This is a genomic window from Luteimonas sp. BLCC-B24 (assembly GCF_028550595.1).
In the GTDB taxonomy this organism is placed as follows: Bacteria; Pseudomonadota; Gammaproteobacteria; order Xanthomonadales; family Xanthomonadaceae; genus Luteimonas.
Window position 1 is genome coordinate 685,098 of the sequence record NZ_JAQQGN010000002.1, and the last position, 53,393, is coordinate 738,490.

49 protein-coding genes, 5 tRNA genes and 1 pseudogene (1 of these 55 only partly in view) are annotated in these 53,393 nt (G+C 69.2%); 39 read left to right on the forward strand and 16 right to left on the reverse strand.

The window, feature by feature from the left end:
• The 4 genes from ppk1 to PQS31_RS07455 form a co-directional block, all read right to left on the reverse strand.
• Positions 1 to 1,047, reverse strand: the 5' portion of a protein-coding gene (ppk1, locus tag PQS31_RS07440) for a polyphosphate kinase 1 (protein WP_272762037.1). Its footprint begins 1,110 nt before the window's first position; only the first 1,047 of its 2,157 coding nucleotides appear in the window; its start codon is at positions 1,045 to 1,047; its stop codon lies beyond the left edge, outside the window.
• Positions 1,044 to 2,369 (reverse strand): phosphate regulon sensor histidine kinase PhoR, encoded by a 1,326-nt coding sequence (gene phoR / locus PQS31_RS07445; RefSeq protein WP_272762038.1) that lies wholly within the window; start codon positions 2,367 to 2,369, stop codon positions 1,044 to 1,046. Before phoR ends, ppk1 begins: the two co-directional genes overlap by 4 nt.
• A gap of 603 nt (positions 2,370 to 2,972) precedes the next feature.
• A complete protein-coding gene (gene phoB, locus PQS31_RS07450; RefSeq protein ID WP_272762039.1) occupies positions 2,973 to 3,662 on the reverse strand; it encodes a phosphate regulon transcriptional regulator PhoB in 690 nt (229 codons plus the stop codon).
• A 391-nt stretch (positions 3,663 to 4,053) separates the two neighbouring features.
• Entirely contained in the window at positions 4,054 to 5,727 is a 1,674-nt protein-coding gene (locus tag PQS31_RS07455; protein WP_272762040.1) for a M48 family metalloprotease, read from the reverse strand.
• Between the two features lie 172 nt (positions 5,728 to 5,899).
• Between PQS31_RS07455 and grxC the strand changes: the two genes are divergently transcribed.
• The 4 genes from grxC (at position 5,900) to PQS31_RS07475 (ending at position 9,183) form a co-directional block, all read left to right on the forward strand.
• Positions 5,900 to 6,190 carry a glutaredoxin 3 gene (grxC, locus tag PQS31_RS07460; RefSeq protein ID WP_272762041.1) on the forward strand — a complete coding sequence of 97 codons (291 nt, stop codon included), beginning with the start codon at positions 5,900 to 5,902 and terminating at the stop codon, positions 6,188 to 6,190.
• A 68-nt stretch (positions 6,191 to 6,258) separates the two neighbouring features.
• Positions 6,259 to 6,594 carry a carboxymuconolactone decarboxylase family protein gene (locus PQS31_RS07465; protein ID WP_272762140.1) on the forward strand — a complete coding sequence of 112 codons (336 nt, stop codon included), beginning with the start codon at positions 6,259 to 6,261 and terminating at the stop codon, positions 6,592 to 6,594.
• A gap of 118 nt (positions 6,595 to 6,712) precedes the next feature.
• Complete coding sequence (locus PQS31_RS07470; protein WP_272762042.1) at positions 6,713 to 7,720, forward strand: isocitrate dehydrogenase; 1,008 nt, start codon at positions 6,713 to 6,715, stop codon at positions 7,718 to 7,720.
• Between the two features lie 137 nt (positions 7,721 to 7,857).
• Positions 7,858 to 9,183, forward strand: a complete 1,326-nt coding sequence (locus tag PQS31_RS07475; RefSeq protein WP_272762043.1) for a Na+/H+ antiporter NhaC family protein — start codon at positions 7,858 to 7,860, stop codon at positions 9,181 to 9,183.
• A 248-nt stretch (positions 9,184 to 9,431) separates the two neighbouring features.
• Here PQS31_RS07475 and PQS31_RS07480 read toward each other — a convergent pair.
• Together PQS31_RS07480 and PQS31_RS07485 are read right to left on the reverse strand one after the other, a co-directional pair.
• Positions 9,432 to 9,508 (reverse strand) — tRNA-Arg (locus PQS31_RS07480).
• A gap of 23 nt (positions 9,509 to 9,531) precedes the next feature.
• A tRNA-Pro gene (locus PQS31_RS07485) sits at positions 9,532 to 9,608 on the reverse strand.
• Between the two features lie 151 nt (positions 9,609 to 9,759).
• Between PQS31_RS07485 and PQS31_RS07490 the strand changes: the two genes are divergently transcribed.
• The 10 genes from PQS31_RS07490 to lon all read left to right on the forward strand — a co-directional run bounded on the left by PQS31_RS07490 (position 9,760) and on the right by lon (position 19,552).
• Positions 9,760 to 10,524, forward strand: coding sequence for a Bax inhibitor-1/YccA family protein (locus PQS31_RS07490; RefSeq protein ID WP_272762044.1), 765 nt, complete (start codon positions 9,760 to 9,762; stop codon positions 10,522 to 10,524).
• Positions 10,525 to 10,723: 199 nt separating this feature from the next.
• Positions 10,724 to 11,527, forward strand: coding sequence for a transglutaminase family protein (locus tag PQS31_RS07495; protein WP_272762045.1), 804 nt, complete (start codon positions 10,724 to 10,726; stop codon positions 11,525 to 11,527).
• A 10-nt stretch (positions 11,528 to 11,537) separates the two neighbouring features.
• On the forward strand, positions 11,538 to 12,653 hold the full coding sequence (locus PQS31_RS07500) for a putative zinc-binding peptidase (RefSeq protein ID WP_272762046.1): 1,116 nt from the start codon (positions 11,538 to 11,540) through the stop codon (positions 12,651 to 12,653).
• Positions 12,654 to 12,792: 139 nt separating this feature from the next.
• Positions 12,793 to 12,869, forward strand: a tRNA-His gene (locus tag PQS31_RS07505).
• 72 nt (positions 12,870 to 12,941) lie between these two features.
• Positions 12,942 to 13,017 (forward strand) — tRNA-Lys (locus PQS31_RS07510).
• A 108-nt stretch (positions 13,018 to 13,125) separates the two neighbouring features.
• A tRNA-Leu gene (locus tag PQS31_RS07515) sits at positions 13,126 to 13,210 on the forward strand.
• A 251-nt stretch (positions 13,211 to 13,461) separates the two neighbouring features.
• Positions 13,462 to 14,769 (forward strand): trigger factor, encoded by a 1,308-nt coding sequence (tig, locus tag PQS31_RS07520; RefSeq protein ID WP_272762047.1) that lies wholly within the window; start codon positions 13,462 to 13,464, stop codon positions 14,767 to 14,769.
• A gap of 59 nt (positions 14,770 to 14,828) precedes the next feature.
• Entirely contained in the window at positions 14,829 to 15,455 is a 627-nt protein-coding gene (gene clpP / locus PQS31_RS07525) for an ATP-dependent Clp endopeptidase proteolytic subunit ClpP (protein ID WP_272762048.1), read from the forward strand.
• Positions 15,456 to 15,566: 111 nt separating this feature from the next.
• On the forward strand, positions 15,567 to 16,853 hold the full coding sequence (gene clpX / locus PQS31_RS07530) for an ATP-dependent Clp protease ATP-binding subunit ClpX (RefSeq protein ID WP_272762049.1): 1,287 nt from the start codon (positions 15,567 to 15,569) through the stop codon (positions 16,851 to 16,853).
• 230 nt (positions 16,854 to 17,083) lie between these two features.
• Positions 17,084 to 19,552 carry an endopeptidase La gene (lon, locus tag PQS31_RS07535; RefSeq protein WP_272762050.1) on the forward strand — a complete coding sequence of 823 codons (2,469 nt, stop codon included), beginning with the start codon at positions 17,084 to 17,086 and terminating at the stop codon, positions 19,550 to 19,552.
• A 349-nt stretch (positions 19,553 to 19,901) separates the two neighbouring features.
• Here the strand turns inward: lon and PQS31_RS07540 are convergent, their stop codons facing one another.
• Positions 19,902 to 20,459 (reverse strand): Smr/MutS family protein, encoded by a 558-nt coding sequence (locus tag PQS31_RS07540; RefSeq protein ID WP_272762051.1) that lies wholly within the window; start codon positions 20,457 to 20,459, stop codon positions 19,902 to 19,904.
• 94 nt (positions 20,460 to 20,553) lie between these two features.
• On the opposite strand from PQS31_RS07540, the gene surE reads away from it, so the two are divergent.
• The 5 genes from surE to PQS31_RS07565 all read left to right on the forward strand — a co-directional run bounded on the left by surE (position 20,554) and on the right by PQS31_RS07565 (position 24,659).
• Positions 20,554 to 21,336, forward strand: coding sequence for a 5'/3'-nucleotidase SurE (surE, locus tag PQS31_RS07545; RefSeq protein WP_272762052.1), 783 nt, complete (start codon positions 20,554 to 20,556; stop codon positions 21,334 to 21,336).
• Positions 21,333 to 22,031, forward strand: a complete 699-nt coding sequence (locus tag PQS31_RS07550) for a protein-L-isoaspartate(D-aspartate) O-methyltransferase (RefSeq protein WP_272762053.1) — start codon at positions 21,333 to 21,335, stop codon at positions 22,029 to 22,031. Before surE ends, PQS31_RS07550 begins: the two co-directional genes overlap by 4 nt.
• Complete coding sequence (locus PQS31_RS07555; RefSeq protein WP_272762054.1) at positions 22,031 to 22,615, forward strand: YqaA family protein; 585 nt, start codon at positions 22,031 to 22,033, stop codon at positions 22,613 to 22,615. The genes PQS31_RS07550 and PQS31_RS07555 overlap by 1 nt, the downstream gene beginning before the upstream one ends.
• On the forward strand, positions 22,612 to 23,373 hold the full coding sequence (locus tag PQS31_RS07560) for a peptidoglycan DD-metalloendopeptidase family protein (RefSeq protein WP_272762055.1): 762 nt from the start codon (positions 22,612 to 22,614) through the stop codon (positions 23,371 to 23,373). Before PQS31_RS07555 ends, PQS31_RS07560 begins: the two co-directional genes overlap by 4 nt.
• A gap of 389 nt (positions 23,374 to 23,762) precedes the next feature.
• Positions 23,763 to 24,659 (forward strand): hypothetical protein, encoded by an 897-nt coding sequence (locus PQS31_RS07565; RefSeq protein ID WP_272762056.1) that lies wholly within the window; start codon positions 23,763 to 23,765, stop codon positions 24,657 to 24,659.
• Here PQS31_RS07565 and PQS31_RS07570 read toward each other — a convergent pair whose 3' ends face one another.
• Positions 24,660 to 25,049 carry an Mth938-like domain-containing protein gene (locus tag PQS31_RS07570; protein ID WP_272762057.1) on the reverse strand — a complete coding sequence of 130 codons (390 nt, stop codon included), beginning with the start codon at positions 25,047 to 25,049 and terminating at the stop codon, positions 24,660 to 24,662. It lies immediately after the preceding gene.
• Positions 25,050 to 25,067: 18 nt separating this feature from the next.
• A complete protein-coding gene (yhbY, locus tag PQS31_RS07575; protein ID WP_272762058.1) occupies positions 25,068 to 25,373 on the reverse strand; it encodes a ribosome assembly RNA-binding protein YhbY in 306 nt (101 codons plus the stop codon).
• A gap of 84 nt (positions 25,374 to 25,457) precedes the next feature.
• Here yhbY and rlmE point away from each other — a divergent pair, with 84 nt between their 5' ends.
• The 13 genes and pseudogenes from rlmE to PQS31_RS07640 all read left to right on the forward strand — a co-directional run bounded on the left by rlmE (position 25,458) and on the right by PQS31_RS07640 (position 39,000).
• On the forward strand, positions 25,458 to 26,090 hold the full coding sequence (gene rlmE, locus PQS31_RS07580) for a 23S rRNA (uridine(2552)-2'-O)-methyltransferase RlmE (RefSeq protein ID WP_272762059.1): 633 nt from the start codon (positions 25,458 to 25,460) through the stop codon (positions 26,088 to 26,090).
• A 54-nt stretch (positions 26,091 to 26,144) separates the two neighbouring features.
• On the forward strand, positions 26,145 to 28,070 hold the full coding sequence (ftsH, locus tag PQS31_RS07585) for an ATP-dependent zinc metalloprotease FtsH (protein WP_272762060.1): 1,926 nt from the start codon (positions 26,145 to 26,147) through the stop codon (positions 28,068 to 28,070).
• 497 nt (positions 28,071 to 28,567) lie between these two features.
• Positions 28,568 to 29,461 (forward strand): dihydropteroate synthase, encoded by an 894-nt coding sequence (gene folP / locus PQS31_RS07590; protein ID WP_272762061.1) that lies wholly within the window; start codon positions 28,568 to 28,570, stop codon positions 29,459 to 29,461.
• 119 nt (positions 29,462 to 29,580) lie between these two features.
• The gene (putP, locus tag PQS31_RS07595; protein ID WP_272762062.1) at positions 29,581 to 31,092 is read left to right on the forward strand and encodes a sodium/proline symporter PutP; all 1,512 of its coding nucleotides are present in this window, start codon (positions 29,581 to 29,583) and stop codon (positions 31,090 to 31,092) included.
• Positions 31,093 to 31,157: 65 nt separating this feature from the next.
• Positions 31,158 to 32,078, forward strand: a complete 921-nt coding sequence (miaA, locus tag PQS31_RS07600) for a tRNA (adenosine(37)-N6)-dimethylallyltransferase MiaA (protein WP_272762141.1) — start codon at positions 31,158 to 31,160, stop codon at positions 32,076 to 32,078.
• Positions 32,079 to 32,225: 147 nt separating this feature from the next.
• Positions 32,226 to 32,504 (forward strand): RNA chaperone Hfq, encoded by a 279-nt coding sequence (gene hfq, locus PQS31_RS07605; protein WP_272762063.1) that lies wholly within the window; start codon positions 32,226 to 32,228, stop codon positions 32,502 to 32,504.
• Between the two features lie 32 nt (positions 32,505 to 32,536).
• On the forward strand, positions 32,537 to 33,853 hold the full coding sequence (gene hflX / locus PQS31_RS07610) for a ribosome rescue GTPase HflX (protein WP_272762064.1): 1,317 nt from the start codon (positions 32,537 to 32,539) through the stop codon (positions 33,851 to 33,853).
• 140 nt (positions 33,854 to 33,993) lie between these two features.
• Complete coding sequence (gene hflK, locus PQS31_RS07615; protein WP_272762065.1) at positions 33,994 to 35,175, forward strand: FtsH protease activity modulator HflK; 1,182 nt, start codon at positions 33,994 to 33,996, stop codon at positions 35,173 to 35,175.
• Positions 35,172 to 36,035 (forward strand): protease modulator HflC, encoded by an 864-nt coding sequence (hflC, locus tag PQS31_RS07620; protein WP_272762066.1) that lies wholly within the window; start codon positions 35,172 to 35,174, stop codon positions 36,033 to 36,035. Before hflK ends, hflC begins: the two co-directional genes overlap by 4 nt.
• Before the next feature lie 13 nt (positions 36,036 to 36,048).
• Positions 36,049 to 36,237 (forward strand): DUF2065 family protein, encoded by a 189-nt coding sequence (locus tag PQS31_RS07625; protein ID WP_272762067.1) that lies wholly within the window; start codon positions 36,049 to 36,051, stop codon positions 36,235 to 36,237.
• A 457-nt stretch (positions 36,238 to 36,694) separates the two neighbouring features.
• Positions 36,695 to 37,987 carry an adenylosuccinate synthase gene (locus PQS31_RS07630; protein ID WP_272762068.1) on the forward strand — a complete coding sequence of 431 codons (1,293 nt, stop codon included), beginning with the start codon at positions 36,695 to 36,697 and terminating at the stop codon, positions 37,985 to 37,987.
• 52 nt (positions 37,988 to 38,039) lie between these two features.
• Positions 38,040 to 38,590: pseudogene (locus PQS31_RS07635) on the forward strand (YgjP-like metallopeptidase domain-containing protein).
• Positions 38,587 to 39,000: an H-NS histone family protein gene (locus PQS31_RS07640; RefSeq protein WP_272762069.1), complete on the forward strand. Its 414-nt coding sequence runs from the start codon at positions 38,587 to 38,589 to the stop codon at positions 38,998 to 39,000. Before PQS31_RS07635 ends, PQS31_RS07640 begins: the two are co-directional and overlap by 4 nt.
• 111 nt (positions 39,001 to 39,111) lie before the next feature.
• On the opposite strand, the gene PQS31_RS07645 is transcribed toward PQS31_RS07640, so the two are convergent.
• Together PQS31_RS07645 and PQS31_RS07650 are read right to left on the reverse strand one after the other, a co-directional pair.
• Entirely contained in the window at positions 39,112 to 39,924 is an 813-nt protein-coding gene (locus PQS31_RS07645; RefSeq protein WP_272762070.1) for a formate/nitrite transporter family protein, read from the reverse strand.
• A 97-nt stretch (positions 39,925 to 40,021) separates the two neighbouring features.
• Complete coding sequence (locus PQS31_RS07650) at positions 40,022 to 40,894, reverse strand: AraC family transcriptional regulator (protein ID WP_272762071.1); 873 nt, start codon at positions 40,892 to 40,894, stop codon at positions 40,022 to 40,024.
• Positions 40,895 to 41,036: 142 nt separating this feature from the next.
• Here PQS31_RS07650 and PQS31_RS07655 point away from each other — a divergent pair, with 142 nt between their 5' ends.
• The 3 genes from PQS31_RS07655 to PQS31_RS07665 all read left to right on the forward strand — a co-directional run bounded on the left by PQS31_RS07655 (position 41,037) and on the right by PQS31_RS07665 (position 43,782).
• On the forward strand, positions 41,037 to 41,792 hold the full coding sequence (locus PQS31_RS07655; RefSeq protein WP_272762072.1) for an SDR family oxidoreductase: 756 nt from the start codon (positions 41,037 to 41,039) through the stop codon (positions 41,790 to 41,792).
• Positions 41,793 to 41,947: 155 nt separating this feature from the next.
• A complete protein-coding gene (locus PQS31_RS07660; protein ID WP_272762073.1) occupies positions 41,948 to 42,388 on the forward strand; it encodes a DUF2231 domain-containing protein in 441 nt (146 codons plus the stop codon).
• Positions 42,385 to 43,782 (forward strand): sorbosone dehydrogenase family protein, encoded by a 1,398-nt coding sequence (locus PQS31_RS07665; protein WP_272762074.1) that lies wholly within the window; start codon positions 42,385 to 42,387, stop codon positions 43,780 to 43,782. The genes PQS31_RS07660 and PQS31_RS07665 overlap by 4 nt, the downstream gene beginning before the upstream one ends.
• Before the next feature lie 174 nt (positions 43,783 to 43,956).
• Here PQS31_RS07665 and PQS31_RS07670 read toward each other — a convergent pair whose 3' ends face one another.
• Positions 43,957 to 44,361 carry a RidA family protein gene (locus tag PQS31_RS07670; protein ID WP_272762075.1) on the reverse strand — a complete coding sequence of 135 codons (405 nt, stop codon included), beginning with the start codon at positions 44,359 to 44,361 and terminating at the stop codon, positions 43,957 to 43,959.
• A gap of 130 nt (positions 44,362 to 44,491) precedes the next feature.
• Between PQS31_RS07670 and PQS31_RS07675 the strand changes: the two genes are divergently transcribed.
• Positions 44,492 to 45,418: a LysR family transcriptional regulator gene (locus PQS31_RS07675; RefSeq protein WP_272762076.1), complete on the forward strand. Its 927-nt coding sequence runs from the start codon at positions 44,492 to 44,494 to the stop codon at positions 45,416 to 45,418.
• Between the two features lie 125 nt (positions 45,419 to 45,543).
• Here PQS31_RS07675 and paoC read toward each other — a convergent pair whose 3' ends face one another.
• The 4 genes from paoC to fabR form a co-directional block, all read right to left on the reverse strand.
• Positions 45,544 to 47,745, reverse strand: a complete 2,202-nt coding sequence (gene paoC / locus PQS31_RS07680; RefSeq protein ID WP_272762077.1) for an aldehyde oxidoreductase molybdenum-binding subunit PaoC — start codon at positions 47,743 to 47,745, stop codon at positions 45,544 to 45,546.
• Positions 47,742 to 48,701: a xanthine dehydrogenase family protein subunit M gene (locus PQS31_RS07685; RefSeq protein ID WP_272762078.1), complete on the reverse strand. Its 960-nt coding sequence runs from the start codon at positions 48,699 to 48,701 to the stop codon at positions 47,742 to 47,744. The genes paoC and PQS31_RS07685 overlap by 4 nt, the downstream gene beginning before the upstream one ends.
• Positions 48,698 to 49,354 carry an aldehyde dehydrogenase iron-sulfur subunit PaoA gene (gene paoA / locus PQS31_RS07690; RefSeq protein ID WP_272762079.1) on the reverse strand — a complete coding sequence of 219 codons (657 nt, stop codon included), beginning with the start codon at positions 49,352 to 49,354 and terminating at the stop codon, positions 48,698 to 48,700. The genes PQS31_RS07685 and paoA overlap by 4 nt, the downstream gene beginning before the upstream one ends.
• A gap of 313 nt (positions 49,355 to 49,667) precedes the next feature.
• Positions 49,668 to 50,282: an HTH-type transcriptional repressor FabR gene (gene fabR / locus PQS31_RS07695; RefSeq protein WP_272762142.1), complete on the reverse strand. Its 615-nt coding sequence runs from the start codon at positions 50,280 to 50,282 to the stop codon at positions 49,668 to 49,670.
• Positions 50,283 to 50,542: 260 nt separating this feature from the next.
• Between fabR and PQS31_RS07700 the strand changes: the two genes are divergently transcribed.
• From PQS31_RS07700 to PQS31_RS07710, 3 genes are all read left to right on the forward strand, one after another.
• Positions 50,543 to 51,652 carry an FAD-binding oxidoreductase gene (locus PQS31_RS07700; protein WP_272762143.1) on the forward strand — a complete coding sequence of 370 codons (1,110 nt, stop codon included), beginning with the start codon at positions 50,543 to 50,545 and terminating at the stop codon, positions 51,650 to 51,652.
• Between the two features lie 14 nt (positions 51,653 to 51,666).
• Positions 51,667 to 52,809 (forward strand): acyl-CoA desaturase, encoded by a 1,143-nt coding sequence (locus tag PQS31_RS07705; protein WP_272762080.1) that lies wholly within the window; start codon positions 51,667 to 51,669, stop codon positions 52,807 to 52,809.
• Positions 52,810 to 52,932: 123 nt separating this feature from the next.
• Complete coding sequence (locus PQS31_RS07710) at positions 52,933 to 53,103, forward strand: hypothetical protein (RefSeq protein ID WP_272762081.1); 171 nt, start codon at positions 52,933 to 52,935, stop codon at positions 53,101 to 53,103.
• The last annotated feature ends 290 nt before the right edge of the window (positions 53,104 to 53,393 follow it).

Genomic DNA, 53,393 nt, shown 5'->3' on the forward strand with positions numbered 1-53,393 from the left:
GAACTTCAGATCCGGGCGCTGCACCAGGTCGAAGATCTGGCTGATGCGGTTGAGGTTGACCGGCCCGTCGATGCGGTAGACCGCATTCTCGGGCAGGTCGAAGTTCTGCAGCAGCGTGCGCACGATGTGCTTGGGGCAGGTCGCGGCGATCTCCAGCCGCATCGCGCGCAGGTAGCCGCGCCCCACCAGCTCGTCGCGCAGCGCGAGCGCGAGGTTTTCCACCTCTTCCTCGTCGAGGATCAGCTCGGAGTTCCGGGTCACGCGGAACTGGTAGGCCCCCTTGACGTCCATGCCGGGGAAGAGCTCGTGGACGAACTCCGACAACACCGCCGACAGGAACACGAAATCGTATTCGCCGCCGGAGATGTTCTCCGGCAGCTGGATGATCCGCGGCAGCGAGCGCGGCGCGCGCACGATGGCGAGATTGCCCACGCGCCCGAACGCGTCCTTGCCCTTGAGCACGACGACGATGTTGAGCGACTTGTTGAGGATCTTGGGAAACGGATGCGCCGGATCCAGGCCCAGCGGCGAGAGCACGGGCATGATCTCTTCGCGGAAATACGCGCGCAGCCAGCGGCTCTGCCGCGCGGTCCAGGTGTCGCGCCCGAGGATGCGGACACCGGCCGCACCCAGCGACGGACGCATGACCTTGTTCCAGCACGCGTACTGCGCCTCCACCAGCTCGGCCGCGCGGTCGTGGATGCGTTTGAGCACTGTCGTCGGCGTCATGCCGTCGGGCGCGAGCGGCGTGCCGAAGTCCTGCGCGTGACGCACGGTGGCGGCACGGATCTCGAAGAACTCGTCGAGGTTCGTACACGAGATGCACAGGTACTTCAGGCGCTCGAGCAGCGGCACCGACTCGTCCAGCGCTTGGGCCAGCACGCGGAAATTGAAGTCGAGCTGGGACAGTTCGCGGTTGAGATACAGCGCCGGGTCCAGCAGAGGGTCGTTGACGCCGTCCTGCAACGCGGTGGCATGCGTGTCGACAAGCGGCGCGGCCGTGGCCGATGCGCGCGTGCGACCGGGACGGGCGGATTTCCGGGTCATCCGGTGGCTCCGAGATAGGCGGCCTCGCGTGGACGCACGCGATCGGCGGTGAAGTGGCAGGCGAAGCGGCTGCCGCGACCGACTTCGCTGTCGATCTCCAGCCGCGCCTGATGCAGATGCAGCACGTGCTTGACGATCGCCAGACCCAGTCCGGTGCCGCCCGATTCGCGCGAACGACTCGTGGAGACGCGATAGAAGCGTTCGGTGATGCGGGGCAGGTGCGTGGCCGGTATGCCGTAGCCGGTGTCCTCGACCGCGAGCGCGACGCCGTTGGCGGTGGCCTCGTAGCGGATGGTGATGCGGCCGCCGGCGGGCGTGTAGCGCACCGCGTTGCTGACGAGATTGGAGAAGGCGCTGTGCAGCTCGCGCGGCGAGCCGACGAGGTCGGTGGCCGAGGCGTCGTCGACGCCGATCGTGTGCCGGCCCTGGCTCAGCATGGTCAGCTCGCGCCGCAGCGAGGCGAGCATCGAGGCCATCGATACCGTCTCCTCGCCGATGCTGTCCTGGGCCTCGAGGCGCGACAGCGTGAGCAGGTCCTCGACCAGCTGGGTCATGCGCTGCGACTGGTGCTGCATCTCCTGCAGCATCGGCGCCCACTCGGGTTGTTCGGCCGGATCGAGCATGTCGAGGTAGCCGTGCACGACGGTCAGCGGCGTGCGCAGTTCGTGCGAGACGTTGGCGACGAAGTCGCGGCGCATCTGCTCCAGCCGCACCAGTTTGGTGACGTCGCGCGCGACCAGCAGCCAGAGATCTTCGGAGTAGGGAATCAGCCGCAGTTCCAGCCGCGTGCCCGACGACACCGGCGAGGCCACGTCGAGCATCGGTTCGGCGCGGCGTCCATGCGCGAACCAGTGCGCGACCGGCAGCGGCTGCAGCGTCGGTCCCACCGGCTTGCCGATGTCGCGCGGCATGCGCAGACCGAGCAGGGTGGTCGCGGCGGTGTTGAACCACTGGATGCGCTGGCTGTTGCGTTCCACCACGACGACCGCGTCGGGCAGCGCAGCGGCGACCGCGCGGTAGGCGCGCAGCATCGCGATCAGGCGCCGTTTGCGCGCGCGCATGTCCTGCTGGCCGCGGTGCAGCAGACGATCGGTTTCCTGCCACACGCCGTCGCCCTGCGGCGGCGGCACGCGGCTGCGCGAGGTCAGGCGGCGCAGCAGGTCGTAGAGCTTCCAGTAGTGCCAGGCGACGACGCCGAGCGCGGCGATCGCCAGCGCCATCCACACGTCGCCCGCCAGCGCGCCCACCACGGCGGCACCGGCGAGGACGGCGGCGAGCTGCAGCAGGGTGCGGGTCCAGGCGGCGTGGATACGGGGGGGCATGTGGGCAAGTCTAGGCAATGTGGGGGGCGCAGGTTGCTGTTGTCGGAGTGCAGGTTGCCGATAGCGGTGGTGGTGCTCTTGCCGCCGTTGTAGCTTCCGCTTTTCAGCTTCTCCATGAAGCTGGATGCAACATCGGTGCCGCCAGACCCGTAGGGCGCCGCCCATGGATGGGCGGCGTTTTTCGACCGAGCCAGGATGGCGAGTCGAAAAATCCCGGAACGAGCGACATGCCGGATGTGTTTCGTCGGGGAAGGCCCTTTCTTTTGGTTACTTTTCTTTGGGCCAACAAAGAAAAGTGACCCGCTCGCTCGTGGCGAGCGGAAGCTCTTGATCTCTCGACTGTGAGAGAAGAAAGATGAGTCAAAGGCTTTCGTCCGCTGTCGCGGCCGAGTTCATTTCTTTTGACAATCGTCAAAAGAAACGGAACCAAAGAAAAACGATTCCTCGACACAGCAGCCCCAGTGCTCACTCGTTCCGGCATTTTCCGACTCGCCATCCTGGCTCGGTCGGAAAACGGCGGGCATCCATGCCCGCCGCCCTCCGGGTGTCCGCTGTGCAATGCCGCCGATCGAAGGTCAAATGCGGAGACGGACCTGGCGGGGCTCACACCGACGCCGAGAACCGGTACCCCGATCCCCGTACGGTCTGCACCATGCCGTCCAGCCCGCTGGGCTCGAGCGTCTTGCGCAGGCGCCGGATGTGCACGTCGACCGTGCGTTCCTCGACGTAGACGCTGCCGCCCCAGACGTGGTCGAGCAGCTGCGAGCGGCTGTAGACGCGCTCGGGGTGGGTCATGAAGAAATGCAGCAGGCGGTATTCGGTGGGGCCGATCTGCACCGGATCGGAACCCGCGAACACCCGGTGCGCGGCGCCGTCGATGCGCAGGTCGCCGACGGTGACGCTGCCGTCCTCGTCGTCGTCGCGGGCGCGGCGCATCACCGCGCGGATGCGCGCCAGCAGTTCCCGCGCCGAGAACGGCTTGACCACGTAATCGTCGACGCCGGCCTCGAGACCGCCGACGCGGTCGTTTTCCTCGCCGCGTGCGGTGAGCATGATGATCGGGATGTCACGGGTCAGGGCGTCCTTGCGCCAGCGGCGGGCCAGGTCGAGGCCGCTCGTGCCCGGCAGCATCCAGTCGAGCAGGATCAGATCGGGAACGCGGTCGACGATCGCGGACTGGGCTTCGCGCGCATCGCCGGCATGCATGGGTTCGAACTCGCCCTTGCGCAGCGCGAACGCGACCATGTCGCGGATCGCCGGTTCGTCGTCGACGATGAGGATGCGCTTCTGCATGGAGCCTTCCATTGATCCTTGGGGACGCCGCCATTACACGACAGTTTTATGACGGGCTGGTGACATGGTCACAGGGCCGCGGGGGGCGGTGTCAGCCGCGTGCATGCGCATCCCGGTCGTGCGTCCCGCGGTGTGTCTCGCGGCGCGAAGTCCGACTCCACGGAACGTCAGGCGTGCCACGCGGCGTCCGCCGATCGGTCCGGACGGACCGGTCGCCACGCTCGGCCGCGCGCGCATGAACACGGCGCGCAGACGATGCGCCGGCCGTGATCTCACGAATTGCAGCGAGTGGGCCTCTCTCGCTCATCACTGGCGGCGGGATGCCCGCACCTCCCGTTGCAGGCGCTCGAGAAGCGCCGCTCACGGTCGGGGAGCGGCGACGCCTGCGCCCCTAACGCCGGCGCAGATCCTCGTCGCGGACGCCCTGGCGGTGCAGTTCCAGCACGGTCGGCGTGATCGACGCGATGCGCGCGTCGATGCGGGCGCGGGCGTAGTAGTCCAGGTCCTCGCGTTTCTTGAGCGTATTGAGCTGGATCAGGGCCTGCTCGGCACGCCCGCCGAGAAACGCCGCTTCGGCCCAGGCCTCGCCGGCGCGGACCGGATCACCGGCCATTTCGCTGGCGCGCGCGAAGGCGCGCTGGAAGGCGGGATCGGCATTCGACGAGTTCAGCAGCGGACGCAGGATGGCCTGGGCGCGGCGGCCGGCCTCCGGCGTGTTGCGCTCGGCCAGTCTGTCGGCATAGGTGAGCACCACCGCCGGATTGCGCGGCATGCGCTCGATCAGGGCCTCGAAGCGTCTGTCCGCGGCGGCCGTGCGGCCGGCGCGCGCATCGGCCTCGGCCACGCCCAGCGACAGCCACACGTCACCGGGGTAGTCGGCGAGCAGCGCGCCCAGTTCGCGCGACGCGCCGTCGAGATCGTTCCCCTGCATCCGCGCGATGGCCAGGCCGTAGCGCTGGGCGTCGGTCAGCGGCCCGGCGCGGCGCATCGCCTCGTATTCGCGGATCGCAAGCGTCGGCGTGTTGGCGCTGAGCACGCGCAGCCGTTCGCGGGCCCATCCGAACTGGGTGCTGTCGGCGCCCGAGCTCGCACCGGGCGGCAGGCGCAGCGTCGCCGGCAGCAACGGGTTGTCGAGCGCCCGCGGCGGCGCGGCCTGCGGCGCGTCGATGGTCACACGCTGGCTGACCGAGCCCTGCGGCGTCGTGGTCACCGCGGTCACCGTCTCCCGGCCCATGCGTTCGGCCCGATCGCGCGCCTCGCTGATACGCGTGGTGGTGACCGGATGCGTCCTGAGGTAGTCGGGCAGGCGCTCGCGTTCGCCGCCCTGGTTGGTGCGGGAGACCGCCTGCATGCGCTCGAACATCGTGGCCATGGCATTGGGGTCGTACCCGCTGCGGGCCAGGGTGCGGATGCCCAGGCGATCGGCCTCGGATTCGTTGGAGCGGGTGTAGTCGATCTGGCGTTGCAGGGCCAGGCCCTGGGCACCGGCCAGCACCGCCATGGCGGCGTCGTCGGAGGAATTGCTGCCGCTCTGCGAGGCGACGGCGATCGCACCGAGCATGGCCAGCAACATCGGGACCTGGTCGCGCTGGGCGCGCTCCACGCCGCGCAGCACGTGCGACTGGGTGACGTGGGCCACCTCGTGCGCCAGCACGGCGGCCACCTCGTCCTCGGTTTCGGCCGCCAGCACCAGACCGGCGTTCATGCCGATGTAGCCGCCCAGGGTGGCGAAGGCGTTGATGCTGCGGTCGCGCATCATGAAGAAGGTGAAGGGTTGCTGCGGCTGATCGCTTGCCGCGGCCAGGCGGGTGCCGGCGGTGCGCAGCCAGCCGTCCACCAGCGGATCCTCCAGCACGTAGTTGTAGTGCCGCAGCTGGGCCAGCAGCATCTGGCCGTACTCCGCCTGTTTGGCCGGGCTCAGGACCGTGCCGGCCGAGGACCCGATGTCCGGCAGGCGCGTGTCCTGCGCCGGTGCACACAGTGCGGTCGCGGCCAGCGCCAGCGCCGTGACCGGCGGCAGCAGCCGCGATCGGAGGGAACGGGCAGTGGAGTCGGTGTGTCGCATCGGATCTCGCTGGCGGTTCGGAGGCGGACTGCGGGATTCCCGAGCATGGCGCCAGTCGGGCGCCGAGGCGTGAATCCCATGTTAAGCGTGGAACGCAGCGTCGACAGCGTACTCATCGCCGCATGACCGGCTGTGACCGACAATGCGCCCACGAAGTTTCCCGGAGATCGCCTTGAACAGTCCTGCCGCCGGCGCCCCGTCGCCCGAAATCACCGTCTACACCAGTGCGATCTGCGGCTATTGCGTCGCCGCCAAGCAGTTCCTGAAGAGCCAGGGGCTACAGTGGAACGAGGTGCGCATCGATCTCGACAGTGCCGCGCGAGAGGACATGGTGGCCCGTGCGCGCCGCACCAGCGTGCCGCAGATCTTCGTCGGCGAGACCCACGTGGGCGGCTACGACGACATGATGGCGCTGCACCGCAAGGGCGGGTTCCTGACGCTGCTCGAGGGCGGTGCGCCGTGACCGCGTCCTCCACCGAGGCCGGCGGCGAGGCCGACCGGATCGCGGAGTTCACCGAATTCCGCAAGCGCATGAACACGCGCATCCTCGACGAGCCGAACCAGGTGGTGCGCCGGTTCTTCGCGCTCGACACCCAGACCTACCAGGCCGGGGCGCTGGATGTGAAGACCAAGGAGCTGCTGGGCCTGGTCGCGTCGATGGTGCTGCGCTGCGACGACTGCATCAGCTATCACGTCGCCCAGTGCAGGGAGGCGGGCGTGAGCCGCGCGGAGTTCTTCGAGACCTTCTCCGTCGGGCTCGTCGTCGGCGGCAGCATCGTGATTCCGCACCTGCGCCGGGCCGTCGATTTCCTCGACCGGCTGGAGCAGGGCGAGGCCGCGAACCCGGACGCGCACGCGCACGGTTGAGCGGCTGCGACCTTGGTCGATTTGGGGCGGCATCGCCGCCTCGGGCATAATGGGCGGGTTTTCTCACCCGACGCCGCCGACATCCGCGGCGTCCCAAGCGTACGGAACGCCACCCCACATGACCCAGACGATTACGATCATCCGCGGCGACGGCATCGGCCCGGAGATCATGGACGCCACGCTGCACGTGCTCGACGCGATGCAGCTCGGCCTGCAGTACGAAGACGCCGATGCGGGCCTGATGGCCCTCGAAAAGCACGGCGAGCTGCTGCCCGCGGCCACCATGGATTCGATCCGCCGCACCAGGATCGCGCTCAAGAGCCCGCTGACCACGCCGGTCGGCGGCGGTTTCAGCTCGATCAACGTGGAACTGCGCCGCCAGTTCGACCTTTACGCCAACGTGCGCCCGGCGACCTCGTTCCCGAACACGCGCTCGCGCTTCGACAGCGGCGTCAACCTGATCACGATCCGCGAGAACACCGAAGGCTCGTACATCAGCGAAGGCCAGGAAGTGTCGGCCGATGGCGAGACGGCGGTGTCGATCACCCGCATCACCCGCAAGGGCTCGGACCGCATCGTGCGCTACGCCTTCGAGCTGGCGCGCAAGACCGGCCGCAAGAAGGTCACGATCGTCCACAAGGCCAACATCCTCAAGAGCACCTCGGGCCTGTTCCTGAAGGTCGCGCGCGAGGTGGCGGCCGAGTATCCGGACATCGAAGCCAACGAGATGATCGTCGACAACACCTGCATGCAGCTGGTGATGCGCCCGGAGCAGTTCGACATCATCGTGACCACGAACCTCTTCGGCGACATCATTTCCGACCTGTGCGCCGGTCTGGTCGGCGGTCTCGGCCTCGCGCCGGGTGCGAACATCGGCCAGGACGTGGCGATCTTCGAGGCCGTGCACGGCTCCGCGCCCGATATCGCCGGCAAGGGTCTGGCCAATCCCTGCGCGTTGCTGCTCGCGGCGGCGCAGATGCTCGACCATATGGCGATGCCCGATCAGGCCGAACGCCTGCGCAAGGCCATCGTCGCCACGCTCGAGGCCAAGGACGGTGTGACGCCGGACCTCGGCGGCACCGGTAACACGATGGGATTCGCCAAGGCGATCGTGTCCCACCTGTAACCGCGTCCACCTCTCGGCGCAGGTCTGGAACGGGACGCTTTGGCGTCCCGTTTTTCATGCGCGGGCGTCCCGCCCGCCGCGCATGACGCCGGGCGGTGCGGACCGCACAATGCATCTCCGCAATCCGGACCTGTCCGATGACCGTTCGTCCCAGTGCGCTGGCACTGACGCCGCTGCTGCTGTTCCTGGCGCTGTTCTTCGGCGCGGGCCTGTATTTCACGACCCAGGGCGAACCGATGGGCTTCTACCAGCTGCGCGCACCGGTGGCCATCCTTCCGGCGCTCGCGCTCGCGGTGTGGCTGGCCCATCGGCGAGGCCTGGCCGCCGGTGAACTGCTGCTGCGCGGCATGGGCGATCCGAACATCGTGCTGATGTGCCTGATCTTCCTGCTCGCGGGCGCGTTCGCCTATGTGTCGAGCGCGATCGGCGCGGTCGACGCCGTGGTGTCGATCGGGCTGTCGGCGGTGCCGTCGGCGCTGGTGCTGCCGGGTCTGTTCGTGTTGTCGGGATTGATCGCGCTGGCCATCGGCACGTCGATGGGCACGATCGCGGCCGTGGTGCCCATCGCGCTCGGCGTGGCCGATGCCTCGGGGCTCGCGCCGGCGCTGGTCGTGGGCACGGTGATCGGCGGTGCGATGTTCGGCGACAACCTGTCGATCATTTCCGACACGACCATCGCGGCCACCCGCACCCAGGGCGCGCAGATGCGCGACAAGTTTCGCGAGAACGTGCGCATCGCGGTGCCGGTGGCGGTCGCCACCGCCGTCGTGCTCGGCGTGCTCGGCGCGGCGTCGCCGATCGACGCCGAGCCGATCGGGTCGCCCTGGCTCATGGCACCGTATCTCCTGGTGCTGGCGCTCGCAGTCGCCGGGGTCAACGTACTCGTCGTACTGGCGCTGGGCATCGTCCTGGCGGGCGCGTTCGGGCTGGTGTTCACCGACGACTACGGGCCGGTGGCCTTCGTCGGCGACATCTGGTCCGGCTTCGAGGGCATGACCGAAATCCTCCTGCTGTCGCTGCTGATCGGTGGCCTCGGCGCGCTGACCAAGGCCGGCGGCGGCCTGGCGTGGCTGGCGCTGGCGATCGAGCGCGTCGCGCGTGGCCGGCGTGGACGTCGCGCCGGTGAGTTCAGCATCGCGGCCCTGTCGACGACCGCGGACGTGTTCACCGCCAACAACACGGTCGCGATTCTGGTCAGTGGCAGCGTGGCCCGCGACATCGCCGAACAACACGGCATCAGTCCGCGACGCGCAGCCAGCGTGCTCGACATCTTCGCCTGCGTGGCCCAGGGCGTGCTGCCGTACGGCGCGCAGATCCTGCTGGCGGCATCGCTGTCGGCCGTGTCGCCGCTGGCGCTGGCCGGCAGCGTCTACTACTGCTGGATGCTGGCGATCGCCACGATCGTCTTCATCGCCTGGCCGCGGAGGTCGGCGGATGCCGGGCCACAGGTGCCGGCGCCTTGAGGCCGGTTCTGGTCCGGGGAGGGGCGTGCAGTCGCGTCGTGAGCGGATCGGCGACGCGCGGTATGCGCTGAGGATCGCGGCAGGCAGGGCGAGGTCACGACAGGCGTCATTCCCCGGATTCGCGGCGACACCGGCGCAGATCGCGGGTAGGGCCTCTCACGCCGCACGATGAGACCTGCTCCGCTCCAGTCGGCAGGAGAATTGGCAGAGGAGCCGGCATCCGCGGCGCGCCAAGTAATGGATTCGACTGGCGCGCCCGACAGGAATCGAACCTGTAACCCCCGGCTTAGAAGGCCGGTGCTCTATCCGGTTGAGCTACGGGCGCGAAGGGGTGAGGCACGCGGGAGATGGTCGGGGTAGAGGGATTCGAACCCCCGACATCCTGCTCCCAAAGCAGGCGCGCTACCAGACTGCGCTATACCCCGCCGGAACGAGCGGCGACGCGCCGTGCCCAAGGGCCTGCGCGGGCCGCATTGTCGGAATCCCCCGTGACGCTGTCAATGAATGCGCGGGCGACGGCGGTGACGTGTATTCTCGGGCTTGCGGTTTTCCACGGACATCACAGGGGCATTCTCCATGCGCAGCGGCAATCCCACCCTCAAGGAATCGACCTTCCTCGACCTCGCCAGTGGCAGCGTGGTCTCGCGCGACGGCGAGGCGATGACCCTCAACGGCACCGTCAGCAAGACCGGTTTCCTGTTGCTGCTGACCGTGCTGACGGCCGCGTTCGCCTGGTCCCAGGTCGACTTCGGTGTCGATGGGCGGCCGCAGGCGGGCTTCGGCATCTATCTCTGGGGCGGTGCAATCGGCGGCTTCATCATCGCCATGGTGACCGTCTTCAAGAAGACGTGGGCGCCGGTGACGGCGCCGCTGTACGCGCTGGTCGAGGGCTTCTTTCTCGGCGCGATCTCGGCGATGTACAACTTCATGTACGAAGGCATCGTGCTGCAGGCGGTGATGCTGACCTTCGGCACCCTGTTCGCGCTGCTGTTCGCCTATCGCAGCGGCCTGATCAAGGCCACCGAGAACTTCAAGCTGGGCGTGGTGGCCGCCACCGGCGGCATCGCGCTGGTGTATCTGGCGACGATCGTGCTGGGCTTCTTCGGGGTCCGGATTCCGCTCATTCACGAGTCCGGCCTGGTCGGCATCGGCTTCAGCCTGTTCGTGGTCGTGATCGCTGCGCTGAATCTGGTGCTGGATTTCGATTTCATCGAAACCGGCGTCGAGCAGGGTGCACCCAAGTACATGGAGTGGTACGGGGCGTTCGGCCTGATGGTCACGCTGGTGTGGCTGTACATCGAGTTCCTGCGCCTGCTCTCGAAGCTGCAGTCACGCAACTGACGAACCCGCGTCATCGCCGTATCCGGAACGGGCGCCTCGGCGCCCGTTTTCCCTTTGCGGTCTCGCCTTGCGCGGCAGCGTCGCGATTCGACGCCGCCCCGTGCAGGCGGCGACGCGGTGCAGGGGTGCGCCCGCGCCATCGTGCACGCCCGCTCCACGGGTGGGCGCCTACGCTCGTGCACCGTCCTGGAATATCCGCATGCGCCTGCTCGCCGGCTGCGAACTGTCGATCGAAACCGAGGCCCGCGGCGCCGTGCAGGCGATGCTGCGTCCGCGCTCGGGTGGGGTGCGCTGGCGTGTGAACGGTCGGGACGGCTTCGAGCCGGCGCACGCTTTCGCTGAATACACCGACGGGTTCGGCAATCGTTGCCAGCGTTTCACGCTGCCCGCGGGCCTCACGCGGCTGCAGGTGCAGTCGGTGGTCGACGCCGCGCCCGATCTTCCGGTCGCGCCGATGGCGCCCGCGAACGATCCGGCGGCCCTTCCGGACGAGACGCTGCAGTTCCTGTTGCCGAGCCGCTACTGTCCCTCGGACCGCGTCGCGATGTGGGAACAGGCCCAGGCCGTGGTCGGCGGGGCGACGCCCGGCTATGCACAGGCCGAGGCGATCCGCGCCTGGATCCATGCGCATCTGGCCTATCGCTACGGGACCAGTGATTCCAGCACCGATGCGCAACAGACCCTGGAGCAGGGCGCCGGCGTCTGCCGGGACTTCGCCCACGTGGGCATCACCCTCTGCCGCGCGCTCGATATTCCGGCCCGGATGGTGGTGGGCTGGTTGCACGACCTGAAGCCGATGGACATGCACGCCTGGTTCGAAGCCTATCTGGGTGACACCTGGTATGCATTCGACGCGACACAGGCGACGCCCCGTGGCGGGCGCGTGGTCATCGCGCACGGGCGCGACGCGGCCGATGTGGCCTTCCTCACGAGCTACCGTCCCCTGCGGACCCTGTCGATGCGCGTATGGGCGGACATCGACGGCGACGCGCGCGCAGACTGAAGGCACCCGCATGCGATTGTTCAAATGCTCGCGATGCGAGCAGGTGTTGTATTTCGAGAACAGCGCGTGTCTGCGCTGCGGGAGCAGGCTCGGCTTCTTTCCCGACAGCCTCACGCTCGAGGCGCTCGAGCCGGACGGCGACCACTGGCGTGCACTCGACGGCCCACCGGGGGCGCACCGGTTCTGCCGCAACGCCGCGCACTCGGCGTGCAACTGGATGCTGCGTGCCGACGATCCGTCGCCCTATTGCCGGGCCTGCCGCCACAACCGCACGGTGCCGGACCTGAGCATCCCCGAGCGCCTCGAGGCCTGGCGCCGTATCGAGACGGCGAAGCGGCGGTTGTTCTACACGCTGCTGCGGCTGCGACTGCCGACTCCCGATCCCAACAGCGGCGATCCGCAACCCCTGTCGTTCGACTTTCTCGCCGATCCGCGGCGCGGCCCGAAGGTGATGACCGGCCACGACAACGGCCATATCACCATCGCCCTGTCGGAAGCCGACGACCTGGCGCGCGAGCGCCTGCGCATCGAACTCGGCGAGCCCTACCGCACGCTGCTCGGCCATTTCAGGCACGAGATCGGCCACTATTACTGGGATCGACTGGTGCGCGACGCAGGCGATGCGGAACTGGAACGCTGCCGCGCCTTGTTCGGCGACGAGCGACGCGACTACGGCGAGGCCCTGGCCGCGCACTACGCCAACGGCGCGCCGGACGACTGGCAGGCGAGCTACGTCAGCAGTTACGCCACGATGCACGCCTGGGAGGACTGGGCCGAGACCTGGGCGCACTATCTGCATATGGTCGATACGCTCGAAATGGCGTCCGCCTTCGGAATCCGGATCGCGCCGGACGTGGCCGACGACGCGTCGATGGACGCGCAGTTGGCGCTCGACCCGGTGCTGGTCGCCGAAGTCCAGCGGCTCGTCGATGCCTGGCTGCCCCTGACCTACGCGGTCAACAGCCTCAACCGGGCCATGGGGCAACCCGATCTCTATCCCTTCGTGATCGCGCCGGCCGTGATCGGCAAGATGGCCTACATCCACGATCTGATCCGGCGACAGGGGCGCAACCGGCCGCCGCCGGCCGCCGCCGGGGCAGGGGCCTTCGGACGGGCTCCGGTGTGATTCCGGCACGGGCGCGTTACACTGCGCGCCCGGTGCGGCGAAATTCGGTCCCGGGCATTCCGTTTCCGCTCGAATCGGATAGAATGCGCGGCTCGTCGCGGCACTCGTGGCCCGGCGACGGTGCAGACGTTTTCTTGTGGTGGCTGTAGCTCAGTTGGTTAGAGTACTGGATTGTGATTCCAGTGGTCGGGGGTTCGAGTCCCCTCAGCCACCCCATCGTGTCATGGCATGCATCTTCGGGTGTTGCCCCAGCGCGCAGAGTTGCGTACACTGCGTGCCCGCTTCATCGGGCCGTTAGCTCAGTTGGTAGAGCAGTTGACTCTTAATCAATAGGTCCAAGGTTCGAATCCTTGACGGCCCACCAGTTCGCGAAGACGCCCGGCACTGCCGGGCGTTTTTCGTTGCGGTGACACGAGGCGGGCGTCCGGTCCGCAGATGGTCTACGATGCGCCGGCCCGCGTGCGGGCGCAGCGCGAAAGTGGCGGAATTGGTAGACGCCCTGGTTTTAGGTACCAGTGCCGCAAGGCGTGCGGGTTCGAGTCCCGCCTTTCGCACCACCCGGTCGGGCGGCCCGTCGAGGACGACTGCGCGGTCGGCGGGCCCGGCGGTGGATCGCACCGCCCGCAGGCGCTGCTTCGGCAACGTTCGCCGCGCCACCCCTCGATGCGCATCGCTGGCGGCCGCGGCGCGAATCCGCCACACTATCGCGTTCCGTCGTCGGGGCCTGCGCGAGCGCTCCGGCGACAGTTCCATCAACCTCAATCAGTCAGATGTCGCGCGGCGGGCTGCCGCGAGCGCAGGAGTGGATATGCAAGTTTCGGTCGAATCGCTGGGCAGTCTGGAACGCAAGATGACGTTCCGCGTGCCATCCGAGCGCCTGGAAAGCCAGGTCGGTGGCCGTCTGCGCGAGATCGCGCGGACCACCCGCCTCAAGGGCTTCCGCCCGGGCAAGGTGCCGGCCAAGGTGGTCGAGCAGCGCTTCGGCGAACAGGTCCGGGCCGAAGTGCTCGACGGCCTGCTGCGCGAAGGCTTCGACCAGGCCATCCGCGAGAACGCACTGCGCCTGGCCGGCGCCCCGCAGATCACGCCCGAGGGCGAAGCGGGCGAGGGCGAGCTCGCCTTCACCGCCACGTTCGAGGTGGTGCCGGACTTCGGTGACATCGAACTGGAGAAGCTCCAGGTCGTGCGCCACACCGCCGAGGTCGCCGAGGACGACATCGATCGCATGATCGAGAATCTGCGCCTGCAGCGCCGCAGCTGGAGCGCGGTCACGCGCGGCGCGCAGAAGGGCGACGCCGTGGACGTCGAGACCTGGTCGCAGATCGGCGACGAGCGTCTGCCGGCCGAAGGCGCCGAGCGCGGCGTCACGGTGCTCGGCTCGGGCGCGATGTATCCCGAGCTCGAGGACGCACTGGTCGGTCTCGCCAAGGGCGAGGAAAAGACCGTCGAAGTGACCTTCCCGGAGGACTGGCGTGTGCCGCAGCTCGCGGGCAAGCAGGCCAGCGTGCACGTCAAGGTCGAGCAGGTCTCCGAGCAGCACCTGCCCGAAGTCGACGGTGCGTTCATCCGCAGCTTCGGCGTCAAGAGCGGCGAAATGGCGCAGTTCCGCACCGAGATCCGCAGCAACCTCGAGCGCGAGCTCAAGGGCGCGCTGATGAACCGTCTGCGTCGCGAGGTGGGTGAGCAGCTGGTCGCCGCGTTCGCCCACATCGAGCTGCCGCCGAAGCTGGTCGAGGCCGAGGCGAAGTCGCTGCTGCGCCAGACCGTCGAGCAGGCGCGGCGCAGCGGCCAGAATCCGAACGTTCCCGAGGATGCCCATGCCGGATTCGTCGAGCCGGCGCGCAAGCGCGTGCTCGTCGGTCTGCTGGTCGGCGAAGTGGCCCGGCGCCACGATCTCAAGCTCGATCCCAAGCGCGTGAACGAGACCATGCGCCTGATCGCCTCGACCTACGAGGAGCCGCAGCAGGTCATTGAGATGTACCGCAACGACCCCCAGCTGATGTCGGGTCTGCAGAACCGCGTGATGGAAGAGCAGGTGATCGACTGGATCGCCGAGCGCGCCCAGCACACCGAGCAGGCGCTGAGCTTCCAGGACGCGATCGGCCCGCAGGCCTGATCCGCGACGCCATTCCCGTCCGGCCCTCAGCGGCCGGACGCTCCGACGGAAACCGAGCGATGAGCATCGAAACGAAAGCCCTCAACCTGGTGCCGATGGTGGTCGAGCAGACCAGTCGCGGCGAGCGCGCGTACGACATCTATTCGCGCCTGTTGAAGGAGCGCGTGATCTTCCTCGTCGGCGGTATCGACGACCACATGGCGAACGTGATCGTCGCCCAGTTGCTGTTCCTCGAGGCCGAAAACCCCGAGAAGGACATCAACCTGTACATCAACTCGCCGGGCGGTATCGTCACCGCGGGCATGGCGATCTACGACACCATGCAGTTCATCAAGCCCGACGTGAGCACGATCTGTATCGGCCAGGCGGCCAGCATGGGCGCGCTGCTGCTGTCGTCGGGCGCGGCCGGCAAGCGCTATGCGCTGCCGAACTCGCGCGTGATGATTCATCAGCCGCTGGGCGGCTTCCAAGGCCAGGCGACCGACATCGACATCCATGCGCGCGAGATCCTGTCGATGAAGCGCCGCCTGAACGAGATCATGGCCCACCACACCGGCCAGCCGTTCGAGACGATCGCGCACGACACCGAGCGCGACAACTTCAAGAGCGCCGAAGCGGCCCGCGAGTACGGTCTCGTCGACCAGGTGCTCGAGCGTCGCCCCGACGAGTCGATCACCCCGACCTGATCGGCCAAGCGTTTGATCTGTAAAGCATTGCTGTGACGGCGCGCTCCGTTCGGAGGCGCCGGGCGCTGTGCTATTCTCGAAACGTAACCGCAACACAGATTTGGCGAAGGCATGAGCGAAGACCGTCAGGGTCGTTCCGGCGACAGCAACAAGATCCTCTACTGCTCCTTCTGCGGAAAGAGCCAGCATGAGGTGCGCAAGCTGATTGCGGGTCCCAGCGTGTTCATCTGCGATGAGTGCGTCGAGCTCTGCAACGACATCATCCGCGAGGAACTCGAGGAAAAGGCCCAGTCGGCGCGCAGTTCGCTGCCCAAGCCGCGCGAGATCCTCGAGGTGCTCGACCAGTACGTTATCGGTCAGAAGCGGGCCAAGAAGACGCTGGCAGTGGCGGTCTACAACCACTACAAGCGCATCGAAAGCCGCAGCAAGAACGACGAGGTCGAGCTTGCGAAGTCCAACATCCTGCTGATCGGACCGACCGGTTCGGGCAAGACGCTGCTGGCCGAAACGCTGGCGCGCCTGCTCAACGTGCCGTTCACGATGGCCGATGCGACGACGCTGACCGAAGCCGGTTATGTCGGCGAGGACGTCGAGAACATCATCCAGAAGCTGCTGCAGAAGTGCGACTACGACGCCGAGAAGGCGCAGCAGGGCATCGTCTACATCGACGAGATCGACAAGATCTCGCGCAAGAGCGAGAACCCGTCGATCACCCGCGATGTCTCGGGCGAGGGCGTGCAGCAGGCGCTGCTCAAGCTCATCGAGGGCACGGTGGCCAGCGTGCCGCCGCAGGGCGGCCGCAAGCACCCGCAGCAGGAATTCCTGCAGGTCGACACCAAGAACATCCTGTTCATCGTCGGCGGTGCGTTCGCGGGTCTCGACAAGGTGATCCAGGCGCGCAGCACGGATGCCAGCGGCATCGGCTTCGGCGCCAAGCTCAAGAGTTCGGAGCGCAAGGCCGACACCGGCAAGGTGCTGGCCGACGTCGAGCCGGAAGACCTGATCAAGTTCGGTCTGATTCCCGAATTCGTCGGGCGTCTGCCGGTGGTCGCGACGCTCGAGGAACTCGACGAGGCGGCGCTGATCCAGATCCTCACCGAGCCCAAGAACGCGATCAGCAAGCAGTTCAAGAAGCTGTTCGAGATGGAAGGCGTGGAACTGGAGTTCCGCCCCGACGCGCTCGCTGCGATCGCCAAGAAGGCGATCAAGCGCAAGACCGGCGCGCGCGGTCTGCGCACGATCGTCGAATCGGTGCTGCTGGACACGATGTACGAACTGCCCTCGCTGGAGAACGTCAGCAAGGTTGTCGTCGACGAATCCGTGATCGAACACAAGTCCGAGCCTTACCTGATCTACGAGACCCCGGCGACCGAGCAGAAGGTCGCCTCCGGAGATTGACGCGGACCGGCGTGGCCGGAACGAATCGTTCCGTCACCGCACCGGCCGGCTGTGATTCAGGGCCAGCGCCGTCATCACGCGCCGCGTACCGCAGGGTCCGCGGCGCGTCCGTTTCCGGGCTGCCGCCGCGGCGCTTGCAACCCGGCCCGCAGCGCCCCATAAACGAAGCCAGGCGGCGTTGCCGTCCCGGGCGGCGCCGCCGCTCGGATGCGATTTTTCGAGGAACGACGATGAGCCCACGCACCGCCCCCGAAACATACGACCTGCCGGTCCTGCCGCTGCGCGACGTGGTGGTGTTCCCGCACATGGTCATTCCGCTGTTCGTCGGGCGCGACAAATCCATCAAGGCGCTCGACGTTGCGATGGAGGCGGACAAGCGCATCCTGCTGGTGGCGCAGAAATCGGCCGAAACCGATGATCCGGGCGCGGACGATCTGTACGCCGTCGGCACGCTGGCGACCGTGCTCCAGCTGCTCAAGCTGCCCGACGGCACCATCAAGGTCCTCGTCGAAGGCAACGAGCGTGTCTCGCTGCGCGACATCGGCGAGCGCGACGGCGCACTCGCCGGCGTGGGCACGGTGATCGAGCCGGTCGAAGGCCGGGAGCCGCGCGAGGTCGAGGCGATCGCGCGATCGCTGATGAGCCTGTTCGAGCAGTACGTCAAGACCAACCGCAAGCTGCCGCCCGAGCTGCTGCAGACCCTCGCCGGGATCGACGAGCCGGGCCGTCTGGCCGACACCATCGCCGCCCACCTGGCCGTGCGCCTGGCCGACAAGCAGCGCCTGCTCGAGTCGGTGGACACGGCCGACCGGCTCGAACTGCTGGTGGGCTTCGTCGACGGTGAGATCGACGTGCAGCAGATGGAGAAGCGCATCCGCGGCCGCGTGAAATCGCAGATGGAGAAGTCGCAGCGCGAGTACTACCTCAACGAGCAGATGAAGGCGATCCAGAAGGAGCTGGGCGACATCGACGACGCGCCCAACGACATCGACGAGATCGCGCGCAAGATCGCCGAGGCCGGCATGCCGAAGGCGGTGGAGACCAAGGCCAAGGCCGAGTTCAACAAGCTCAAGCAGATGCCGCCGATGTCGGCCGAGGCGTCGGTGGTGCGCAACTATCTCGACTGGCTGCTCGGCGTGCCGTGGAAGAAGCGCAGCAAGGTGCGCAAGGACCTCAAGGCCGCGCAGGACGTACTCGATGCCGATCATTACGGCCTGGAAAAGGTCAAGGAACGCATCCTCGAGTACCTCGCGGTGCAGACGCGCGTGAAGCAGATGAAGGGCGCGATCCTGTGTCTGGTCGGTCCGCCGGGTGTGGGCAAGACGTCGCTGGGCCAGTCGATCGCCAAGGCGACCAACCGCAAGTTCACCCGCATGGCGCTGGGCGGTGTGCGGGACGAGGCCGAAATCCGCGGTCATCGCCGCACCTATGTCGGCTCGATGCCGGGTCGCATCGTGCAGAGCATGAACAAGGTCGGGACCAAGAACCCGCTTTTCCTGCTCGACGAGATCGACAAGATGTCGATGGATTTCCGCGGCGACCCGGCGTCGGCGCTGCTGGAGGTGCTCGACCCCGAGCAGAACCACACCTTCAACGACCATTACCTCGAGGTCGATCTCGATCTGTCGGAGGTGATGTTCGTCGCGACATCGAATTCGCTCAACATCCCCGGTCCGCTGCTCGACCGCATGGAGGTGATCCGCATTCCGGGGTACACCGAGGACGAGAAGCTCAATATCGCCACGCGTTACCTGCTGCCCAAGCAGCTCAAGGCCAACGGCTTGAAGACCGACGAACTGAGCGTGTCCGAAGGTGCGGTTCGCGACATCGTCCGTTACTACACACGCGAGTCCGGCGTGCGCAATCTCGAGCGCGAGATCGCCAAGGTCTGCCGCAAGGTGGTCAAGGAGATCGCGCTCGCCGGTCCGGTCGCGGCCGGCAAGGGCAAGGTCAAGGCCAAGGGCGTCAAGGCGGTCAAGGTCACCGAGAAGAATCTCGACAAGTACCTGGGCGTGCAGCGCTTCGATTTCGGACGTGCCGAGCAGGACAACGAGATCGGCCTGGTCACCGGGCTCGCGTGGACCGAGGTCGGCGGCGACCTGCTGCAGATCGAGGCCACCCAGGTGCCGGGCAAGGGGCAGTTGATCCTGACCGGCCAGCTCGGCGACGTGATGAAGGAGTCGGCATCGGCGGCCCTGTCGGTGGTGCGTGCACGCGCCGAGCGTCTGGGTGTCGAGCTCGAGGTCATGCAGAAGCACGACATCCACGTGCATGTTCCCGACGGCGCCACGCCCAAGGACGGCCCGAGCGCGGGCATCGCGATGGCGACGACCCTGGTGTCGTTGCTGACCAAGATTCCGGTACGCGCGGATGTGGCGATGACCGGCGAGATCACGCTGCGCGGCCGGGTGACCGCGATCGGCGGGCTGAAGGAAAAGCTGCTGGCCGCGCTGCGCGGTGGCATCCGCACCGTGATCATTCCCGAGGAGAACCGGAAGGATCTGGCCGACATCCCGAAGAACGTCACCGACGGAATGAAGATCGTGCCGGTGAAGTACATCGACGAGGTGCTCGACCTCGCGCTCGAGCGGCCGTTGCCGGCGCCGTCCGCGCAGAAGGCCGCGGTCAAGAAGGCCCGCTCCAAGGTCGTGCCCAAGCGCAAGGCGGCCGAGGGCCGGCGGAGCCGCGTCAAGCACTGAGCCGGGCGGCCATCGCGAACGTCTCGCGGCCGTCATTGCCTCGGCAATGGCGGCCGTGCTGGTTTCCGGGGACGCGATACGCGGTCGCGTCGGCTCGGATGTCGAGAGCGACGGCGCGCTGTCCGTAATGCGCGCGAGGCTTCAGCTGCGTCGGCTTGATGACTGGCGGCCGATCGCACAGCCGCGCGCGCAGAGCGGGAACGGGCTGCCGTTGGAGGGATCGGCGCACGCGCATCGGTCGTGCGCGGCCGCGTCGGCACGTGGCCGCGCGGTGTGCGGCGATCTGCGCGTGAGGCCCCGCGGGCAGGGCGCCGCCGCTGCTGCGCCGACGATGACGACGTGCAGCAGGTCAGCGCTTGCGCGGCTGCAGCAGCACCAGCACCGCGCCCGTACTGCCCTGGGCCGGCGGCGCGCTGTGGAACGCGACGACATCGGCGCGCTGGCGCAGCAGGCGGTCGACGAGATTCTTCAGGATGGGCGCATCGGGCGAGGAGTTGAGGCCCTTGCCGTGCACGATGCGCACGCAGCCGACGCCCGCGTCGATCGCGTCGCGCAGAAACATGCGCAGCAGGACGGTCGCCTGCGCGGCATCGCTGTGATGCAGATCGAGTTCTTCCTGCGCCGCGTAGTCCCCGCGTCCGAGGCGCCGCAGGACGCGCGGCGAGACGTCGTCGCGGCGGTACTGCATCGCATCGCCCGCCTGCAGCAGCGGGCCGTCGAGCAGCTGTCTGAATTCGCTGCGTGCGTCGGCCTCGTCGCGCTCGGCCATGCGCGTGGACGGGCGCGGGCGGGGGGGCTGCGGCGGCGGGGGCGCTTGCGGCAATTCACGCACCGGGCCGATCGCGGCGCGGAACAGGGCGCCGTCATCGTCGTCGACCGGCGGTTCGGGATCGCGTCTGCGTTTCATGCCGCCAGCGTACGTGATGCGCGGGTCGGGAGCATGCGGCCATCCGGTATCATGTCGATTCCGACGAAACGGCACGGGGCCTGCAGAACGATCCATGCGTGTACTGGTCAGCAACGACGACGGCGTCGACGCCCCCGGCATCCGGATTCTCGCCCAGGGTCTGCGCGATGCGGGTCACGAGGTGCTGATCGTCGCGCCCGATCGCGACCGCTCGGGCGCGAGCAATTCGCTCACGCTCGACCTGCCGTTGCGCGTGGTGCAGGTGGACGACACGACCTGGCGGGTCCACGGCACACCGACCGATTGCGTGCACGTCGCGATCACCGGCCTGCTCGACGTCGAACCCGACATCGTGGTGTCCGGCATCAACAACACTGCGAACCTCGGCGACGACGTGATCTATTCGGGCACCGTCGCCGCCGCGATGGAGGGGCGGTTCCTGGGATTGCCGGCGGTCGCGATGTCGCTGGTGACCGAGAACCACGACGGCCGCCACTATGAAACCGCCGCGCGCGCCGCGGTCGAGATCGTCGCCCGACTGAAGGCCGACCCGCTGCCGGCCGACACCATCCTCAACGTCAACGTGCCCGACGTCGCGTGGGAGTCGCTGGCGGGCTTCGAGGTCACCCGTCTGGGCAACCGGCATCGCGCCGAGGCCTGCACGCCGCTGGAGGATCCGCGCGGCCGCATGTTCTGGTGGATCGGGGCGGCCGGCGCCGAACAGGACGCCGGCCCGGGTACGGATTTCCATGCGGTGCGCACGCGCCACATCGCCATCACGCCGATCCACGTCGATCTCACCCGTTACCAGGCGCTCGAGCACGTCGCCAACTGGGTGGGCGGGCTCGAGGCCGACCTCAAGGCGACCCAGGCATGATGGCGCGCCTGCGTCTCCAGCCCGAGGCCATCGGCGTCGGCATGACCTCGCAGCGCGTGCGCGACCGGCTGATCGACCGGCTGCGCGACGGCGCACATCCAGGCGGCGGCATTTCGGACGAGCGCGTGCTCAACGCGATCCGCACCGTGCCGCGGCACCTGTTCGTCGACGAGGCCTTCGCGACGCGCGCCTACGAGGACACCGCGCTGCCGATCGGCCACGGCCAGACGATCTCGCAACCCTGGGTGGTCGCGCGCATGACCGAGGCGCTGCTGGCCGATGGCATGCCCGGCAAGGTGCTGGAGATCGGCACCGGCTCCGGCTACCAGGCCACGATCCTCGCGGCGCTGGGCATCGAGGTGCACACCGTCGAGCGGATCGGCGAACTGCTGCGGGTCGCGCGCAAGCGCTTCCGCTCGCTCGGTCTCAACGTCCGCAGCAAGCACGACGACGGCCGCATCGGCTGGCCCGAGAACGGACCCTTCGACGGCATCATCGTCACCGCGGCCGGGCCTGCGCTGGTCGAAGCGCTCACCGATCAGCTCGCGCCCGGCGGCATTCTCGTCGCGCCGGTCGGCGCGCAGGGCGCGCAGCAGCGTCTGCTCGTGCTCCGGCGTCAGGACGACGGCCGGGTGGTCCAGCAGGACATCGCCGCCGTCAGTTTCGTCCCCCTTCTTTCCGGATACATCGACTGATGCCGTTGTTCGCGCGCATGTACGACACCACGCTCGCGTGGGCCCGCCACCGGCATGCGCCGCGTTACCTCACCGCGATGAGTGCGGCGGAGTCGGTGATCTTCCCGATTCCGCCGGACGTGATGCTCGCACCGATGGCGCTCGCGCAGCCGGCGCGCTGGTGGCGCTTCGCACTGCTCTGCACGCTGGGCTCGGTCGCGGGCGGCCTGCTCGGCTATGCGATCGGCCACTTCGCGCTCGACCTGGCCTGGCCGTGGATCGTGAGTATGGGCTGGCAGCCGGCGTTCGAACGCATCCAGGCCCTGTTTCTCGCGCACGGCCTGCTGTTCGTCTTCCTGGCGGGCTTCACGCCGATTCCCTACAAGGTGTTCACCATCGCGTCGGGTTCGCTGGGAGTGGGCCTGCTACCGTTCGTCATCGGTTCGCTGCTGGGGCGCGGCGCGCGCTTCTTTCTCGTCGCCGGGTTGATGGCCTGGGGTGGGCCCCGGTTCGAGCCGCTGCTCAAGCGCTATATCGAGTGGCTCGGCTGGCTGATGGTGGGCCTCGTGGTCATCGCACTGGTCTGGATGGAGTTGCGCGGATGAGGATCGTGGTGCTTCTGGTTTCGGTGCTGTTGCTGGCGGCGTGCGGCAGCAGCCGGGTGATCCGCGAGGGCGGCAGCGCGAGCGCGCCCGTCGCGAGGTCCACACCCAAGCCGGGCCAGAGTGTCACCGTGCAGCGCGGCGACACGCTCTATCGCATCGCCACCGGCAACGGCATCAGCGCGCTGGATCTGGCGATGTGGAACGGCATCGGCGCGCCTTACACCATCTATCCGGGGCAGCGGCTGCGGCTGTATCCCGGCGGGGCGACGGCGTCGACACCACCGCGTCGGCCCTCGACCGGTGCGAGCGCAGGCACTGCGCAGCGACCTCCGGTCCAGCCCACCCAGGCGCCGCCGCAACCCGCCGCGCCCCCACCGGCGCGCAGTCCCTTCCGCTGGCAGTGGCCGACGGACGGCCAGGTGATCGGACGTTACGTGGCTAACGATCCGACCAAGCAGGGGCTCGACATCGCCGGCACCGGCGGGCAGGCCGTGCGCGCTGCGGCCGATGGCGTCGTCGTGTACTCCGGCTCGGGCCTGGTCGGTTACGGTGAACTCATCATCGTCAAGCACGACGAGCAGTGGTTGTCGGCGTACGGCCACAACCGGACGCGCCGGGTCAACGAGGGCGAGCGCGTCTCGGCCGGCCAGCAGATCGGTGAGATGGGCCGCACCGGCGCCGCGCGCGACATGCTCCATTTCGAGATCCGGTACAACGGCAAGCCGGTCGATCCGCTGTCGTATCTTCCTGCCCGCTGAGTCGGTTCGCCGGTCCGACAGAGGGGATCCCCGGCCAAGCGCAGCGCGCCCGGCGTGCGTCGAGGCCGCGGCCGTATGGACTGCGGGCGGCATCGCGCCATCCCGGCGGGTCGCTCGGATCGCGGGTGTCCCTGCCGGACGGACCGCAGTCCGGAACGCGCAATGGTGGCCGCCTCGTCCCGTCTTCGTGGGCGGGGCGTCCTGGGCGCCGGCTCGCCGTGGCCTCGGCTCGCGCAGTCGCCGACACACGCGCGTAATCGCAGGTGCAGGCCACGGCGGCGCGGATTCCTACACGGTCCGCATCCGTTCCGCGATGGCCCGGGCGTGCTGGGGCGGGCACGCTGGCCCGCACATGTACCGGGATGGACGCACCGATGCCAAGTAACGTCATGGGACTGGCGGTCGTGCTTCTGGCCGCGATGGCAGGGACGGCGGCAGCTGACCTGCCCGCCGAGGTCTCGACCGAGTTCAGCAGTCTGCTGGGCACCTGGGCGCTGTGCGGCAACGCCCGTATCGACGTGCGCGGCACCAACCCGCGCGGCGTGGAAAACGCCAAGCTGGTGTTCCGTCCCGACAGGACCTTCGAATGGCGTCCGGCCGACGCCACCGGACCGGAACGGTCGGAGTTCGGCCGGGTCGAGGCTGCCTCCACGGGCATTCGCCTGTTCGACTCGGGCGGGCGGCATGCGGGCGTGCTGGCGGTGCGAAGCCGGGATGAGCGCGTCCTGAGCGGGGGCGGGGGCGGCGGCGTGCTGCTGTGCAGGCTCGGCGATGTCGCCGCGGCCGATCGGCCCCTGCAACCTCGGTCGATCGCGTTCTACCGCAGTGCGGACTTCGACGATCCCGGCATCGCACGCAATGCCGAGGCGCGCCGCCCGGCTGCCGGCAGCCTGCTCGGGACCTGGGAGCTGGCGCGGCTCGTGGTCCACGACTCCGCGCAGGCTTGGTTCGACGCCAACCCGTACGGACAGGGCCACATCCGGATCGCCTTCGACGGGCGCCAGTTCTGTTTCGCCGTCCTGCAGCCGACAGCGTACGACGTGGACCGCGGGTGCATACCGGCGCCCGTGCGCGGTCTGAGGGTGCGGACCGATGACGATGCGGGCGGCATGCTGGCGCCCTGGATCACGGGCGAGGTCCGCATCACGGCCGACGGCGTCATGCGCGTGCCGCGGCCCCTGCACGATGAAGAATTCGTGTGGCTGGGCCCGGACGACCTGACCGCGGCGCCGCTCGAGGGCCGCATTACCCTCGTCACGTTCCCGGGCGAGAACGACCCGCCTTGATCAGGCCGCGGTCGCGTCGTCCTGCAGCACGAAGGCGGCCACCACGCGGCGGCCTTCGCCCGCGAGCACATTGAACGTGCGCGCCGCGGCGGCATTGGTCATCGCCTCGATGCCGATGCCCTTGGACAGGCAGGCCGCCATCGTCGCGGCGGGCGGAAAGCCCTGGCGGTCGCCGGTGCCGATCAGCACCACTTCGGGTTCCAGCGCCAGCACCGGCGCCAGCGCGTCGACGTCGAGCGTGCGTACATCCGCGGCCGGCCAGTCCTCGACCAGCGCCCGCGGGGCGACGATGAAGCTGCGGGTGAGGCGCCGGTCGTTGACCAGGGCCTGGCGTCCATCCGCGCCCCGGAGCACGTAGTCGAACTCGGGGTGTTCGAGACTCAGCTGCATGGCCGGGGCACCGCGCGGTCAGGCACGCGGCAGCACGATCTGCCGGCGGTCCTTGCTCTGGCGATAGAGGATGGCCGTGTGGCCGATCCGCTGCACGAGCGCGGCGCCCGTGCGTTCGGCCAGCTGGTCGATCATCGCGTCGCGTTCCTCGCGATCGGCAGCGCCCACTTTCACCTTGATCAGCTCGTGATGCTCCAGGGCGCCGTCGAGTTCGGCGATCAGCGCATCGGTCACGCCTTTGCCGCCGACCTGCAGCTGGGCCTTGATGCCGTGGGCCTGGCCGCGCAGAAAACGGGTCTGGGCAGCGGTCAGGACGTTACTCATGGATGAACCGATCGGGAAAATGGATGCGGTAGGCAGGATATCATGGCCTCCGCACCCGCTTTCCCGCGACGGCACGAACCGGCGATGGCCACACGCAGCAAGAGCAGCCAGCGCTGGCTGAAGGAACATTTCTCCGATCCCTACGTCAAGAAGGCGCAGGCCGAGGGGCTGCGCTCGCGTGCGGCCTACAAGCTGGAAGAGCTGGTGGAGCGCGACCGGCTGTTGAAGCCGGGGATGGTGGTCGTGGATCTCGGTGCGGCGCCGGGCGGCTGGTCGCAGTGGGTCCGGCAGGCACTGGGCGACACCGGCCGGGTCATCGCGCTCGATATTCTCGAAATGCCGTCGCTGGCCGGCGTGGAGTTCCTTCACGGCGATTTCCGCGAGGATGCGGTCCTCTCGGCGCTGGAGCGCGCGCTCGGCGGCCAGCAGGTGGACCTTGTGTTGTCGGACATGGCCCCCAACAAGAGCGGTATCGACGCGGTGGACCAGCCCCGGGCGATGCATCTGGCGGAACTGGCGATGGAGTTCGCCGACCACCACCTGCGCCCCGGCGGCACGTTTCTGATCAAGCTGTTCCAGGGCACCGAGTTCGACGAGTACGTGCGGCAGCTGCGTCGTCGCTACACCAAGCTCGCGATCCGCAAACCGGCCGCATCGCGGCAGCGCTCGCCCGAGGTCTACGCCCTGGCCCAGGGCAAGCTCGCGACGATGAAGTAGCATGGCCCCGAGGCATCCAGTGTTCCACCGAACCCCTCTCGAGAATTCCGAAACATGAACGATCTGGTCAAGAATCTGCTGCTCTGGGTCGTGGTCGCCGTCGTGCTGATGGTGATCTTCCAGAGCTTCAGCCCGCGCACCGGCGCGGCGGGGCAGGACGTCCAGTACTCGCAGTTCATGGAACAGGTCCGACGTGACCAGATCGCGTCGGTGAAGATCGCCGAGGACGAGCGCACGATCACGTTCCAGTCCAAGGGCGGCCAGTCGGGCACCGTCATCGCGCCGCGTCGCGACGACCGCATGATCGACGACCTGATGAACCACAACGTGGCCATCGACCAGGCGCCGCCGTCGAGCGGCATTTCCCTCGGCTACATCCTCATCCAGTTGCTGCCGGTCGCGCTGATTATCGGCTTCTGGTTCTTCATGATGCGGCAGATGCAGCAGGGCGGCGGCAAGGGCGCGATGTCCTTCGGCAAGTCACGCGCCAAGCTGCTCAACGAGGAGCAGACCAAGGTCACCTTTGCCGACGTCGCCGGCTGCGACGAGGCCAAGGAGGAAGTCTCGGAGCTGGTCGAGTTCCTGCGTGATCCGTCGCGCTTCCAGAAGCTGGGCGGCAAGATCCCGCGCGGCGTGCTGATGGTCGGCCCGCCGGGCACCGGCAAGACGCTGCTCGCCAAGGCCATTGCCGGCGAGGCCAAGGTGCCGTTCTTCTCCATCTCGGGCTCGGACTTCGTCGAGATGTTCGTCGGCGTCGGCGCCAGCCGCGTGCGCGACATGTTCGAGCAGGCCAAGAAGCAGGCGCCGTGCATCATCTTCATCGACGAGATCGATGCGGTCGGCCGTCATCGCGGCGCCGGTCTCGGCGGCGGGCACGACGAGCGCGAGCAGACCCTCAACCAGCTGCTGGTCGAGATGGACGGCTTCGAGGGCGGCGAGGGCGTGATCGTGGTCGCCGCGACCAACCGTCCCGACGTGCTGGATCCGGCGCTGCTGCGCCCGGGCCGTTTCGACCGCCAGGTCGTCGTGGGCCTGCCCGACGTCAAGGGCCGCGAGCAGATCCTGAAAGTGCACATGCGCAAAGTTCCGCTGGACGAGGACGTGCAGCCGCTCGTCGTCGCCCGTGGCACGCCCGGCTTCTCCGGCGCGGATCTGGCGAACCTCGTCAACGAAGCGGCGCTGTTCGCGGCGCGCGAGAATGCGAAGGAAGTCCGCATGGACCACTTCGACCGCGCACGCGACAAGATCCTGATGGGCGCCGAGCGCCGCTCGATGGCGATGAGCGAGGACGAGAAGAGGCTCACCGCCTATCACGAGGCCGGCCACGCCATCGTCGGCCGCCTCGTGCCCGAGCACGACCCGGTCTACAAGGTCACGATCATCCCGCGCGGGCGTGCGCTCGGCGTCACCATGTACCTGCCCGAGGGCGACCGCTACTCGATGAACCGCGTGGCGATCGAATCGCAGCTGTGCTCGCTCTACGGCGGCCGCGTGGCCGAGGCGCTGATCTTCGGCGAGGACAAGGTCACCACCGGCGCCTCGAACGACATCGAGCGCGCGACCAAGATGGCCCGCAACATGGTCACCAAGTGGGGGCTGTCGGACGAACTCGGCCCGATCGCCTATGGCGAAGAGGACGACGAGGTGTTCCTCGGTCGCTCGGTCACCCAGCACAAGTCGGTGTCCGACGACACCGCGCGCAAGATCGACGAAGTGGTGCGCACGATTCTCGACCGCGCCTATGAGCGCACGACCGAGATCCTCACCGCGAACCTCGACAAGCTGCATGCCATGTCGCAGCTGCTGCTCGAGTACGAGACCATCGACGTGCCGCAGATCGACGCGATCATGGAAGGCCGCGAGCCGCCGCCGCCGATGGGTTGGGGCAAGTCCAACCCCGGCAAGGGAGGCGACGGCGATGCCGGCGGTGGGCCACGTCCGGTCCCGCCTCCGATCGGCGGTCCGGCGGAGCAGGCCTGAGCCTCACCGCTGTCTGCGCAGAACAAGAGCGGCCTTCGGGCCGCTTTTTTGTTGTCCGGATGCGAGGACGTCTCGACGCCAGCGGCGCAGCGCGCTCGATGCCGGGGCGTCGGCCCGATGGCCACAGCGCGAGACGTCTTCGCTGCGCACACTCCGGGGCACGCGTCCGCCTTCCAGCGATCGGCGGAACCGGGCACCGGGCCCGGCTACTCGCGAGCGCCATCCCGCAATCCCGCAGGCCAGGGCCGTGGACATGCGAATCGGGCCCGGGCGGCAGCCTGGGCTGCGGGCGCGCGAACCCCGCGCTCGCCAGGCGCGTCGCGATCACAACGCCACACGTGTCCCAGGCGCGGCGCACGGCGCTTGTAATGTCGATTCGCGAGGAGGCAGGCTCGCGCGCGGCCCCGGACGGCGATCGCGCACGCGCGGCGCGAGGCTGTCCACGCGGGCGCCCAGTCGCGACAATCCCCGGTCTCCCATGCCCCCAGGTGCCGCCGATGTTCGATACCGCTCCCCAGCTCGACTGCAACGGCCGCGCGCTGCGCCTCGACGTGCCGCGGGTCATGGGCATCGTCAACGTGACGCCGGACTCGTTTTCCGACGGCGGTGCGCACGCGACACCCGAGGCGGCGATCGCCCACGGCCTGCGCCTGGTGGCAGACGGCGCGGATCTGCTCGACATCGGCGGTGAATCGACGCGACCCGGCGCTGCCGATGTCTCGGTCGAAGAGGAGTTGCGCCGGGTGATCCCGGTCATCGAGGCGCTCGCACGCGACACGCGGGTGCCGATCAGCGTCGATACGTCGAAGCCCGAGGTCATGCGCGCCGCGGTCGAAGCGGGCGCCGGGATGATCAACGACGTGTACGGGCTGCGCCGCGCCGGCGCACTCGAGACCGCCGCCGCGCTCGGCGTGCCGGTGGTGCTGATGCACATGCAGGGCGAACCGCGCGGCATGCAGGACGCACCGGAGTACGACGATGTCGTCGGCGAGGTGCACCGGTTTCTTGCCGAGCGGATCTTCTCGGCGGAGATGGCCGGCATCGACAGGAAACGCATCGTCGTCGATCCGGGGTTCGGTTTCGGCAAGACCACCGATCACAATCTGGCCCTGCTGGCGCAGCTGGCGCGCTTCGTCGAGCTCGGCGTGCCGGTGCTGGCTGGACTGTCGCGCAAACGCAGCATCGGTGCGCTCACCGGGCGCGAGACGCCGGCTGCGCGCATGGCCGGCTCGGTGGCCGCGCATCTGATCGCCGCCCAGCGCGGTGCACGCATTCTGCGCGTTCACGACGTCGCCGAAACCGTCGACGCCTTGAAGATCTGGACCGCCGTCGACGCGGTGCCCGCGCCGCGCGTCGCCGCCGCGCCTGCGATCCGCTGGCCGGACGAATAGGCGCCACGCGGGGCCGGCATCGCGCCGGGCGGTTTCGAGGGCCGCGTGCGTTACGCTGTCGCGTCCAATTCGCGCCGCCCGAGGGCGGCCCGTCTGATCGAGGGAAGGGGAACCCAGACATGATGACCGCCAGTACGCCGCTGATCGTGACCTTCGTGGTGTATCTGGTGGCCATGGTGCTGATCGGAATCGTGGCCTGGCGCTCGACCAAGAGCTTCGACGACTACATTCTCGGCGGTCGCAAGCTCGGGCCGGGCGTCACCGCACTGTCGGCCGGGGCCTCGGACATGAGCGGCTGGCTGCTGATGGGCCTGCCGGGGGCGCTGTACCTGCGCGGCGCGTCCGAGGCCTGGATCGCGCTCGGCCTGATCGGCGGTGCCTATCTCAACTGGCGCTTCGTCGCCGGTCCGCTGCGGGTGTACACCGAGCGCACCGGCAATGCGCTGACGCTGCCCGATTTCTTCACCCACCGTTTCGAAGATCGCAGTCGCATGCTGCGGGTGATTTCGGCGCTGGTGATCCTGGTCTTCTTCGCGGTGTACTGCGCGTCCGGCGTTGTGGCCGGTGCACGTCTGTTCGAAAGCGTATTCGGCCTGCCGTACGCGCAGGCGCTGTGGTGGGGCGCGGCGGTGACGATCCTCTACACGCTGATCGGCGGCTTCCTTGCCGTGAGCTGGACCGACGTCGCCCAGGGAACGCTGATGCTGTTCGCGCTGCTGCTCACGCCGGTGATCGTCTACATGACCACCGGCGGCTTCGAATCGAGCATCGAGCTGATCCGGGGTGTCGATGCCTCGCGGCTGTCGTGGACCCGCGAGGGCGCGCTCGGCGTGGTGGGCATCGTCTCGCTGCTGGCGTGGGGCCTGGGCTACTTCGGCCAGCCGCACATCCTGTCGCGTTTCATGGCGGCGGGCAGTGTCGAAACCATCCCGGCCGCACGGCGCATCGGCATGGCCTGGATGATCCTGTGTCTGGCGGGCTCGCTGACGGTCGGTTTTCTCGGCATCGCGTATTTCCAGCAGCATCCGGAGCAGGCCGGGCCGGTGACCGCGAATTCGGAGCGGGTGTTCATCACCCTGGTCGAGCTGCTGTTCAATCCCTGGGTGGCCGGTGTGATCCTGTCGGCGATTCTCGCGGCGGTCATGAGCACGCTGTCGAGCCAGCTGATCGTGTGCTCGAGTGTGCTGTCGGAGGACTTCTACCGCGGCTTCGTCCGGCGGCAGGCCGGCCAGACCGAGCTGGTCTGGGTGGGCCGTGCCAGCGTGCTGCTGGTCGCCCTGGTCGCGTTGTGGCTGGCGCGGGACCCCGACAGCCGCGTGCTCGGACTGGTGGCCTACGCCTGGGCCGGCTTCGGCGCGGCCTTCGGCCCGGTGGTGCTGCTGGCGCTGTTCTGGCAGCGGATGAACCGCAACGGTGCGCTCGCGGGCATGCTGCTGGGGGCGCTGACCGTGGTCGCGTGGAAGCAGATCGCCGTCGAACGCATGGGCTCGGCGCTGTACGAAATCGTGCCGGGCTTCGCCGTCGCCACGCTGGCGATCATCGTCGTCAGCCTGCTCGGGCCGGCGCCGTCGCGTCCGGTGCAGGTGACGCACGAGCAGGTGCGCCTGTCGCTGCGCGAGACCGGCTACTGAACCGCACCGCCGTCGTGACGTCTGCACCGGCTGCCACGCGCGCGCGTCCGCGCGCCATCGCGCTGATGGGTCCGACCGCGTCGGGCAAGACCGCACTCGCACTCGAGTGGGCCGAGCGCTTCGGCGGCGAGATCGTCAGCGTCGATTCGGCGCTGGTCTATCGCGGGCTCGACATCGGCGCGGCCAAGCCTGACGCGACCGAGCGTGCCCGCGTGCCGCACCACATGCTCGATCTGCGTGATCCGTGGCAGACGTATTCGGCTGCGGAATTCGCGGCCGACGCGCGCGCTGCGGTCGAGGCCATCCTCGCGCGCGGCCGGCTGCCCATCCTCGCCGGCGGCACGGGCCTGTACTTCGCCGCGTTGCTGGAGGGCCTGTCGCCGATGCCGCCGGCCGACCCGGCCATGCGCGCGCGCATCACGGCCGAGGCGACGGCGCGCGGTTGGCCGGCGCTGCACGCCGAGCTGGCCGGAATCGACCCCGACGCGGCAGCGCGGATCAAGCCCGGTGATCCACAGCGCATCCAGCGCGCACTCGAGGTGCATCGCCTGAGCGGCATTCCGATCAGCGACTGGCAGCGACGTGTGCCGGAAACACCGCCGTTCCCCGCCGACGTGCTGTCGCTGGCGATCGCCCCGGCCGACCGCGGTGAGCTGCACCAGCGCATCGCCGCGCGCTTCGACGCGATGCTCGCCGCCGGGTTTCTCGACGAAGTGCGCGCGTTGCGGGCGATGCCGGCCCTGCGTGCGCATCCTGCGCCGCTCGACCTGCCGGCGATCCGCGCGGTCGGCTACCGTCAGGCCTGGGACCATCTCGACGGCCGGTGCGATGCGGAGGGCTTCCGCGAACGCGCCGTCGCGGCCACCCGCCAGCTCGCCAAACGGCAGATCACCTGGCTGCGCGGCCGCGGCGATGCCGTGCGCTGGTTCGACCCGGCGGCGCAACGCGGGGCGCTGGATGACGCGGTCGGTCAGTTCCTGGCCTGAACGCGGCGACCCCACGCACGTTTCCGGCGCGCGGCCGGCCGTTCCCATCCGAATCCGGCAGCGGTTGTGTACCATCGTGCGGACGTCGCGCGGGGAGCGCGGCGTCGGGTCAGCACCCGATAACAACAACCACGCTGGGGAATACGAATGTCCAAGGGGCAATCCTTGCAGGATCCTTTCCTGAACGCACTGCGGCGCGAACGTGTGCCGGTCTCGATTTACCTCGTCAACGGCATCAAACTGCAGGGCACGATCGAATCGTTCGACCAGTTCGTGGTGCTGCTTCGCAACACCGTGAGCCAGATGGTCTACAAGCACGCGATTTCGACCGTGGTGCCGGCGCGCAATGTGCGCGTGGCGCCGGGTGGCGGTGTCGTGGAGTCCTCCGATGGCGAGGGCGGCGAGGCGCCCGACCCGTCCGAATGATCCCGCGCGACACCCAAGAGGCCTGACCCGAATTGTTCGAACGCTCCCGCAAGGGTGAAAACGCGCTGCTGATCCAGCCGCACGCGCACGGCCCCACCGACGACGGCGTGCTCGAGGAGTTCTCCGAGCTGGCCCGCTCCGCGGGCGCGAATGTGGCCGCCGTCATTCCGGCACGCATCGACAAGCCGAACGCCGCCACGTTGATCGGCAGCGGCAAGCTCGAGGAAGTGAAGGCGGCCGCGAACGCGACCGGCGCCGACCTGATCCTCGTCAATCATCGGCTCTCGCCGGGCCAGGAACGCAACCTCGAGAAGTATCTCGAGCGCCGCGTCGTGGACCGCACCGGCCTGATTCTCGACATCTTCGCCCAGCGCGCGCGCAGCCACGAAGGCAAGCTGCAGGTCGAACTGGCCCAGCTGCGCCACATGGCCACGCGCCTGGTGCGCGGCTGGACCCATCTGGAGCGGCAGCGCGGCGGCTCGATCGGTCTGCGCGGTCCGGGCGAAACCCAGCTCGAGACCGACCGCCGCCTGCTGCAGAAACGCGTCGAACAGCTGCAGGCGCGCCTGGACAAGGTCGAGGTGCAGCGCACCCAGATGCGCCGCGCCCGCGTGCGCAGCGAACTGCCGCGCGTGGCGCTGGTGGGCTATACCAATGCCGGCAAGTCGACCCTCTTCAACACGCTGACCGGCGCCGACGCCTACGCCGCCGACCAGCTGTTCGCGACGCTCGATCCCACCGTACGCCGGGTGGATCTGTCGGGAGGCTCGGTCGTGCTCGCCGACACCGTCGGTTTCGTCCGCGACCTGCCGCACGAACTCGTCGCCGCGTTCCGCTCCACGTTGAGCGAAGCGCGCGAGGCCGATCTCCTGTTGCACGTCATCGATGCGGCCGATCCGCTGCGCGACGAACGCATCCGCCAGGTCGACGCCGTACTCGGCGAGATCGGCGCGGGCGAGCTGCCGCAGCTGCTGGTGTTCAACAAGATCGACCGGATCGAGAACGCGCAGCCGCGCTACGACCAGGACCCGGCCGCGCTGGCCGACGACGCCGTGCGCGAGTCGGTGTGGATTTCCGCGCGTGATGGTCTCGGGCTGGATCTCCTGTCCCGCGCGCTGGCGCGCCGGCTGGGTATGCGGCGCGTCGCCGGTGCCTTGCACCTGCCGCCCGAAGCCGGACGTCTGCACGCGCGCCTGCACGCCCTGGACGCGGTGCGCGAGGAGCGCAGCGACGAGGACGGCTGGCACCTGCACGTCGATCTGGCCCACGCCGACGCCGCGCGTCTGGCCGCGCAGCCCGACGGCGCCGCGCTCCGGCCGCTGCTGCCGCCCGACGACGACGCGTTCTGATTCCCCGCCGCGCGTCGCGCGGCATGATCCACCCTCCGGCCGTGGCCGTAAGGGTTCGGCGGACCCGGCGGGCACGAGCCGGTTAGACTATGCGACCCCCGCGCTGCCCCGGGCAGGCGGCGCACCAGACTGGAGCAGGCATGGCCTGGAACATTCCCGGCAAGAACAAGGACAACGACTCCCCCGACCGCAACACCGGTCGCGACGGGAACGAACCGCGCAATCCCTGGCCGCCCCGGCGCACGGGGGGCGGTGGGCGTGGTGGCCGCGGCGGTGGCGGTGGTGGCAACGGCGTCGACCGTGCGCTGAACCAGCTGCGCGACCTGTTCGGCGGTGGCGGCGGCAACCCGCTGCGCTGGGTGGTGATCGGCCTGGTGGTCATCCTGCTGCTCAACTGCTTCGTGCTGGTCGGCGAACAGCAGCGCGGCGTGGTGCTGCGCTTCGGCCAGGCCGCGCGGGTGATGCAGCCCGGCCCGAACTTCAAGCTGCCGTGGCCGGTGGAGCGGGTGATCAAGGTCGACGCGACCACCGTGCAGTCCTTCAGCAATACCGTGCCCGTGCTCACCCGCGACGAGAACATCGTGGTGGTGTCGTTCAACGTGCAGTACCGCGTCGGGGATCCCACGCAGTATCTGTTTGGCACCCGCAACGCCCGCGAGGTGCTTGAGCAGACCGCGGTCAGCGCGGTGCGCGAGCAGATCGGCCGCGCCAACCTCGACACCGCGCTCAACGCGCGTGGTCCGCTGTCGACCGCGGCGCAGACCTCGCTGCAGGCCTCGCTCGACAGCTACCGCACCGGCCTGTTCGTCACCGATCTGAATCTGCAGGACGCGCGTCCGCCGGAAGAAGTGAAGCCTGCGTTCGACGAGGTCAACAGCGCGCAGCAGATGAACGAGCGCCTGATCAACGAAGCCCGGGCCTACGCCGCGAAGATCGTGCCCGAGGCACGAGGCGAGGCGGCGCGTATCCGCGCCCAGGCCGAGGGTTACAAGGAGGCCGAGATCGCGCGCGCCACCGGTGATGCCACCCGGTTCTCCCTGCTGGTCGACGCCTATCGCGGCGCGCCGGATGTCACCCGCAAGCGTCTGTGGCTGGAAACGGTGCAACAGGTGCTGGCCGAGAACCGCACGGTCGTGGGCGGCGACGGTCGCCAGCTGATCTATGTGCCGATGGCCGGGCAGGGCAGTGCGCAGGCCGCGCCGTCGCTGTTGCCGCCGGAGGTGTTGTCGCCGGCGATCGAAGCGACGCGTGCGCCCAGCCAGGAGCCCGCCGCCCGCACCTCGCAGCTGCCGCGCCCGCCGCGTGATGGAGCGTCCCGATGAGACTCAATTTCGTCATCCCCCTGATCATCGTCGTCCTGCTGGGCCTGATGGGGTCGGTCTACGTGGTCCGCGAGGGCCAGGTGGGCATGGTGTTCAACCTCGGTCGCATCGCGCGCACCGATGTCGGCCCGGGCCTGCATTTCAAGATCCCGCTGATCGAGACCGCACGTGTCTTCGATACGCGTTTCAACGCCAGCGCGTTCTCGCCCGAGCGCTCGCTGACCTCGGAACGCAAGGACGTCAGCGTGGACTTCGTGGCGATCGTGATGATCAACGACGTCACCGCCTTCTACCGCGCCACCCAGGGCAACGAGGACAGCGCCCAGCTGCGTCTCGAGCCGATCATCAAGAACTCGCTGCGCAACGAGATCAACGCCAGCACGCTGACCGAACTGGTGTCGGGCAACCGCTCCGAGTTCGTCGAGCGCCAGCTGCCGGCGATCAACGAGGCATCGAAGTCGCTCGGCATGCAGATCATCGACATCCGCCTCAAGCAGATCGACCTGCCCACCGACAGCGAAGTGATCGGCCAGGTCTACGACCGCATGCGCGCCGAGCGTCGCCAGGTCGCCGCGGCGTTGCGTGCCGAGGGCGAGGAGCAGGCGCGCGCGATCCGCGGTCAGGCCGATCGCGAGCAGGTCGTGCTGACCGCCGAGGCCGAGCGCGACGCGCAGACCCTGCGCGGTGAGGGCGATGCCGAGGCCACCCGGATCTACGGTGAGGCCGCCGGGCGCGACCCGGGCTTCTACGCGTTCCAGCGCAGCCTCGAGGCATACCGCGCGGCGTTCCAGAGCGGGGACAGCGTGATCGTGCTGGAGCGCAACGACCCGTTCCTGCAGTACATGCGCAGCGACCGCTGAGGCCGGCGGCCCGATGTCGGATCTGTGGGCCGCACTGTGCCTGGTGTTCGTGATCGAGGGCCTGATCCTCTTCGCCGCCCCGGACGCCTGGAAGCGTAACGCCGCGCGGATGCTCGGGATGCCGTCGACGCTGCTGCGTCGCATCGGTGCCGGCGTACTCGCTGTGGGGCTGGTCGCGCTGTATCTGGTGCGCGGGGGCTGACCGCCGGGCAGCCCGGCGGGGGCGGTCACCAACGCGCGAACGCGCGACGCTGCACGCGGGTGCTGCCCGCATCGGCGATATCGTCTGGTTCGCTCGTTCGCGCGGCGGGGCTCGAACCCCAGCGCATGACAGCAGCGGACCCGCCGGCGTCACGCACCGCCGGCGTTCCGGCGCCCGGGCACAGCATCGAGGTCGCGCCGCGTCCGCGCCCGGTGCGGGCGACGCCTCCGGGCATGAACCGCCGGTCCGAACAGGTGGCCCCGGTCCCCCGATATCCGGATAATGCCGAAAAGCCGGACGGGCCGACTCTCAGCAGAGCGAACCGCCGGCTTTTTCCGTGTCCGGGCCCGGCGCGGCGGCCGTTCCCCGATGGAGCGGGCCGCAGCAATCCGCCAGGCCCGCCGCGGTCCCTGTCTGCGGCCCCGATGGCCGCAATGCGAAACCAGGAGTCATCAAGATGGGTCAGTCAGTCGTCGTAATCGGCGCCCAGTGGGGCGATGAGGGCAAGGGCAAGATCGTCGACCTGCTCACGCAGGACATCGGCGCCGTCGTGCGCTTCCAGGGCGGTCACAACGCCGGCCACACGCTGGTGATCGGCGGCAAGAAGACCGTTCTCCACCTCATTCCCTCCGGCATCCTGCGCGACGACGCGCTGTGCCTGATCGGCAACGGCGTGGTGCTGAGTCCGGCGGCGCTGATCAAGGAAATCGGCGAGCTCGAAGCCGCGGGTGTCGAGGTGCGTTCGCGCCTGAAGATCAGCCCGGCCACGCCGCTGATCATGCCCTACCACATCGCGCTCGATCAGGCGCGCGAGAAGGCGGCCGGCGGCAAGGCCATCGGCACCACCGGCCGCGGCATCGGCCCGGCGTACGAGGACAAGGTGGCGCGCCGCGGCATCCGCGTGGCCGACCTGCATTACCCCAAGCAGCTCGAAGACCTGCTGCGCACCGCGCTCGACTACCACAACTTCGTGCTGACCAAGTACCTCGGCGTCGACGCCGTGGACTTCCAGAAGACCTACGACGAGGCACTGGCCTTCGGCGAGTACGTCGAGCCGATGAAGTCGGACGTCGCCGGCATCCTTCACGACCTGCGCAAGCAGGGCAAGCGCGTGCTGTTCGAGGGCGCGCAGGGTGCGCTGCTCGACATCGACCATGGCACCTATCCCTACGTCACCAGCTCCAACACCACCGTCGGCGGCGCCCTGGCCGGCACCGGCGTCGGCGCCGACGCGATCGACTACGTGCTCGGCATCGCCAAGGCCTACGCCACGCGCGTGGGCGGCGGCCCGTTCCCGACCGAACTCGACGACGAGATCGGCCAGGGCATCCGCGACCGCGGCCAGGAATACGGCGCATCGACCGGCCGCCCGCGTCGCTGTGGCTGGATGGACATCGTCGCGCTCAAGCGCGCCGTCGCCATCAACGGCATTTCCGGCCTGTGCATCACCAAGCTCGACGTGCTCGACGGCATGGAGAAGCTGAAGATCTGCATCGCCTACGAGTACCGCGGCAAGCGCACCGAGTACGCACCGCTCGATGCGGCGGGCTGGGACGAGTGCACGCCGGTCTATCTCGAGTTCCCGGGCTGGAGCGAGAACACTCACGGCATCACCGAGTGGGACAAGTTGCCGCCGGCGGCACGTGCCTACCTGCGCGCGCTCGAGGAACTGGCCGGCTGCCCGATCAGCATCGTCAGCACCGGTCCCGACCGTGCGCACACGATGGTGCTGCAGGATCCCTTCGCTTGACCGAGGCGTCGGCCAGTTCGGACACGACCCCGCGCATGCGGGGGCGTGCCTGATGGAACCGCTGAAGTATCTCGGCGGTTATCCACCGCAGGTGCAGCGCACGTGCGCGCGCTGATCGCGCAGGACCGCCTCGGCGCGTGGCTGGCGTCGAAGTATCCGGAAGCACACGCGGTGCGCAACGACGGCCAGCTCTATGCCTATGTGCAGGCGCTCAAGGAGCGCCACATGCGCAAGGCGCCGCCTCTGGGAAAGGTGCTCTTCGACGGCAGACTGCAGGTGGTCAAGCACGCGCTCGGGACCCACACCACCGTCTCCCGCGTGCAGGGTGGCCGGCTGAAGGCGAGTCGCGAAATCCGCATTGCCAGCCTGTTCCGCGACGCGCCTGCGCCGTTTCTGAGGATGATCGCGGTCCATGAACTCGCGCATATGAAGGAGGCCGAGCACGACAAGGCCTTCTACCAGCTGTGCACGCACATGGAGCCCGACTACCACCAGCTGGAGTTCGATACGCGCCTGTATCTCACGCAGCTGGACGCCACGCAGCGCGCCTGTTCGCGGCGCGCCGATGCGCTTCAACCGTCAGCCCGGGACACCATGCAATGACGATCGACCTCGACACACTCGACCTGCGTCAGCTGGACCGGCTGGTGCGCGCGGCCGAGCGGCGGCTGCAGGTGCTGGCCAACCGGCGTCCCCCAGCCGTGGTGCGCCAGGCGCTGATCGACCTGGCGGCGTCCTACGGCTACAGCATCGACGCGGTGTTCGGCCCGGAGGCGGCCCCGGCCACGGGCCGCAAGCCGGCGAGAAAGCGCGCACGGGTGAAGGTCGCGCCGAAGTACCGGGACCCGGACAACCGGCGCAACACCTGGTCGGGACGGGGACGCATGCCGCGCTGGCTGGCCGAGCGGGTCAGGCGCGGGCACAGCGCGGCGGATTTCCTGATTCCCGGCCTCGCGAGGCCCACCGCCAGAACGGACGCGATCGGACAGAGATCGGTCTACAAGCCGGGTTGACGCCGGTGCGATGACGCCTGGAGCCCGACGCTCCGTGCGGCCGGCGCGGTCGCGGCGGCCTTGTGCCGCGAATAGTGGCGGCGCAGTCGAAGTGACCCGGCCTGCAGCGGATCAGGCGCGGCCGCGCAGATGGATGGCCCAGTAGGCCAGGCCGAGTCCGCCGCCGCCGATGATGTTGCCGAGCGTCGACCACAGCAGGTTCATGCCGGCGGCGCTCCACGACAGGCCCGTCGGAAGATCGGCCCCCGTGGCCGCCTGCGCCAGCAGCCCGAGCGGCAGCAGCGACATGTTGGCGATCGAATGCTCCAGGCCCAGCGCGACGAAGGCGGCCACCGGAGGCACGATGACGGCCACCTTGTCGACGGCGGATTTCGCGCCGGCGGCCATCCAGACCGCCAGACAGACCAGCAGATTGGCCAGAATGCCGCTGGCGACGATGCGCGCGGCGGGCTTCGAGGTTTTCTCGGCGGCGATCTCCACGGCGGACGCAGCGAACGCGCCGTCCCCCGCCAGATGCAGGCCGGCGCCGATGGCGAGCAGCGCCAGGAGCAGCGCACCGGCGAGGTTGGCGCACCAGACCAGGCCCCAGGCGCGCAACAGCTGGGTGGGCCCGAGCCGGCGCTGGGCCAGCGGCACGGTCATCAGGGTATTGCCGGTGAACAGTTCCGCGCCGGCCAGCAGCACCAGGATCAACCCCAATGCGAAACCCAGGCCCGCGGCGATCTGGGCCAGACCATAGGGAAGGGCGTCTGCACCGGCGCCGATCAGCACGGCGACCAGGCTGCCGAAACCGATGTAGGCGCCGGCCAGCGCGCCGAGAGCCAGCATCCGGCCCGCGGGCAGAGCCGCCTTGTCGACGCAGGTGTCGGCGATCGCACGCGCGATGGCGTCGGGCGGGGCGATGTCGGGCGAGGCGTCGGCCATGGGGCGCATCCGTTCGTCGGAGCATCCAGCTATACCGGGCCGGCGGTGAAGCGGGCGGCCACGGCCCCCGCGCGACGCCGCGCGTGCCTGTCCCGGATCAACCCGCGGCGGCGCGGGCATCGGCCGCGGGCGGGGCGCCGAACATGCGGCCGTACTCGCGGGTGAACTGCGGCACGCTGGCGTACCCCACGGCGTAGGCAGCGCTGCTGGCCGCCATGCCCTGGGACTGCATCAACCGGCGTGCTTCGATCAGGCGCAGATGCTTCTGGAACTGCAGCGGCGACAGGGAGGTGATCGCCTTGAAATGGCGGTGGAAGGCCGACGCGCTCATGCCGGCTTCGCTGGCGAGGGCATCGACCGGAAGCGGCTGGCTGAAGTCCCGGCGCAGGCGCTTCACCGCGCGCGCGATACGGGGCACGTGGCCCTCCGGCCAGCCGAGCTGGCGGATGGCCTGGCCGTGGCGGCCGGCGAGCAGCCAGTAGTGCAGTTCGCGGACGCGCTGGGCCTGCAGGACGGGCAGGGCATCGGGCTGCTCGAGCAGCTGCAGCAGCCGCAGCGCGGCGTCGGCGACCTCGGGTTCAGTGGGGTGCACGCGCACCGGGCGCGGGTCGTCGTCCGGTGGCGGTCCCATCTCTGCGACCAGATCGGCGATGACGGCCGGGTCGAGTTCCAGCACCAGCGAGTAGTAGGGCGCCGCGGCGCTGGCGGAGGTGATCTGGCTGACCGTCGGCACGTCGGCGGTGATCAGCAGCGAGTGCCCGGCGGTGAACTCGAAGGCGCGGGTGCCGAAGGTGACGCGCTTGCCGCCCTGCTGCACCAGGCACACCAGCGGTCGCTGCACGTCGTGCATCAAGGCACTGGGCGCGAGCGCACGCACGGCCATCAGTCCGGGGATGGAGGAGGCCGCGAGGCCGTCGGCGCCGGCGTAGGCGTCGGCATAGTGGCGCACAGCTTCGAGCAAGGTCGACATGCGCGGATCGTAGCGCCGGGGCGACGGGGCGCGCACGCCGGTGGCAGGAATGCGCAAGTCCCGCGGAGGTTCCGGCAACCCGGGGCCGGGGGCCGCGGGCACGCTGTGCAACGTTCCTCGCAACCTTCCTACGGAGACTCCAATGAGCACGATCGCACTCGTGACCGGCGCCAGCCGCGGCCTCGGCCGCAACACCGCGCTCGCCATCGCCCACGGCGGCGGCGACGTGGTGGTGACCTACCGCGGCAGCGCCGACGAGGCGCAGGCGGTGGTCGCGGACATCGAGGCCCTGGGCCGCAGGGCGGTGGCACTGCAGCTCGACACCGGCGAGGTCGACGCGTTTCCCGCCTTCGTGACGCGCCTGCGCAGCACGCTGCGTGACACCTGGCAGCGCGAGACCTTCGACCATCTCGTCAACAACGCCGGCCATGGCGAGACCGCGCCGATCGCCGAGACCACGGTGGCGCAGTTCGACCGGCTGGTGGACGTGCACTTCAAGGGCGTGTTCTTCCTCACCCAGGCGTTGCTGCCGCTGATCGCCGACGGTGGGCGCATCGTCAACATCTCCACCGGACTCACCCGCTTCGCCTATCCCGGCTACGCAGCCTATGCGGCGGCGAAGGCCGCGGTGGAGACGCTGAGCGTCTACATGGCCAAGGAATTCGGTGCCCGCGGCATCGCGGTGAACACGGTGGCGCCGGGTGCGATCGAAACCGACTTCGGCGGCGGCGTCGTGCGCGACAACGCCGAGGTCAACGCGCATCTGGCCGGCATCACGGCGCTGGGCCGCGTGGGCGTGGCGGACGATATCGGCCCGATGATCGCGGCCTTGCTCGGCGAAGCGAACCGTTGGGTCAACGCGCAGCGGATCGAAGTGTCGGGCGGGCAGGCCATCTGAGTGACGCGATCCGGTGGCCGCGCTGGCGATGGCCGGGTGCGGCCACCGGAACCGGGGCGCACCCGGCACGCATTCACCGGGTCTTGCGCCCCGATCGTCGATGGTGCCGCTCGCACCGTGCGGCTCGCACGACCGCCCCTTCGACGAGACCTCCGATGGACACACTTCCCGCTGTCGCAGCGCCGGTGCACCGGCCGCTGCACCCCGTGCATCTGCTGCTGGTCAGCAGTGCGTTTCCGCTGTTTCTGGGCGCGCTGATCGCCGATATCGCCTACGCACGCAGCTACGAGATCCAGTGGACCAACTTCGCGTCCTGGTTGCTGGTGGGCGCGCTGGTGTTCGCGGTGCCGGCCGTCATCTGGGCGCTGGTCTCGCTGTTCGCGCCGGGTGCGCGCACGCGGACGCGCCTGATGTACGTGGGTCTGCTGGCACTGACCTGCGTGCTCGGCGTGCTCAACTCGCTGATCCACGCGATGGACGCCTGGCAGAAGATGCCCCAGGCCCTGGTGTGGTCGGTGCTGTGCGTGCTGTCGATCGGCGCGACGCTGTGGTTCGCGCTCGGCGGCACACGGCGTCGCCGGGAGGTGCTGCCGTGAACCGTCTCCCCGGGCGTTCGACCGCGCGGCTCACCCGCGCCCTGACCGCGGCGCTGGCACTGGCCCTCGCCGCATGTGGCGGCACGCCGGACGAGACCTACGTCGGTCCGTCGCCGGATCTGCCCAAGCCGCAGCGCGGCTTGTTCCCGACGCTGAAGATCTCGCTGCCCACCGAATGGGGCGACGAGCTGCCGACGGTGCCGGCGGGCTACGAGATCACGCCGATCGCCGACAACCTGCTCATTCCGAGGCAGATGCTGGTGCTGCCCAATGGCGACATCCTGGTCGCCGAAGGCCGCGGCGGACGCGCGCCGAAACTCACGCCGAAGGACATCATCGCCGGCGTCATCAAGGCCCGCGGCAATACCCAGGTGGAAAGCGGCAACCGGCTCACGCTGTTGCGCGACGGGGACGGCGACGGCAACTACGAGGGCCGCTCGGTGTTCGCCGAAAATCTCGACGCCCCGTACGGCCTGGCGTTCGGCAACGGCTCGATCTATGTCGCCACGCAGGACGCGCTGCTGCGCTTCGACTACACCGAAGGGGCGGTCAATGCGGCCGGCCCGCCGCAGGAGATCACCCGGCTGCCGGCCGCCGTGAACCACCACTGGACCAAGGCGCTCACCATCAGCGCCGACGGCCGCTACCTGTTCGTCGGCATCGGCTCCGACAGCAACATCACCGAGCGCGGCCTCGCCGTGGAAGAGAACCGCGCCATGGTGTGGCAGGTGGATGCGCAGACCGGCTTCCATCGCGTGTTCGCCACCGGCCTGCGCAACCCGACCGCGCTGGCGATGCAACCGGGCATGGATCAGCTGTGGGCGGTGGTAAACGAGCGCGACGAGATCGGCGACGAGCTCGTCCCCGACTACCTCACCAGCGTGCGACCGGGCGGATTCTACGGCTGGCCCTACAGCTACTGGGGCAACCATGTCGATGATCGCGTGCGCCCGCAGAGGCCGGAAAAGGTGGCCGCCGCGATCACGCCGGACTATGCGCTCGGCTCGCACGTCGCCGCGCTGGGCCTCGCGTTCTCGACGCCGGCACTGGGTGCGCAGTTCGCCAACGGCGTGTTCGTGGGCCAGCACGGCAGCTGGAACCGTTCGCCGCCGTCGGGCTACAAGGTCACCTTCGTGCCGTTCCGCGACGGCCGCCCCTCGGGCGAGGCGATCGACTTCGCCACCGGGTTCCTCGGGCCGGACGGCAAGGCGCGTGGACGTCCGGTCGGCGTCACCGTCGATCCGCGCGGCGCCCTGCTGGTGGCCGACGATCTCGCGAACACGATCTGGCGGATCACCCCGACGGGGGGCGCGCCGGGCCTGCCGGCGTCCCCGGCCGCGGAGCCCGCGGCCACCGATCCCGCAGCGGCCGGTGCAACGCTGCCGGCCGGTTGAACCCGGCGGCGGGACACGAACGAGGGCCCGGACGGGCCCTTCGTTCTGCATGGCCTCCGGATGCGCAGGGGCCGGTCGATCGGCGCGAAGCGGGCGGGGGCACGCGTCGCGTCAGACGCCGGGCGTAGCCGGACGCGCACCCGCGCCGGGCGCCGCGACCGCCGGCGGCCCCACTCAGTGCGCGGCGTTTTCCGGCAACTTCGCCACCGCCTTGATCTCGAAATCGAAGCCGGCCAGCCAGGTCACGCCGACGACGGTGGCGGCAGGAAAGGGCGCCTGACCCCAGTATTCCGGCACGATGGCCCAGGCGCGCTCGAAGCGGCTTGCCGGATCGACCACGTAGAACGTCACGTCCACCACGTCGTCGAAGCGGGCGCCGGCGGCGGCGAGCACGGCGTTGAGATTGTCGAACGCGCGTCGAACCTGCTGCTCGAAGTCCGGCTCGGGCGAGCCGTCCTCACGCGCGCCCACCTGGCCCGAGACGAACAGGAAGCCGTCGGAGCGGATCGCCGGCGAGTAGCGGTGCATCGCGTAGAGCGCGTGGGGGTGGGTGGGGAACACGGCGTCGCGTGTCGGCATGGCGTCTCCTCTGGGCTGTGCCCGGTAACCTGCGATGCGGCCAGTCTGCCGGCCTGCTCGCGGGGGATAAACACGCGATGCCCGACAGCACTGTTCGTAGAATCCGCACAATTTCCGCGCTGGATGCCCGATGGACCGTTTCGATGCGATGCAGGCCTTCGTGCGTGTGGTGGAGGCCGGCAGCTTCACCAAGGCGGCCGAAACCCTGCGCACGAGCCGCAGCACGGTGAGCCAGCTGATCGGGCAGCTGGAGGCGCATCTGCGGGTCAAGCTGCTCCACCGCACCACACGGCAGGTCGCCGTGACCGCCGACGGCGCGGCCTATTACGAGCGCGTCGTGCGCCTGCTGGGCGATCTGGACGATGCCGAGACCAGTCTGTCGAGCGCCGCGGCCGCGCCGCGTGGCCGTCTGCGCGTCGACGTGCCGAGCCCCTTCGCGCGCACCCTGCTCGTACCCGCGCTGCCGGAATTCCATGCGCGCTACCCGGACATCCAGCTCGATCTCGGAGTCAGCGACCGGCGCGTCGATCTGATCGGCGAGAACGTCGACTGCGTGGTGCGGGGCGGCACGATCACCGACCCGTCGCTCGTCGCGCGGCACGCCGGGGACCTGCAGCTCGGCGTCTACGCGGCGCCGACGTATCTGCACCGCATGGGCGAGCCCTCGCAGCCGCAGGCCCTCGAGGACGGGCACCATCGCATCGTCGGTTTCCTGTGGGCGCGCACCGGCAAGCCGCTGCCGTATGCGATGCAGCGTGGCGAGACGTCCGTGCTGGTCCACGGACGCTACGTCGTGGCGCTGGACGACGGCAATGCGTATCTGGCCGCCGGCCTCGCGGGCCTCGGGGTGATCTGGCTTCCGGCCTACATGGCCGACGCGCACGTGGCGAGCGGCGATCTCGTCGCGCTGTTCGAGGACTGGCGCATGGCGCCGATGCCCATGTACGTCGCGTTTCCGGCCAACCGCCACGTCAGCGCCAAGCTGCGCGCATTCGTCGACTGGGTGGTCGAGCTGATGGACCGGCACATGCCGGCGACCACGCGACCGCCCGTCTGAGCCGGGCGGCACGCCGGGAGGCGACGGCGCTGCATCGAGGTCCCGGTGCGAGGCCGTGCGCCGCGGCGCCAGCACCGCGGGCCGTTCCCGTACGAGGGCACCGACGTCGCGGCCGGTCGTAACCGTCAGGCGAGCCCCGGCAGGCCCCCGATGAGCTTTTCCAGCGTGATCGGGTAGTCACGGACGCGCACGCCGGTCGCGTTGTAGATGGCGTTGGCGACCGCGGCGGGCACGCCGCACAGGCCGAGCTCGCCGACGCCCTTGGCCTTCATCGGTGAACTGTCGGGATCGGCCTCGTCCAGGAACACGACGTCCTGCTCGGGGATGTCGGCATGCACGGGCACCTCGTAGCCGGCGAGGTCGTGGTTGACGAAGAAGCCCATCGTCTCGTCGACCACCAGCTCTTCGCTCAACGCGGCGCCGACGCCCATCGTCATCGCCCCGATCATCTGGCTGCGTGCCTGTTTCGGATTGAGGATGCGGCCCGCGGCGGCCACCGACAGCATGCGGCGCACGCGGGTCTCGCCGGTGTGCATGTCGACGCCGACCTCGACGAAGTGCGCGGCGAAGGTGCTGAGCTGCTTCTGCTTGTCGAGATCGCCGAACTCGATCGCGTCCTCGACCACCAGCTGGCCGTCGCCGGCCGCGTCGGCCAGCGGAAAGCTGCGTCCGCCCGCGCGCACCTGGCCGTCCACGAATTCGGCCGTGGCCGGGTCCAGTTCGAGACGCGTGGCCACCACCTCGCGCAGCTTCATGCAGGCCGCGTAGACACCCGCGGTCGCGCTGTTGGCGCCCCATTGGCCGCCCGAGCCGGCGGAGGCCGGAAATGCGGAATCACCGAGTTTCACGTCGATCGCCTCGATCGGCAGGCCCAGGGTCTCGGCCGCGGTCTGCGCGATGATGGTGTAGCTGCCGGTGCCGATGTCGGTCATGTCGGTTTCGATGGTGACGCGGCCATCGCCGTCGAGCCGCGCACGCGCGCCGGACTTCATCACCGGCGCATTCCGGAAGCCTGCGGCCATGCCCATGCCGACCAGCCAGCGGCCGTCGCGCACGGCGCCGGTGGGCTGGCGTTGGCTCCAGCCGAATTTCTCGGCGCCCTGGCGCAGGCACTCGACGAACTGCCGCTGCGAGAACGGACGTTCGGGATTTTCCGGATCCACCTGGGTGTCGTTGCGGATGCGGAACTCGACCGGATCCATGCCGAGTTTCTCGGCCATTTCGTCCATGGCGATTTCCAGCGCCATCATCCCCGGCGTTTCGCCCGGCGCGCGCATGGCATTGCCCTCGGGAAGATCGAGCGTGGCCAGACGCATCCTGGTCATGCGGTGCTCGCCGGCGTAGAGCAGACGCGTCTGTTGCACGGCGACCTCGGGCCCGCCGCCTTCCAGGTCGCCGGACCAGCTTTCATGGCCGATCGCGGTGATCGTGCCGTCGCGGCGCGCCCCGATGCGGATGCGTTGTTCGGTGGCCGGACGGTGGGTGGTGTTGTTGGCGATCAGCGGGCGGTGCAGCGCCACCTTGACCGGGCGTTTGGCCGCCTTCGCGCCGAGCGCGGCGAGCACGGCGTCGGCGCGCACGAAGAGCTTTCCGCCGAACCCGCCGCCGATGTACGGTGAGACCAGGCGCACCTTGTCGGCGGGAATGCCGAGCGTGCGCGCGACATCGCCCTTGCCCCAGGCGATCATCTGGTTCGAGGTCCAGATCGTCACCTGGTCGCCTTCCCAGGCAGCGAGCGAGGCCATCGGCTCCATCATCGCGTGCGACTGGTCGGGCGTGGTGTAGGTGGCATCCAGTGTGACCTCGGCCGCGGCGAACGCGCTGTCGAAGTCGCCGACGGCCGAATCGGCCGGCGTGTCGCCACCCTGCGGCTTGATCGCATTGTCCTTCTCGCGCGACAGCGAGAAGCGCCCGCGCTCGCGGCGGTAGTCCACCCGCACCAGTGCGGCCGCGGCGCGCGCCTGTTCGAAGGTCTCGGCGACCACCAGCGCGATGGCCTGGTGATAGTGCTGGATCTGCGGTCCGCCGAGCAGGGTGGCGGTATTCATGCGGCCCTTGCCGAGCTTGCCGGCGTTCTGCGCGGTCACGACCGCCAGAACACCCGGGGCACGTTCGGCCGCCGAGATGTCGATGGACGCGATCCGGCCCTTGGCGATGCCGGCGCCGACGACGTGCCCATAAGCCGCGCGCCCGGTGACGTCGTGCCACTCGTAGGCGTAATGCGCGGTGCCGGTCACCTTGTACTTGCCGTCGATGCGGTCGATCGGCTGGCCCACGACGCGCATGCGGTCGATCGGGTTCTGGCCTGCAGGCGTGTCGAATTTCATGAGCGGGCCTCCTGGGCGTCGGCGAGCGCCGCGGCGATGGTCCGCTCGGCGAGGGCCAGCTTGAACCGGTTGTCGTCGGTGGGCGTGGCGCCCTCGAACAGGCGCGCCGCGACGGCGCTGGCGCCGCGCGGAAGTTCCGCGTCCGCCGCGGGGCTGCGCCACGGCATGTGTGCGACCCCGCCGACGGCCACGCGGCCACTGCCGTCGCTGTGGACGACCAGTGCGACCGACACCAGCGCAAACGCGTACGACGCGCGATCGCGCACCTTGCGGTAGACGTGACGGCCGCCCGGGGGCGGAGGCAGCACGACGGCGGTGATCAGCTCGCCCGGTTGCAGGACGGTCTCGCGCTGCGGCGTGGTGCCCGGCGGCAGATAGAAGGCGTCGAGCGCGATGCGCCGGGTGTCACCATCCGCGCCGACGGTCTCGACCACGGCGTCGAGCACGCGCATGGCGACGGCCATGTCGCCCGGATGGGTGGCGATGCATTGCGGGCTGCCGCCGATCACCGCGAGCTGCCGGCTGTAGCCATCGAGCGCGCCACAGCCGCTGCCGGGCAGGCGTTTGTTGCAGGCCTGGTCGGTATCGTAGAAATACGGGCAACGGGTCCGTTGCAGCAGGTTGCCGGCCGTCGTGGCCTGGTTGCGCAACTGGCCGGATGCGCCGGCGAGCAGCGCGCGCGACAGCACCGCGTAATCGCGGCGCACGCGGGCGTCGGCGGCGAGATCGGTATTGCGCACCAGCGCGCCGATGCGCAACCCGCCGTCGTCGGTGGGCATGATGGTGTCCAGGCCCAGGCCGTTGACGTCGATCAGATGCGCCGGCGTCTCGATCTCGAGCTTCATCAGGTCGAGCAGATTGGTACCGCCGGCGATGAACTTCGCGCCCGGCGTGCGGGCCGCGGCGGACGCGGCGGCGGCGGGCGTCTCGGCGCGTTCGAAACCGAAGGCCTTCATGCGCCGGCCCTCCGGCTGCGCGCTCCACCGACGTCCTCGATCGCATCGAGGATGTTGGCGTAGGCGCCGCAACGGCACAGGTTGCCGCTCATGCGCTCGCGGATCTCGTCGCTGCTGAGTTCGGGGCGGGCGGTGAGATCGGCCGTGACGTGGCTGGGGATGCCGGCCCGCACTTCGTCGAGCACGGCGACCGCCGAGCAGATCTGGCCGGGCGTGCAATAGCCGCACTGGTAGCCGTCGTGCTTCACGAACGCGGCCTGCATCGGATGCAGGGTCTCCGGAGTGCCGAGGCCTTCGATCGTCGTGACCTTGGCGCCAGCCTGCATCACCGCCAGAGTGAGGCAGGCGTTCACGCGGCGGCCGTCGACGATCACCGTGCAGGCACCGCACTGGCCGTGATCGCACCCCTTCTTGGTGCCGGTCAGCTGCAGATCCTCGCGCAGCAGATCGAGCAGGGTGGTGCGGGTGTCGACCTCGCGCTCCACGCGCGTGCCGTTGACTTCCATCGAGACGCGGCGGGTGACGGGCGCGCGGGCGGCATCGGGGGCACCTGCGACGGCCGCGACCGCGCCCTGCGCGAACGCGGGCGCCGCGACGGAACCGGCGGTGGCCGCGCCTGCCTTGAGCAGTTCGCGGCGTGTGAGTGGCGGCATGGGAAGTCCTCTGGGCTGGCGTCTGGGGCTGGCGACGGGGACGCGACGGCGCAACGCACCGGGCTGCGCGAGCATGCGCGCCCGCATGTTGTGGTCGGGTCAATACGTCGGGCGGGACAGGGTGCCGGCTCGACGCGCGCGCGCGCGTGCACGTGCGATCCGGCGGGCGAGGGGACGCGCGGTGAGTGTGTGAATGCGCACCGGGCGTCACCGTGTCAACGCGAGACCGGCGGACCGTCACGACCGGGCGTCCAGTGTCCGCCGACGGAAGCAACCCGGCCGCCCCGTGCACGCGAAACGCGCGGGGGACGGCCTAGAGCGGGGCGCGCTCGCGGCCGCCGGCGGTGTCGCGGCTGAGCGCGTGGGCGCCGCGCAACAGCATGCGGATCATCTGCGCGAGTTCGTCGACGAGCGCCTCGTCACGCTCGGGCGGCGAGTCCAGCGCGGTGCCGCCGAGGGCGAACACGAGGCGGGTGATCGCGCGCGACACCAGTTCCGGCCGGTGGAAGGCCAGCCCCTGGGCAGCGGCGATGCGGATCAGGTCCGCGCGCAACTCGTCCTCGAAGAAATGCAGCTGACGGTCGACCGCGCGCTTGAACGCGTCCGAGCCCACCGTGCCCTCGCGCAACAGCACGTGCAGCAGCTTGTCGTCGGCCCGCAGCCGCTCCATGAACGCCTCCAGCGAGCCGCGCACGATGCTGCGGCCGGACACCGCGCGCCGGCGGGCATCGCCGATGATGCCGCGCAGCGATTCGCCGGCGACATCGATCAAGGCGACGGCCAGTTCGTCCATGTCGTGGAACTGGCGATAGAAGCTGTTCGGCGCGATGCCGGCCTCGCGCGCGACCTCGCGCAGGCTCAACGTCGAGACGCTGCGATGCGGGCCGAGCAGGCGCATGGCCGCGGCGATCAGGTCCTCGCGCACGATGGATGGCTTGCGGCCGGGGCCGTCGGAGACGGTGCTGACATCGTCGCTGGCGGGCGCAGGGCTGCGGACGGACACAGGCGGAAATCGCGGCGACGGTGGGCAAGCATACCAGCGCGGGGCCGCGGGTCCGGACGCGGCGGCGCGGTCACCGGTCCGCTGTCCGTCGTACGAGACCCGCGCCTGAATCGCAAGGATGCTGCATTGCGGAATTAATGCACACGTGTATACACAGGCGTGCGGATGCCTGTACAGTGACGTACATGTCAGCCGTCACGCCCGTTCCTACCCGTCCGCGCAGCCGCCTGCGCCGGCTCGCCGCGCCCTTCGTCGCACCGCCCGTGTTCGATTTCTGGGCGCAGCGGCTGCATCCCACGTGGACGTGGGAACGGCCGCTGGCGCGGATCGTCGGCCACGCACCGGCCGCCGCCGGCGCGGTCACCCTGACCCTGACGCCGAACCGTCACTGGGCGGGCGCGCGGCCAGGCCAGCACGTCAACCTCGGCGCCGACATCGACGGCGTACGCGTGACCCGCAGCTACAGCCTCGACGCACCGGTGGCCGCCGACGGGCGCATCACGATCACGGTCAAGGGCATCGAGGGTGGCCGCATGAGCCGGCACCTGCTGGATCCGGCCCGCATCGGCGACGTGCTCGACATCGGTCCGGGCTTCGGTGACATGACGCTCGATCCTGCGGCAGCGGGCGTGCCGCGCCTGCTGCTTGCGGGCGGCAGCGGCATCACGCCGCTGATGGCGCTGGTGCGCCAGTTGGCGGGGCAGGGCATGCCGGCGCCGGTGACGCTGCTGTACTGGGCGCGCACGCGTGCCGAGTTCTGCTTCGCCGACGAGCTGCGCGCGTTGGCCGCGCGCCAGGCCGGGTTCGACCTGCGCTTCATGCTGACCGGCGAAGCGCCGGCTGCCGACGACGAAGCCGCCGGCCGGATCGAGGCGGAAGCGCTCGCGTCGCTGGTACCGGATCTGGCGGCGCGTCACGTCGATGCCTGCGGCCCCGGCGGGTTCGTCGCCGCCGCCGAAGGCCTGCTCACGGGCCGCGTGGCGGCGTTGCGCAGCGAAGCCTTCACGCCCCCGCCGCGTCCGCCCGCCGACGACACCGGCACGGTCGCGGTACGCCTGCTGCGGAGCGGCCGTGACCTGCAGCTGCCGCGCGGCATCGCCCTGCTCGAGGCGCTGGAAGCGGCAGGTGTGAAGCCGCGTTCGGGCTGCCGCATGGGCATCTGCAACACCTGCGCCTGCGGCAAGTCCGCCGGCACGGCGCGCGATCTGCGCACCGGTGCCGCCAATGGCGAACCCACCCAGGCGCTGAAGCTGTGCATCAACAGCGCGGTGTCCGATCTCGTCCTCGATCTCTGATGTCCGGAATGTCCATGACCCACGCCGCCCCCGCTGCCCGTCGTCTCGGCCCCCAGGAACTCGATGCCTTCGGCGCCGAACTCGACGCGCTGCACACGCGCACGATGGCCCAGGTGGGCAAGGTCGATGCCGATTACATCCGCAAGGTGGTGCGCTGGGTGCGCTACTGCGGCTTCGGCGGCCGCGCGCTGCTGATGGTCGGTGCGATCGGCGGCGCATTCGTGCCGTGGCTGCTGTGGCCGGCCTGCATCGCCGGCGTACTGCTGCTGGCGCTGGCCAAGATCATGGAGAACATGGAAGTCGGCCACAACGTGATCCACGGCCAGTACGACTTCATGGGCGATCCGCAGTTCAACAGCCGCACCTACGAGTGGGACATCGTGGCGACGGCCGACAACTGGCGCCATTCGCACAATTTCCGCCACCACACCTACACCAACGTCCGCGGCATGGACGACGATATCGGCTACGGCCTGCTGCGCATCTTTCCCGAACAGCGCTGGCGCCCGTTCTATCTGCTGCAGCCGTTCATCGCGGTGGTGTTCGCGCTGTATTTCCAGTGGGGCGTGGCGATCCAGGAACTCAAGCTGGGGCGCTGGTTCGCCGGCAAGATGCCCAAGGGGAAGATGCGCCGCGACTTCGCGCCGGTGGGCCGCAAGATGGGCCGCCAGCTGCTGAAGGACTATCTGCTGTTCCCCGCATTGGCCGGTCCGTTCTTCCTGCCGGTGCTGCTGGGCAACCTGGCCGCGAACGGCATCCGCAATCTCTGGACGTACGTGATCATCTTCTGCGGTCACTTCACCGCCGACGCGGAAGTGTTCCCGAAGGAGTCGATCCGCAACGAGTCGCGTGGGCACTGGTACATGCGCCAGCTGCGCGGTTCGTCGAACATCGGCGGCGGCCGGGTGATGGACCTGCTCAGCGGCAATCTGAGCCACCAGATCGAGCACCACTTCTATCCGGACGTGCCGGCACACCGGTATGCGGCCATCGCGGTCGAGGTGCGCGAGATCTGCGCGCGTTACGGCCAGCCCTACAACACCGGCTCGCTGCCGCGGCAGTTCGGCGAGGTGGTGTGGCGGATCCTCCGGCATGCGTTTCCGAGCCGTCCGAAGCGGGCCCGCAACGCGCCGGAGGGCGTGCTGCAGCAGGCGTGAGTGTGGTCCCGGTGTGATACCGGGCCACGTGACGCAGTCGAACGCCCCGCCTCGTGCGGGGCGTTTGCGTTCCGGATATCGAAAAAGTGCGTGGGCGCGGGGGCTGCGCGGTTCGGTGCGAGCGTGCTTGACGAAATGCGAGGTGACGCTTCTTTCGTCGCAGTCGTTTTTGCGGCTGGCGCGCTCGAACCGTGCCTTGCCTTTGCCTTTGCCTTTGCCTTTGCTTTTTCTTTTGCCTTGGCTTTTGCCTTGGCCTTGGTGCTGGAGTTGGCTTTGGCTTTGCTATTGATCTGATCGAGCCGTAAAGCGAGCCGAGTATCGCAGGGCGGCGGGGCCGAAGAGCAGCCCATGTCTGAGCAGCGAGTTTGGGCTGCGTCGCCGTAAAGGTGACAATGTGCCCCGTTGCCCGAGAAGCGCAGGGGCCCCGCCGCGGCTTCATGCGGCGGATCGCGTCCGGCGATGGCGGTTTGACTCGCGCCTCCGGCACTCGCCCTGCGGGCCGGCCTCGCCGTTCGCCAGCGCATCGGCGCTGTCGTGCTTACTTTTGACAAGACAAAAGTAAGCCGCGCGAACAGCGCGGAAGC

Coding starts and splice junctions, on each gene's coding strand:
- PQS31_RS07570 (WP_272762057.1), bottom strand. CDS start 25,049: ATGCAGCTGAGTCTCGAACACCCCGAGTTCGACTACGTGCTCCGGGGC.
- miaA (WP_272762141.1), top strand. CDS start 31,158: ATGGGTCCGACCGCGTCGGGCAAGACCGCACTCGCACTCGAGTGGGCC.
- PQS31_RS07550 (WP_272762053.1), top strand. CDS start 21,333: ATGATGGCGCGCCTGCGTCTCCAGCCCGAGGCCATCGGCGTCGGCATG.
- PQS31_RS07540 (WP_272762051.1), bottom strand. CDS start 20,459: ATGAAACGCAGACGCGATCCCGAACCGCCGGTCGACGACGATGACGGC.
- hfq (WP_272762063.1), top strand. CDS start 32,226: ATGTCCAAGGGGCAATCCTTGCAGGATCCTTTCCTGAACGCACTGCGG.
- PQS31_RS07455 (WP_272762040.1), bottom strand. CDS start 5,727: ATGCGACACACCGACTCCACTGCCCGTTCCCTCCGATCGCGGCTGCTG.
- PQS31_RS07650 (WP_272762071.1), bottom strand. CDS start 40,894: ATGTCGACCTTGCTCGAAGCTGTGCGCCACTATGCCGACGCCTACGCC.
- clpX (WP_272762049.1), top strand. CDS start 15,567: ATGAGCGAAGACCGTCAGGGTCGTTCCGGCGACAGCAACAAGATCCTC.
- hflC (WP_272762066.1), top strand. CDS start 35,172: ATGAGACTCAATTTCGTCATCCCCCTGATCATCGTCGTCCTGCTGGGC.
- tig (WP_272762047.1), top strand. CDS start 13,462: ATGCAAGTTTCGGTCGAATCGCTGGGCAGTCTGGAACGCAAGATGACG.
- paoA (WP_272762079.1), bottom strand. CDS start 49,354: ATGCCGCCACTCACACGCCGCGAACTGCTCAAGGCAGGCGCGGCCACC.
- PQS31_RS07500 (WP_272762046.1), top strand. CDS start 11,538: ATGCGATTGTTCAAATGCTCGCGATGCGAGCAGGTGTTGTATTTCGAG.
- PQS31_RS07675 (WP_272762076.1), top strand. CDS start 44,492: ATGGACCGTTTCGATGCGATGCAGGCCTTCGTGCGTGTGGTGGAGGCC.
- folP (WP_272762061.1), top strand. CDS start 28,568: ATGTTCGATACCGCTCCCCAGCTCGACTGCAACGGCCGCGCGCTGCGC.
- phoB (WP_272762039.1), bottom strand. CDS start 3,662: ATGCAGAAGCGCATCCTCATCGTCGACGACGAACCGGCGATCCGCGAC.
- clpP (WP_272762048.1), top strand. CDS start 14,829: ATGAGCATCGAAACGAAAGCCCTCAACCTGGTGCCGATGGTGGTCGAG.
- PQS31_RS07670 (WP_272762075.1), bottom strand. CDS start 44,361: ATGCCGACACGCGACGCCGTGTTCCCCACCCACCCCCACGCGCTCTAC.
- yhbY (WP_272762058.1), bottom strand. CDS start 25,373: ATGAGTAACGTCCTGACCGCTGCCCAGACCCGTTTTCTGCGCGGCCAG.
- hflK (WP_272762065.1), top strand. CDS start 33,994: ATGGCCTGGAACATTCCCGGCAAGAACAAGGACAACGACTCCCCCGAC.
- PQS31_RS07705 (WP_272762080.1), top strand. CDS start 51,667: ATGACCCACGCCGCCCCCGCTGCCCGTCGTCTCGGCCCCCAGGAACTC.
- paoC (WP_272762077.1), bottom strand. CDS start 47,745: ATGAAATTCGACACGCCTGCAGGCCAGAACCCGATCGACCGCATGCGC.
- PQS31_RS07655 (WP_272762072.1), top strand. CDS start 41,037: ATGAGCACGATCGCACTCGTGACCGGCGCCAGCCGCGGCCTCGGCCGC.
- PQS31_RS07645 (WP_272762070.1), bottom strand. CDS start 39,924: ATGGCCGACGCCTCGCCCGACATCGCCCCGCCCGACGCCATCGCGCGT.
- PQS31_RS07495 (WP_272762045.1), top strand. CDS start 10,724: ATGCGCCTGCTCGCCGGCTGCGAACTGTCGATCGAAACCGAGGCCCGC.
- rlmE (WP_272762059.1), top strand. CDS start 25,458: ATGGCCACACGCAGCAAGAGCAGCCAGCGCTGGCTGAAGGAACATTTC.
- putP (WP_272762062.1), top strand. CDS start 29,581: ATGATGACCGCCAGTACGCCGCTGATCGTGACCTTCGTGGTGTATCTG.
- PQS31_RS07565 (WP_272762056.1), top strand. CDS start 23,763: ATGGGACTGGCGGTCGTGCTTCTGGCCGCGATGGCAGGGACGGCGGCA.
- PQS31_RS07625 (WP_272762067.1), top strand. CDS start 36,049: ATGTCGGATCTGTGGGCCGCACTGTGCCTGGTGTTCGTGATCGAGGGC.
- PQS31_RS07555 (WP_272762054.1), top strand. CDS start 22,031: ATGCCGTTGTTCGCGCGCATGTACGACACCACGCTCGCGTGGGCCCGC.
- surE (WP_272762052.1), top strand. CDS start 20,554: ATGCGTGTACTGGTCAGCAACGACGACGGCGTCGACGCCCCCGGCATC.
- ftsH (WP_272762060.1), top strand. CDS start 26,145: ATGAACGATCTGGTCAAGAATCTGCTGCTCTGGGTCGTGGTCGCCGTC.
- PQS31_RS07700 (WP_272762143.1), top strand. CDS start 50,543: ATGTCAGCCGTCACGCCCGTTCCTACCCGTCCGCGCAGCCGCCTGCGC.
- PQS31_RS07660 (WP_272762073.1), top strand. CDS start 41,948: ATGGACACACTTCCCGCTGTCGCAGCGCCGGTGCACCGGCCGCTGCAC.
- PQS31_RS07640 (WP_272762069.1), top strand. CDS start 38,587: ATGACGATCGACCTCGACACACTCGACCTGCGTCAGCTGGACCGGCTG.
- lon (WP_272762050.1), top strand. CDS start 17,084: ATGAGCCCACGCACCGCCCCCGAAACATACGACCTGCCGGTCCTGCCG.
- PQS31_RS07490 (WP_272762044.1), top strand. CDS start 9,760: ATGCGCAGCGGCAATCCCACCCTCAAGGAATCGACCTTCCTCGACCTC.
- PQS31_RS07465 (WP_272762140.1), top strand. CDS start 6,259: ATGAACACGCGCATCCTCGACGAGCCGAACCAGGTGGTGCGCCGGTTC.
- PQS31_RS07560 (WP_272762055.1), top strand. CDS start 22,612: ATGAGGATCGTGGTGCTTCTGGTTTCGGTGCTGTTGCTGGCGGCGTGC.
- PQS31_RS07630 (WP_272762068.1), top strand. CDS start 36,695: ATGGGTCAGTCAGTCGTCGTAATCGGCGCCCAGTGGGGCGATGAGGGC.
- phoR (WP_272762038.1), bottom strand. CDS start 2,369: ATGCCCCCCCGTATCCACGCCGCCTGGACCCGCACCCTGCTGCAGCTC.
- PQS31_RS07685 (WP_272762078.1), bottom strand. CDS start 48,701: ATGAAGGCCTTCGGTTTCGAACGCGCCGAGACGCCCGCCGCCGCCGCG.
- PQS31_RS07475 (WP_272762043.1), top strand. CDS start 7,858: ATGACCGTTCGTCCCAGTGCGCTGGCACTGACGCCGCTGCTGCTGTTC.
- PQS31_RS07470 (WP_272762042.1), top strand. CDS start 6,713: ATGACCCAGACGATTACGATCATCCGCGGCGACGGCATCGGCCCGGAG.